42 protein-coding genes (2 of these 42 cut by a window edge) are annotated in these 57671 nt (G+C 66.4%); 21 read left to right on the top strand and 21 right to left on the bottom strand.

All coding sequences use genetic code 11. From position 1 onward, the window contains the following. Positions 1 to 1704 carry the 5' portion of an asparagine synthetase B family protein gene (locus tag ACZ5MC_RS18335; protein WP_306601928.1) on the bottom strand. Its footprint begins 39 nt before the window's first position, so 1704 of the gene's 1743 nt are visible here — the first part of the coding sequence; the start codon lies at positions 1702 to 1704; its stop codon lies off the left edge, out of view. Positions 1705 to 1886: 182 nt separating this feature from the next. Next, complete coding sequence (gene ndk, locus ACZ5MC_RS18330) at positions 1887 to 2306, bottom strand: nucleoside-diphosphate kinase (protein WP_306601927.1); 420 nt, start codon at positions 2304 to 2306, stop codon at positions 1887 to 1889. 156 nt (positions 2307 to 2462) lie between these two features. Between ndk and secA the strand changes: the two genes are divergently transcribed. From secA to ACZ5MC_RS18315, 3 genes are all read left to right on the top strand, one after another. Beyond that, positions 2463 to 5108, top strand: coding sequence for a preprotein translocase subunit SecA (secA, locus tag ACZ5MC_RS18325; protein WP_306601926.1), 2646 nt, complete (start codon positions 2463 to 2465; stop codon positions 5106 to 5108). Between the two features lie 55 nt (positions 5109 to 5163). After that, complete coding sequence (gene rapZ, locus ACZ5MC_RS18320) at positions 5164 to 6015, top strand: RNase adapter RapZ (RefSeq protein WP_306601925.1); 852 nt, start codon at positions 5164 to 5166, stop codon at positions 6013 to 6015. A 189-nt stretch (positions 6016 to 6204) separates the two neighbouring features. Then, positions 6205 to 6843 carry a PilZ domain-containing protein gene (locus tag ACZ5MC_RS18315; RefSeq protein WP_306601924.1) on the top strand — a complete coding sequence of 213 codons (639 nt, stop codon included), beginning with the start codon at positions 6205 to 6207 and terminating at the stop codon, positions 6841 to 6843. A 417-nt stretch (positions 6844 to 7260) separates the two neighbouring features. Here the strand turns inward: ACZ5MC_RS18315 and ACZ5MC_RS18310 are convergent, their stop codons facing one another. Next, entirely contained in the window at positions 7261 to 11250 is a 3990-nt protein-coding gene (locus ACZ5MC_RS18310) for a beta strand repeat-containing protein (RefSeq protein WP_464516451.1), read from the bottom strand. A 394-nt stretch (positions 11251 to 11644) separates the two neighbouring features. Here ACZ5MC_RS18310 and ACZ5MC_RS18305 point away from each other — a divergent pair, with 394 nt between their 5' ends. The 7 genes from ACZ5MC_RS18305 (at position 11645) to ACZ5MC_RS18275 (ending at position 24310) form a co-directional block, all read left to right on the top strand. Further along, positions 11645 to 12238, top strand: coding sequence for an acyltransferase (locus tag ACZ5MC_RS18305; protein ID WP_306601922.1), 594 nt, complete (start codon positions 11645 to 11647; stop codon positions 12236 to 12238). A gap of 50 nt (positions 12239 to 12288) precedes the next feature. Further along, positions 12289 to 13542: a right-handed parallel beta-helix repeat-containing protein gene (locus tag ACZ5MC_RS18300; RefSeq protein ID WP_306601921.1), complete on the top strand. Its 1254-nt coding sequence runs from the start codon at positions 12289 to 12291 to the stop codon at positions 13540 to 13542. A 440-nt stretch (positions 13543 to 13982) separates the two neighbouring features. Next, a complete protein-coding gene (locus ACZ5MC_RS18295; RefSeq protein WP_306601920.1) occupies positions 13983 to 18380 on the top strand; it encodes an NHL repeat-containing protein in 4398 nt (1465 codons plus the stop codon). Between the two features lie 202 nt (positions 18381 to 18582). Beyond that, the gene (locus ACZ5MC_RS18290) at positions 18583 to 20742 is read left to right on the top strand and encodes a glycosyltransferase (protein WP_306601919.1); all 2160 of its coding nucleotides are present in this window, start codon (positions 18583 to 18585) and stop codon (positions 20740 to 20742) included. Positions 20743 to 20874: 132 nt separating this feature from the next. Then, complete coding sequence (locus ACZ5MC_RS18285; RefSeq protein WP_306601918.1) at positions 20875 to 22149, top strand: nucleotide sugar dehydrogenase; 1275 nt, start codon at positions 20875 to 20877, stop codon at positions 22147 to 22149. Continuing rightward, entirely contained in the window at positions 22146 to 23177 is a 1032-nt protein-coding gene (locus ACZ5MC_RS18280; protein WP_373432554.1) for an SDR family oxidoreductase, read from the top strand. The genes ACZ5MC_RS18285 and ACZ5MC_RS18280 overlap by 4 nt, the downstream gene beginning before the upstream one ends. Beyond that, positions 23177 to 24310 (top strand): glycosyltransferase family 4 protein, encoded by a 1134-nt coding sequence (locus ACZ5MC_RS18275; protein WP_306601916.1) that lies wholly within the window; start codon positions 23177 to 23179, stop codon positions 24308 to 24310. The genes ACZ5MC_RS18280 and ACZ5MC_RS18275 overlap by 1 nt, the downstream gene beginning before the upstream one ends. On the opposite strand, the gene ACZ5MC_RS18270 is transcribed toward ACZ5MC_RS18275, so the two are convergent. Genes ACZ5MC_RS18270 through ACZ5MC_RS18245 form a run of 6 tightly spaced genes read right to left on the bottom strand, consistent with a single transcriptional unit; the run spans position 24273 to position 30809 of the window. After that, positions 24273 to 24905: an acyltransferase gene (locus ACZ5MC_RS18270; protein WP_306601915.1), complete on the bottom strand. Its 633-nt coding sequence runs from the start codon at positions 24903 to 24905 to the stop codon at positions 24273 to 24275. The genes ACZ5MC_RS18275 and ACZ5MC_RS18270 overlap by 38 nt on opposite strands. A 19-nt stretch (positions 24906 to 24924) precedes the next feature. Then, positions 24925 to 26355 (bottom strand): murein biosynthesis integral membrane protein MurJ, encoded by a 1431-nt coding sequence (gene murJ / locus ACZ5MC_RS18265; protein ID WP_306601914.1) that lies wholly within the window; start codon positions 26353 to 26355, stop codon positions 24925 to 24927. After that, positions 26339 to 27343, bottom strand: coding sequence for an ATP-grasp domain-containing protein (locus tag ACZ5MC_RS18260; protein ID WP_306601913.1), 1005 nt, complete (start codon positions 27341 to 27343; stop codon positions 26339 to 26341). The genes murJ and ACZ5MC_RS18260 overlap by 17 nt, the downstream gene beginning before the upstream one ends. Before the next feature lie 9 nt (positions 27344 to 27352). Further along, positions 27353 to 28699 (bottom strand): O-antigen ligase family protein, encoded by a 1347-nt coding sequence (locus tag ACZ5MC_RS18255; RefSeq protein WP_306601912.1) that lies wholly within the window; start codon positions 28697 to 28699, stop codon positions 27353 to 27355. 44 nt (positions 28700 to 28743) lie between these two features. Then, a complete protein-coding gene (locus ACZ5MC_RS18250; protein WP_464516450.1) occupies positions 28744 to 29649 on the bottom strand; it encodes a sugar transferase in 906 nt (301 codons plus the stop codon). Between the two features lie 2 nt (positions 29650 to 29651). Beyond that, positions 29652 to 30809, bottom strand: coding sequence for a DegT/DnrJ/EryC1/StrS family aminotransferase (locus ACZ5MC_RS18245; RefSeq protein WP_306601910.1), 1158 nt, complete (start codon positions 30807 to 30809; stop codon positions 29652 to 29654). A gap of 760 nt (positions 30810 to 31569) precedes the next feature. On the opposite strand from ACZ5MC_RS18245, the gene ACZ5MC_RS18240 reads away from it, so the two are divergent. The 3 genes from ACZ5MC_RS18240 (at position 31570) to ACZ5MC_RS18230 (ending at position 34766) form a co-directional block, all read left to right on the top strand. Further along, positions 31570 to 32685 (top strand): glycosyltransferase family 4 protein, encoded by a 1116-nt coding sequence (locus tag ACZ5MC_RS18240; protein ID WP_306601909.1) that lies wholly within the window; start codon positions 31570 to 31572, stop codon positions 32683 to 32685. 147 nt (positions 32686 to 32832) lie between these two features. After that, complete coding sequence (locus tag ACZ5MC_RS18235; RefSeq protein ID WP_306601908.1) at positions 32833 to 33618, top strand: DUF2334 domain-containing protein; 786 nt, start codon at positions 32833 to 32835, stop codon at positions 33616 to 33618. Then, positions 33615 to 34766: a glycosyltransferase gene (locus tag ACZ5MC_RS18230; RefSeq protein ID WP_306601907.1), complete on the top strand. Its 1152-nt coding sequence runs from the start codon at positions 33615 to 33617 to the stop codon at positions 34764 to 34766. Before ACZ5MC_RS18235 ends, ACZ5MC_RS18230 begins: the two co-directional genes overlap by 4 nt. On the opposite strand, the gene ACZ5MC_RS18225 is transcribed toward ACZ5MC_RS18230, so the two are convergent. The 5 genes from ACZ5MC_RS18225 to ACZ5MC_RS18205 form a co-directional block, all read right to left on the bottom strand. Continuing rightward, positions 34763 to 36904: a polysaccharide biosynthesis tyrosine autokinase gene (locus ACZ5MC_RS18225; RefSeq protein ID WP_306601906.1), complete on the bottom strand. Its 2142-nt coding sequence runs from the start codon at positions 36902 to 36904 to the stop codon at positions 34763 to 34765. The genes ACZ5MC_RS18230 and ACZ5MC_RS18225 overlap by 4 nt on opposite strands. Before the next feature lie 95 nt (positions 36905 to 36999). Continuing rightward, on the bottom strand, positions 37000 to 37506 hold the full coding sequence (locus ACZ5MC_RS18220) for a low molecular weight protein-tyrosine-phosphatase (RefSeq protein ID WP_306601905.1): 507 nt from the start codon (positions 37504 to 37506) through the stop codon (positions 37000 to 37002). A gap of 19 nt (positions 37507 to 37525) precedes the next feature. Further along, entirely contained in the window at positions 37526 to 38698 is a 1173-nt protein-coding gene (locus ACZ5MC_RS18215) for a polysaccharide biosynthesis/export family protein (RefSeq protein WP_306601904.1), read from the bottom strand. 56 nt (positions 38699 to 38754) lie between these two features. Beyond that, complete coding sequence (locus ACZ5MC_RS18210) at positions 38755 to 40770, bottom strand: polysaccharide biosynthesis protein (RefSeq protein WP_306601903.1); 2016 nt, start codon at positions 40768 to 40770, stop codon at positions 38755 to 38757. Positions 40771 to 41125: 355 nt separating this feature from the next. After that, positions 41126 to 42565 carry an APC family permease gene (locus tag ACZ5MC_RS18205; RefSeq protein ID WP_306601902.1) on the bottom strand — a complete coding sequence of 480 codons (1440 nt, stop codon included), beginning with the start codon at positions 42563 to 42565 and terminating at the stop codon, positions 41126 to 41128. Between the two features lie 83 nt (positions 42566 to 42648). On the opposite strand from ACZ5MC_RS18205, the gene mltG reads away from it, so the two are divergent. Continuing rightward, on the top strand, positions 42649 to 43668 hold the full coding sequence (mltG, locus tag ACZ5MC_RS18200; RefSeq protein ID WP_306601901.1) for an endolytic transglycosylase MltG: 1020 nt from the start codon (positions 42649 to 42651) through the stop codon (positions 43666 to 43668). Further along, complete coding sequence (locus ACZ5MC_RS18195; protein ID WP_464516449.1) at positions 43661 to 44395, top strand: TlyA family RNA methyltransferase; 735 nt, start codon at positions 43661 to 43663, stop codon at positions 44393 to 44395. Before mltG ends, ACZ5MC_RS18195 begins: the two co-directional genes overlap by 8 nt. 77 nt (positions 44396 to 44472) lie before the next feature. Here the strand turns inward: ACZ5MC_RS18195 and ACZ5MC_RS18190 are convergent, their stop codons facing one another. Next, positions 44473 to 45408 (bottom strand): oxidoreductase, encoded by a 936-nt coding sequence (locus ACZ5MC_RS18190; protein WP_464516448.1) that lies wholly within the window; start codon positions 45406 to 45408, stop codon positions 44473 to 44475. Positions 45409 to 45491: 83 nt separating this feature from the next. Between ACZ5MC_RS18190 and ACZ5MC_RS18185 the strand changes: the two genes are divergently transcribed. Then, complete coding sequence (locus ACZ5MC_RS18185) at positions 45492 to 46043, top strand: TetR/AcrR family transcriptional regulator (protein WP_306601897.1); 552 nt, start codon at positions 45492 to 45494, stop codon at positions 46041 to 46043. Positions 46044 to 46349: 306 nt separating this feature from the next. Here the strand turns inward: ACZ5MC_RS18185 and ACZ5MC_RS18180 are convergent, their stop codons facing one another. Next, positions 46350 to 47906 (bottom strand): DHA2 family efflux MFS transporter permease subunit, encoded by a 1557-nt coding sequence (locus ACZ5MC_RS18180; RefSeq protein ID WP_306601896.1) that lies wholly within the window; start codon positions 47904 to 47906, stop codon positions 46350 to 46352. After that, positions 47903 to 48328, bottom strand: coding sequence for a MarR family winged helix-turn-helix transcriptional regulator (locus ACZ5MC_RS18175; protein ID WP_464516447.1), 426 nt, complete (start codon positions 48326 to 48328; stop codon positions 47903 to 47905). Before ACZ5MC_RS18175 ends, ACZ5MC_RS18180 begins: the two co-directional genes overlap by 4 nt. Before the next feature lie 208 nt (positions 48329 to 48536). Here ACZ5MC_RS18175 and ACZ5MC_RS18170 point away from each other — a divergent pair, with 208 nt between their 5' ends. Continuing rightward, positions 48537 to 49268: an ABC transporter ATP-binding protein gene (locus ACZ5MC_RS18170; RefSeq protein WP_306601894.1), complete on the top strand. Its 732-nt coding sequence runs from the start codon at positions 48537 to 48539 to the stop codon at positions 49266 to 49268. A 38-nt stretch (positions 49269 to 49306) separates the two neighbouring features. On the opposite strand, the gene ACZ5MC_RS18165 is transcribed toward ACZ5MC_RS18170, so the two are convergent. The 4 genes from ACZ5MC_RS18165 to ACZ5MC_RS18150 form a co-directional block, all read right to left on the bottom strand. Next, the gene (locus ACZ5MC_RS18165; protein WP_306601893.1) at positions 49307 to 50782 is read right to left on the bottom strand and encodes a UbiD family decarboxylase; all 1476 of its coding nucleotides are present in this window, start codon (positions 50780 to 50782) and stop codon (positions 49307 to 49309) included. Next, on the bottom strand, positions 50779 to 52089 hold the full coding sequence (locus ACZ5MC_RS18160; protein WP_464516446.1) for a protoporphyrinogen/coproporphyrinogen oxidase: 1311 nt from the start codon (positions 52087 to 52089) through the stop codon (positions 50779 to 50781). The genes ACZ5MC_RS18165 and ACZ5MC_RS18160 overlap by 4 nt, the downstream gene beginning before the upstream one ends. Continuing rightward, positions 52082 to 52681 (bottom strand): UbiX family flavin prenyltransferase, encoded by a 600-nt coding sequence (locus ACZ5MC_RS18155; protein WP_306601891.1) that lies wholly within the window; start codon positions 52679 to 52681, stop codon positions 52082 to 52084. Before ACZ5MC_RS18155 ends, ACZ5MC_RS18160 begins: the two co-directional genes overlap by 8 nt. A gap of 67 nt (positions 52682 to 52748) precedes the next feature. Then, the gene (locus ACZ5MC_RS18150) at positions 52749 to 54194 is read right to left on the bottom strand and encodes an SLC13 family permease (RefSeq protein WP_306601890.1); all 1446 of its coding nucleotides are present in this window, start codon (positions 54192 to 54194) and stop codon (positions 52749 to 52751) included. A 454-nt stretch (positions 54195 to 54648) separates the two neighbouring features. On the opposite strand from ACZ5MC_RS18150, the gene ACZ5MC_RS18145 reads away from it, so the two are divergent. The 4 genes from ACZ5MC_RS18145 to ACZ5MC_RS18130 all read left to right on the top strand — a co-directional run. Then, positions 54649 to 55533, top strand: coding sequence for a LysR substrate-binding domain-containing protein (locus ACZ5MC_RS18145; protein ID WP_306601889.1), 885 nt, complete (start codon positions 54649 to 54651; stop codon positions 55531 to 55533). Positions 55534 to 55728: 195 nt separating this feature from the next. Continuing rightward, positions 55729 to 57207, top strand: coding sequence for a non-oxidative hydroxyarylic acid decarboxylases subunit C (locus tag ACZ5MC_RS18140; RefSeq protein WP_464516445.1), 1479 nt, complete (start codon positions 55729 to 55731; stop codon positions 57205 to 57207). Positions 57208 to 57240: 33 nt separating this feature from the next. Next, entirely contained in the window at positions 57241 to 57465 is a 225-nt protein-coding gene (locus ACZ5MC_RS18135) for a non-oxidative hydroxyarylic acid decarboxylases subunit D (RefSeq protein WP_306601887.1), read from the top strand. Positions 57466 to 57539: 74 nt separating this feature from the next. Beyond that, a protein-coding gene (locus ACZ5MC_RS18130; protein WP_464516444.1) for a bifunctional 3,4-dihydroxy-2-butanone-4-phosphate synthase/GTP cyclohydrolase II crosses the window boundary here: on the top strand, positions 57540 to 57671 show its 5' portion. 1074 nt of this gene lie beyond the right edge of the window; 132 of the gene's 1206 nt are visible here — the first part of the coding sequence; the start codon lies at positions 57540 to 57542; the stop codon falls past the right edge of the window.

The raw sequence follows: 57671 nt of genomic DNA, 5'->3' as shown, positions 1-57671 counted from the left end.
GAACCGGGCCAGGTGTTCCGAATCCCGTTCCAGGAGGCGGATGATCCGGCTAGCAAGCGCGATCCGGAAGGCGATGACCCGGTTGGTCGGCACGTGGGGAGGTCCCACGGCCCTGACGGCCGCGACCAGGGAGGACGGGATGAGGTGCTTGAGCAGGACGCGGCCGAGGCTGAGGGTCGGCTTGGACCTGGACTCCGAAACCAGCGACTGGGCGATGGCGGCCCTGAACGGAGGGGGCAGCAGGCGCGCCATGGTCTCGCTCGCCAGTTCCTCGGCCATCCAGAGGTTGTAGGGGTCGCTTTGCAGGAAGCCGTTGCGGCTGTCGTCGGCCGCCAGGACCGCGAAGGGGATGGGCGGGCCGATGGACCGGGTGAGCTGCCCGTAGACGTTGCGGCCCTCCCTCAGGTGGTCGGGCATCATCCGGACGAATTCAAGGACGGACCCCGCGAGCATGGGGTTGAGGACATCCACGAACGGGGTCTTGACGTCCGTAAGGCCGGCAAGGTGAATCGGAATGAAACAGGCGTGGATGAGACGGTCGCCGTACGTCTGCACGGTTTCCTCGGGTTCGCGCCGCAGCTCCCGGGGAAGCGTCTGCCGGCCGTCGGCCACGGCCTCGGCGGCCTCGTCCCCGATGAGCTCGCTCAGGAGGATCATGTCCTGGGCGTACCTGTGGTGGCGTTCTGGTCTGGAGATGGTTCCGAACCCTTCGTCGCCCCGGATGATCCCGTCCACCCCCTCCAGGGCGAAGCGGGCCCAGAGGCTGAGCCCGTCGAGGTAGGGGAACAGGGCATCCGTGGTTCCGCCGTGGGCTTCGATGAAGGCGTCCACCACGACAGGGGGGGGGGCGACGGAGTGCTCGGTGAGGAGGTAGTCGTTGCGGAGCCCATAGTGCCTGGCGAGCTTCTCGGCAATGAAAGCGTCGTTCCCCCGCTGGGTGCGCGATGCGGCCAGGCCCCAGGTCACGGTGCGGGGGCGCAAACCCGTGCCGTACAGGGTGGCGAGCAGCATCCGGCTGTCGTAGCCTCCCGACAGGGGGAGGATCCACTGGGGCGAAAGCCCCTGGCAGGACCCGATGGCCTTGGCCAGGACGTGGCGGAGGCCCTCCAGCGCCTCCTCCCGCCGCATGGGCAGGTTGCGGAAGACGATGGAGGTCGTGACCAGGGACAGGGTCCAGCGGGCCCGGTCGAGGGTCAGGCGGGCCCCCCGGGGCAGGCGGCGTATCCGCGTGTCCCAGGCTCCCGAAGGGCCGAGGGACCCCGAGGACAGGAACCAGGCGAACCCTGGCCGGCTCAGGCTCAGGCCCTGGAGCAGGCAGATGATGGCCCGCTGGGAGGTGGAGACGAAGAAATCGGTGTCGGTGATGGCATACCAGAGGGTGCGGGTGCCGCCGTAGTCGGAGCAGAGTTCGGTGAGACCCCCGTCGGAGCGCACCAGGGCGAAGGACCCGTCCGGGATCGCCGAGCCGGGGCGGTGCCACTCCGGCCAGTCCCCCACGAAGGCTCCGACCCGGCCGGAGGTCCCCTCGAGGCCTCCGGCGCCCCCCGGTCCCGTGAGGCACACGGCCTCGCCGGGGGCCTGCCGGATCCGATGGGCGAATCCTTTGATGGGCGGCGGGGTGATCCAGTCCGCGACGCGCTCCAGGAGGGCCCCACCGGCGAGGTCGCTGGACTCCCGTCTGCAGACATAGATCAGATTAGACATACAGGATTATTTCCATTTTTCGGCGGGACATGCCGGATTCGGGCACCCTGGACTTATGTTGTTAATTTACTATTCGACATCACAGTACTGGGCGTCCGGGAGGACGTCAACAGCTTCCGCGGTTCGCCACCCGGAACAACAAAGGGGCCTAAAAAGGCCCCTTTTTATTATTGTTGATATGTTTAAACCCGATCGAAGACGCTGAAGAAATAGCTTACCTCCCGCGCGGCCGAGGCGGGGGAGTCCGAGCCGTGGGTGGCGTTGCGCCCCATGTTCTCACCGAAGAGCTTGCGGAGGGTGCCCTCGGCGGCCTTGGCGGGATCGGTGGCGCCCATGAGCTCGCGCCAGCGGAGAATGGCATTCTCGCCCTCCAGGCAGAGGAGGACCACGGGACCTTCGGTCATGAAGGCCTCGAGCTCGGGATAGAACCCCTTGTTGACGTGCTCGGCGTAGAATCCCTTGCAGATGGAGGGGGTGAGGCGGGCGAGGCGCATGCCGCGCAGCGTGAAGCCGGCCTTTTCGATGGCGGACAGGATCCTGCCGATGTTGCCGTCCTGGACGGCGTTGGCCTTGATGATCCCAAACGTCTGCTCGATGCTCATTGATGCTCCATAAACAATCCAACAGTTTGCCCGAGGGTCCGGGAACACTCAAGCGCAATGGTCAAGAATGCAACCCTCCGGTGATTTCACGACGCAAGGTGGGCAATTCGTGGCGCCGCATGTAAAATGGAGAGCTTGACGGAACTGGAACCCAGCATGCTTGACAACCTCCTTAAGAAATTCATCGGCTCGAAAAACGATCGCGAGCTGAAGCGCCTCTGGGCCAAGGTCCAGGAGATCAACGCCCTCGAGGCGGGGATCCGGGAGCTTTCCGACGACGACCTGAAGGCAAAGACTCCCTATTTCAAGGAGTTGCTTGCAGGAGGGGCGACTCTCGACGACATCCTGCCCGAGGCCTTCGCGGTGGTTCGCGAAGCGTCCAGGCGGGTGCTGCGCATGCGTCATTTCGATGTGCAGCTCATTGGAGGCATGGTCCTCCATTACGGGAAGGTCGCCGAGATGCGCACGGGCGAGGGCAAGACCCTCACCGCGACCCTGCCCCTGTACCTGAACGGACTGGCGGGGAAGGGATCCCATCTGGTGACCGTGAACGACTACCTCGCCCGGCGCGACGCCGAGTGGATGGGGCGCCTCTACGGCTGGCTGGGCCTCTCCGTGGGCGTCGTGCAGCACGGCCTCACCGACGACGAGCGCCGCGCCGCCTACGGCTGCGACATCACCTACGCCACCAACAACGAGATCGGCTTCGACTACCTGCGCGACAACATGAAGTGGTCGCTGGAGGACTTCACCCAGCGCGGCTTCACGTTCGCCATCGTCGACGAGGTCGACTCCATCCTCATCGACGAGGCCCGCACCCCGCTGATCATCGCCGGCAGCAGCGAGGAGGACACGTCGAAGTACTTCCGCATCGACGCCGTGGTGCCCAAGCTCAAGCCCGAGGTGGATTTCAAGGTGGACGAGAAGGACCGCCAGGTCACCCTGACGGATGAGGGCATCCGGCACGCCGAACAGATCCTGGGCGTGGCCAACCTCTACGATCCCTCCGCCATCGAGACGCTCCACGGCCTCAACCAGGCCCTGCTGGCCCACAACCTCTACAAGCGGGATGTGGAGTACATGGTCCGGGACAAGGAGGACGGCAAGGGCCTCGAGGTGGTCATCGTGGACGAGTTCACCGGCCGCATGATGCCGGGCCGCCGCTGGTCCAACGGCCTCCATCAGGCCATCGAGGCCAAGGAGGGCGTGGAGGTCAACGCCGAGAACCAGACGCTGGCCACGGTGACCTTCCAGAATTTCTTCCGCATGTATGAAAAGCTGGCGGGCATGACCGGCACCGCCGAGACCGAGGCGCGCGAGCTGCTTCAGATCTACAAGCTCGAAGTGATCGTCATCCCCACCAACATGCCCATGATCCGCTCGGACTTCGCCGACACGGTCTACGCGTCCAAGACCGGCAAGAAGGCCGCCATCGTCGCCGAGATCAAGGAACTGCACGGCAAGGGCCAGCCCATCCTGGTGGGCACGGCCAGCATCGAGAGCAGCGAGGACCTGTCCGAGGCCCTCAAGGCCGCGAAGATCCGCCACGTCGTGCTGAACGCCAAGCATCACGCCAAGGAGGCCGAGATCATCGCGCAGGCCGGGCGCAAGGGCTCCGTGACCATCGCCACCAACATGGCCGGCCGCGGCACCGACATCGTCCTGGGCGGCAATCCCGAGGGCATGGCCAAGATGGAGGCCGGCAAGCGCGGCGTCGAGATCTACCACGAGGACGGCCGCGAGACGGCCGAGTTCCTCGCCCTGGTGGACGAGATGGCCAGGCAGACCGAGGCCGAGAAGGCCGAGGTCATCGAGGCCGGCGGGCTCCACATCCTGGGCACCGAGCGCCACGAGAGCCGGCGCATCGACAACCAGCTCCGCGGCCGCGCCGGGCGCCAGGGCGACCCCGGCTCCTCCCGCTTCTACCTGAGCCTCGAAGACGACCTCATGCGCATCTTCGGCGGGGACCGCATCAAGAGCATGATGAGCACCCTGGGCATGAACGATGATGAGCCCATCGAGGCGGGCATGGTCACCCGCGCCATCGAGCGCTCCCAGAAGCGCGTGGAAGCCCACCACTTCGAGATCCGCAAGCACCTCCTCGAATACGACGACGTGATGAACAAGCAGCGCATCTTCTTCTACGGCCTGCGCTGCGAGATCCTGCGGGGCAACACGAAGGAGTACGTGCTGCGCGTGGCCGCCGAGATCGTGGAAGGCCTGGTCCACGACTACCTCCCCGAGAAGGGCGAGCGGGACGTCGCCGGCTTCAAGGAACGCTTCGAGCAGCTCTACGCCCTCGACGGCGTGGACCTGGACGAGATCGCCCTCATGGGCAGCGCCCAGGCCATCGAGAAGCTGGCCGCCCTGGTCGCCGAGGCCTACGAGGAGAAGGAGCGCCGCCTGGGCAGCGAGGATGTCCTGCGCTGGCACGAGCGGGTCGCCATCCTCCAGATCATCGACTCCGCCTGGAAGCGCCACCTCCTGGTCATGGACCACCTCAAGGAGGCCATCGGGTTCCGCGGCTACGGCCAGAAGGACCCCCTGGTCGAGTACAAACGGGAAAGCTACGAATACTTCGAGCAGATGCGGTTCGGGTACGAGGACGAGATCATCAGCTACCTCTACCGGGTCGAACCCCAGCCCGCCTATATCCCCGACGACGAGTCCTTCTTCCGCGAACCCTCCGAGATGCACGAGCTGGGTCCGGACGAGCGGGGTTCCCTCGTGGAGATGGGCCTTCCTGGCGACGTGGTCAAGCGGGTGATGCGCTTCTCGGCCGGCGGACTCGAGGAAGAGTAGGGACAACAGGAAAATTCCGGCTGACATCCGGCCCGCTTTATGTTTCGCTAGTTCCATGGAACTGGTGATCGTGACGGGCATGTCGGGAGCTGGAAGGCGTTCAGTGCTGAGCGCCCTGGAGGACGCCGGCTGCACGGCGCTGGACAACGTGCCGGCGCGGCTCCTGGAGCCGCTCCTGGAACTGGAGGCCAAGCTCAACCCCAGCCGGCCCCGGCTGGCGGTGGGCATGGACAACCGCCATCCCGAGTTCGCCGAGGAACTTCCGGCCCTGGTCGACCGCCTCCTCGACAGTTCGATCCCCGTCTACGTGGTCTTCGTGGAGGCCCAGGACGACACCCTCCTGCGCCGGTTCTCGGAATCCCGCAGGCCCCACTTCCTGGCCAAGGACGGCGGCCTCAGCGAGGCCATCAAGCGCGAGCGCGAGAGCCTGGTGCCGGTGCGGGAGATGGCCACGGCCATCATCGACACCACCAACCTGACGCTCTCCCAGCTGCGCCATCGCATCTCCGAGCTGCTGCCGGACCTCCCGGTGGAGGGCACCACCCTCCGGCTCATCAGTTTCGGGTTCAAGCATGGGGTCCCGCCGGAATCCGATATGGTCCTGGATGCCCGGTTCCTGCCCAATCCGCACTATGTTGCGGAACTCAAGCCACTTACCGGCAAGGATATCCCGGTCCGGGACTTCCTCCTCAAATCAGACATCTTCGGCACGTTCCTGGCCCTGACCGAGAACTGGATCCTTTGGGCCTGGCCCTACATCCAGCAGGAGGGCAGGGCCTACCACACCATTTCCATCGGGTGCACCGGAGGCCAGCACCGGAGCGTCGCCCTGGTGGAGATGTTGGCCCAGCGGTTGCGAAGGGACATTCCAAAGTTAGTGTTGACTCATCGGGAGTTACACGGATAGGGCATCGGCGGGGCCCCCGGCGGGGCCATGAACCCCTGTGAGGGTTCTCAAGAATACCTTGTGTTGTGACGATATTCCTATCAGGAGGGCGAAATTTACCTTCCCAAGTGCCGGGTTTTTGCAAGAATGATTGGAAGTCAATTCGGGTGCCGTCGAAGCAGGCATTTCTTCCTCCTGGGGAGGTCAACCATGAGCGGGACCATCGAGTCAAGGACGGCCAAGCGGATCCCCGTTGAGAACCGCGTGACGGTCATGGTCAAGGGCAAGGCCATCCTTGCCGCGATTGCCGTGAACATCAGCATGGGCGGGCTCCTTCTGACCGCAGCCGAACCCCTGCCCGTGGGCAGCCAGTGCGAGGTGGCCATCGCCCTTCCGGAGGGCGACGGGGCGGAGAGCTTCGTGACCCAGGGCCGTGTCGTGCGGGCCGGCGAGAAGATCATTGCCATCCAGTTCGCGCGCATGCTGGGCGACCAGACCATCGGCGTGATCACGGCGCCTTCGACCGAGTCCCTGGGCGGTTCCCTGGTGCGTGCCTACGTGAACTACTTCAAGGTCAGCCAGAGCCGCATCGGTTACGATTGCGAGCGGCTGTTCGGGGTCACCTCGAAGACCTTCCGGACGATCTCGACGACCTCCTTCATCGCCTGCATCCCCGCTGCCATCGTGCCGGTCTGGGCCCTGCGCGCCTTCATCCCCGCTGTGCCCGACTGGGCCAAGATCATCGCCGCATTCGTCTACGGCGCGATCTGGCTCCTGGTGCTCCAGCCGTTCATCGATCTGGGCATCTTCAAGCTCATCCAGCAGCGCTCCCGCAGCGCGAGGACCTGAGTTCCCGTTTCTCCCGCTGCCGTGGCCGCAGCGGAAGCCGGTTCCTTCACCTCGCTCCGTTCGTTGTCGCCGGCCAGGCCGGCGCCAACGGAGAGCAGGCGTTCCGGCGGAGTGGGCCACGTTGGCACACGCCGACTCCGGGGAAGGTGACCGGCGACTTCCTGGTGGGGACTCCCAATCCGGGCCTGGGGCCCGGTGGGCTCCCAGGAGTGCTCCGAGGCATTGGCCACCCTCCAGGCCTCCACCTCCGGCTCACCCCTTCGCCGGAGTCCCAGGGCGGCGCCATGGCCCCCACACCCGTGGCCGGACTCCTTGCGATGGCACCCCCTTCGCCGGCGACCCCGGACGGGGCGAGGTGAAGGGACCCGTACCTGCCGCCAAGCGGGCGCCACCGTCAAAGGAGCCGAATCCCATAGCCTACTGAACGTTGCCCGAGGAGGTCACGCCCGTGGACCCGGAGATCCGGAGGCCCACGGTGCCGTTGCCGGTGAGGATGTTGTTCGTGATCGTCGGGTTGGTGCTGGTCGCGGAGAGGATCCCGAACGAATAGTTCCCGGTGGACGTGTTGCCGTCGCAGACGGTGCCGGTGTCGTTGTAGAGCTCGATGCCCGCGTGGTCTCCGCCGCTGCCGGTGCCCGTCACGGTGTTGTTCAGGACGAACGTGTGCGTGATGCTGTCGTGGATGTAGATTCCGTAGGAACCGCTGTTGGTGATGATGTTGTTGGTCACCCCGGAGCCGTCGGTGAATTCCCCGACCAGGCCCGTGTCATTGCCGGAAGCCGTGCAGCCATCGATGTAGATGTCCTTGCACGGGGCGTTGGAGAGGCTGATTCCCCACGTGAAGCCGCAGGTCGCGTTGTTGGCGAAGGTGAGGCGGGAGAACAGGGCGTTGACCACGGATTCGCCGGCGTTGGGTTCCACATCGATGCCGCTGCCGTTGATAATCGGCTGGCCCGACACTTCGACGGAACCAGTGTTGTTGCTGTAATTGCCCCCGGACACCAGGATGTTGGTGGCATAGACGATGGACATCCCGTTGCGCCGGCAGACGGTCCCGCTGCAGTTGATGATCGAGATGTTGTCGGACTGGGCCGCGATGTAGATGCCGTCGCAGAAGCACTTCGAGGTTGCGACCGCCTCCACGACCACATTCTGCGAGCCCGAGATCTGGATGCAGTTGCCGTTCTCGGCGGTGGTGGGTGTGGGGATGGTGTTGTTGCCGTTGTTGCCCAGGATGGTGCCGCCGTAGATGTTCACGTTCTGAACGCCGCTGGCGGCCACGACCTGGTAATTGAGCGTGGAGGTGGACATGGCCTGGAGGACCGCTCCAGACTCCAGGATCAGCGACATGTTGCTGCCGAGCCGGATGCCGGCGCCGCTGTTCGCGGTGGGGTTGATCATGTAGGTGCCGGCCGGGATGACCACGGATTTGCCGGTGCCCTTGACCGCATTGACGGCGGCCATGATGGCGGCCGTGTCGTCGGTGGCCCCATCCCCTCTCGCGCTGTAGGGGGCGTTCTTGACATTGGCGCCCTCGACGATGTTGCCGAGCTGGATGACGGTGCTGGCCACCGTAAGGGTGATGGAGGCGCTCTTGGTGGGGTCGGCGACGCTGGTCGCCTTCACCGTATGGGTGCCGGTGGAGGAAGGCGCGTTGTAGATCGCCTTGTAGTTCCATACCGGGGTGGCGATGGTGCCGGCCGTGGCGCTGCCGTTGGCGACGCCGTCCACGGTCCAGGTCACGCTGGTGTTGCTTGAGCCCGAGACGGTGGCCGTGAAGAGGGTCGCCCCCGAGGCCCTGACATAGGACGTGCCGATCTTGGCCAGGGAGACGGTCACCGCCGAGGAGCTCTGTACGGTCACCGTCGTGCTCGCCGATACGGAGGTGTTCGCAGCGCTGGTGGCCGTTATGGTGTGGGTGCCCGTGGTGGCCGGGGCGATGTAGGAGACGGTCGTTCCGGAGCCGGAGATGGTCCCTACGGCGGCGGAACCGCCCGCGATCCCGTCCACGTCCCAGGAGACGCCGGAATTGGTGGTGCCGCCCACCGTGGCGGTGAAGGACTGGGAACCGGAGGGGCTCATCGTGGCGGATCCGCTCGGGTTCAGGGTGACCGTGATGACGGGCGCCTGGACGGTGATGGTGGTGGAGGCGCTGACGGCCGTGTTGGCGACGCTGGTCGCCGTGACGGTATGGGAGCCCGCCAGGGCCGGGGCGGTGTAGGTGACGGTGGCGCCGGTCCCCGTGAGGGTCCCCACCGTCGAATTGCCTCCGGCAACGCCATCCACCTTCCAGGTGACGGTCTGGGTGGATCCACCGGTGGCCGTGGCGGTGATGGAGGCGGTGGCGCCCGTGGCCACCGTGGCGGAAGTCGGGTTCACGACCACGGTGACCGGCCCGAGAACCGTGATGGACGAGGTGGAGCTCTTGGCCGGATCGGCCGAACTGGTGGCCTTGAGCGTATGGGTGCCGGCGGCGGCGGGAGCGGTATAGGTCGCGGTGGCCCCCGTTCCGGAAACGGTGCCCACGGTCGCGTTGCCGCCCGAAATCCCGTCCACGGCCCAGACGACACCGGTGTTGGTGGTTCCGGTGACCGTTGAGGTGAAGAGCTGCGTGGCCCCGCTGGAGACGCTGGCGCTGGCGGGGGTCAAGGCGACCACGACGGAGGACTGGACCGTCACTGGGGTGGAGGCGCTCCGCGTGGTGTCGGCCGTGCTGGTGGCGGTGACCGTGTGGGTTCCCCCCGAGCCGGGAGCCGTGTAGGTAACGGTGTTCCCGGTGCCGGTGATGGTTCCGACCGTGGCGTTGCCGCCCGCGATCGAGTCGACCGTCCAGGTGACACCCGTGGATGTCGTCCCGGTCACGGTGGCGGTGAAGGAGAGCGTGGCGGAGGTGGCCATGGTGGTGGCCCCGGGGGCCAACGTCAGGGCCACTCCGGCCTTGACGGTCACCACGGAGGTGGCCGCCTTGGTGGGGTCAACCGTGCTCTTGGCCGTGACGGTGTGGGTTCCGGCGGCGGTGGGAGCCGAGTAGGTGACGGTGTTTCCGGTGCCTGAAATCGTTCCGACGGTCGTGTTGCCGCCGGCGATCCCATCAACGGCCCAGGTGACGGTGGTAGTGGTGGATCCGGTCACGGTGGCCGTCATGGAGGCGGTGGCCCCGCTGCTGACGCTAGCGGTGGAGGGGCTCAGGGTCACCTGCACCGGGGCCTGCACGGAGATCACCGTGGCGGCGTTCTTGGTGGGATCGGCCGCGCTCGTGGCCATCACCGTGTGGGATCCCGCGGTCGCCGGGGCGGTATAGGTGACGGTGTTGCCGGTGCCCGTGAGGGTTCCCACGGTGGCGTTTCCGCCCGCGACGGCATCGACGGACCACGTCACCGCCGTGTTCGTCGCGTTGAGAACGGTGGCGGTGATGGAGGCGGTGGCCGAGGCAGGGACGGATGAGGACGAGGGCGTGAGGGAGACGGAGACGGGCGCCTGAACCGTGATCGCGGAGGTCCCGGAACTCTTGGGGTCCGCGACGCTGGTGGCCGTGATGGTGTGGATGCCCGCGGCGGCCGGGGCGGTATAGACCGCGGTGTTTCCGGTGCCCGCGATGGTCCCGGCGGTGGCGCTGCCGCCCGCCGTGCCGTCCACGGACCAGGTGACGGCGGCATTGGTGGAACCGGTCACCGTGGAGGTGAGGGTGAGGGTGTCGGAGACGGCCAGGCTGGCCGAGGCCGGGACCAGGCCCACGACGATGCCGGGGGTGGCCTGGACCGTCACGACCGCATCATCGCTGACCGAGGGATTGACGGAACTGATGGCCGAGACGGTGTGGGTGCCCGGAGAGGCGGGGGCCGAGTACGTGACCGTGGTCCCGGAACCGGAGATGGTTCCAGTTGTGGCGTTCCCGCCCTGGACCCCATCCACCTGCCACTTGACGGAGGTATGCCGGGTTCCCGTCACCGCGGCGGTGAGGGCTGCGGTGGCGCCGGGTGCGAGGGTGGCCGTTTGCGGACTCAGGGCCACCTTCATGGCCGGGGCGAAGACCCGGACGTTGGCGGAGGCGGTCGTCTTGGCATCCGCCGTGCTCGTGGCGGTAATGGTGTGGGTGCCCGGCAGGGTGGGTGCGATGTAGGTGACGGAAGCGCCCGTGCCGGAGAGCACGCCGACCTCCTCGTTGCCGCCCGGGATGTTGTCGACGCTCCAATTCAGGTTGGGGATGACGGTTCCCGGGGCCGTGATGGAGACCCCGACGGTGTCATTGCCGTTGCTGTCCAGGTATTCCAGGTTCAGGGTGAGGCTGGAGGGGGTGACCGACAGGGCCGGGTTGGGCGACCCCGCCCCGCCGCAGGCGATGTACGAACTGATCCCCCCAATGGCGAGGATTCCCAGGATACGAATTTGAATGCCAATACCGTTCATGGGCTCCTCCGCCCTAACGTCCGCTCTATCGTCCAATCGAGAGAATACCTTTAGATGAAAGAAAAATCGGATCATTTTTTCAACCGCAGCCATGGTCCCGGGGCGGGCAGGTCCTGAACCCGGGGCCCTTCCAATTGAAAGCGCTGTCTCCCTGGGGGTTCCCGCAGATCTGCCGGTGAGGGCGCGCATGGGCTTCAGCGGAGGGTCGGGTGGTTTCCGAACCCAAGAGTCCTGTCCTCAATCCCCTGGAGGGGCCGGAACGTCCAGGCCGGGTCAGGAGGGGCCAAGGATCCCGGGAGCCATTCCATTCCTGGGTATAGACTGGAAAAAATTAGACTTGATTTACCCTCAAGTCCGATTCCATGATTCAAAGGCCAACCTAAAGGTGTGAACGATGGGTCTACTTAGGCAACTCAAGGACCTGTATAAAAGGTTCCACCTTTGGCGCCTGCGCAGGGCGGGTCTCACCTTCGGCGAAGGCTGCCGGTTCTCCGGCCTGCCGAGCTTCGGCACGGAACCCTACCTGATCACCCTGGGCAACCATGTGGCCATTGCCTCTGACGTGGTTTTCATCACCCACGATGGAGGCACCTTCGCCTTCCGGCACCTGGAGCGGTACCAGAAGGTCATCAAATATGGCAGGATCACCATCAAGGACCACTGTGTCATCGGGGAGCGGGCCATCATCCTGCCGGGTGTGACCATCGGCCCGAATTCGGTGGTTGCCGCGGGTTCAGTGGTTTCCCGGAACATCCCCCCCTCGGTGCTTGCCGCCGGAAATCCCGCCAAGCCCTTCCTGACCCTTCACCAGTACGCGGAATGGGCCCTCGCGGCCAACCCTGCGTATGACCCTGAAGAATATCGCCGCAACAAGAGGGGGGCCCTGCTGAAGATGACCATGCGGGGTTCCGCGCGGAGAACCGCACCCCCGGGCCAGCCCGCGGGGGATTCCGCGGGAGCCGCGCCTCCGGACCCTACCCCCAGGTGAAGGCACCCTTTGGAATTCGTTCGCGGTGATTCCCGGTTCGAGGAGCCTCCATGACTTCCATTTCGTGGCTTGCCCGGCCTGAGGGCGGTCCCTCCCAGCCCGGAAGGGCCTTCATCGCCGGTCTGATCCTTCTGACAAGCATGGGGGCCCTGGCCGCCGAGCAGGATCCCTGCGTGCCGCCGGCGCCCTCGTCCAGCCGGGTCGTGAACGTGAAGGATCGGGCCTACGGCGCCCTGGGGAACGGGGTCCGGGACGACACCCGCTCCATTCAGCGGGCGATCGATGCGGTGGCCGGGACGGGCGGAACGGTCGTGTTTCCAGCCGGGACCTACCTGGTGGACCCCGTCGCCTCCATGAACGCCGGACTGCGCGCGGTAAGCAACGCGACCCTGCGCTTCCACCCGGGCGCCATCCTGAAGGCCATGCCGACGACGACCTCCAACTACGTGGTGCTGACGGTCAGCATGGTCCAGAATGTCACGATCCTGGGCGGCACCATCCTTGGGAACCGGCACAACAACTCGATCAGGGACGAGGAAGAGGGGGGCATCGGGCTCAAGGTGGCCGGGTCCCGGAACGTCTTCATCCAGGGGGTGACAGCCAAGGATTGCTGGGAGGACGGGTTCTATGTGGGGGCCGGCGCCAGGGATGTGACCCTCTGCCAGGTCGTGGCGGACGGGAACCGCCGGCAGGGTCTATCCGTGACCAGTGTCGACGGCCTGGTGGTCACCCGCAGCACCTTCAGGAACACCACAGGCTTCATGGAGAAGGGCGCCTTCGTCTGCGGCGCCGGGATCGATCTGGAACCCAACGCGGGGCAGACGGTCGCCAATGTGACCATCACGGGCTGCGAATTGAGGGGCAATGCCAGCGGCGGCCTGGCCATCTGCGTTCCGTCCTCCCTCACGGGGCGGGCCTTCATCAGCAGGGTGGTGGCCGAGGACAACACCGCCATCGACAATGCCAAGCGCGACGGGACCGGCGGGATCGTCGTCTCCAACACCACCGGGCACCGGATCAGCAACAACCGGGTCAGGAACAGCCTGGGCAATGGCATCTACCTCTTCAATCAAGCCAACAGCAACGAGATTTCGGGCAATGTGGTGACGGGCACACGGCCCGCCTCCGGGCCGGGCAGCGACAAGGGAAATGGCATCCTGCTCTACCAGACCCGAGGCAATCGCGTCACGGGCAACACCGTGACCGCCAACGCCGGTTGTGGACTCCGGAATGCGAGCCCCATGGGCCCGAACACGGCCGAACAGAACTCGGTTTCCGGGAACCATCCTGACATCAGGTTCTAGCTGGGAGGCTCACCGCCAAGGGGATCTGCGCGGTCACCTTTAGGTTACATTTATCGCATTGGGTGCCCGATGGCGGCGCTTGGGCCCCAGGCGCCGCCGATCGGCCTCGACAGGCCCTCAGGGAAATTCCCCAATGCCCATTGGACATTCGGGGAATGGCGGCCGATCTCGGTTTGAGGTTCCACGGGGGGCACCACGATTCCGGTTTCAGAAAAAAACCCCATTCTGGCTATTGCCTGAATTGTAGAGAACATTCATCATGAAGTTCTCAATCCCGTTTTCACCTCCAGAAACGGACCGGACTCCTGGAGTACCCCCAGGAGGAATTCGTCTTTCATAACTCCAATGAGGTATTGTCCATGGGTCGACCGGCTCTGAATCCAAAATACGCTCTGGGGCACGGTGCTTGCGCCATGCTGGCCGGATTGGTCCTTATGGGGATGGCCGCCTGCAGCGGCGGAGGCGGTGGGGGTGGCAACCCCGTGGTGCCCGCTCCGGTGGCCACCTCCTTGACGCCCTCCTCGGCCACTCCGCTCTATGGAGGGACCTTCACGCTGACCCCGGTCTATTCGGCCGGGACCGGGAGGCTGGACAACGGTGTCACCTGCCCCGCCAGCGGGACCGCTTCCGCAGCGGTCACGGCGAACTGGGTGGGGGCCAAGGTTTTCACCCTGACCGTGACCAATTCCGCCAGCGCCACCGCGACCACCACGGCCACCGTCACTCCGCAGGCGGTCGTCGTCGCCGCGGTGGCTCCGGCCACCGCATCGCTCTTCCCAGGTGGCACGCAGGCGTTCGCGTCCAGCGTGACCGGGGCCGCTGACGCCACCCTGACCTGGTCCGTCGACGGCGTGGCCGGCGGCAATGCCACGGTCGGCACGATTTCCGCAGCCGGCCTCTACACCGCCGGCACCGCCGCCGGGACCCGCACCATCGCAGCCACCGCGCACGCGGACGGCACCACCCAGAAGACCGCCACGGTCACGGTCACCGTGCCCGACAGCCCTGTGGCCACCTCCCTGGTCGCCTCCAGCGCCACCCCGCTCTTCGGCGCCACCTTCACCCTGACGCCCACCTATTCGGCAGGCACCGGGACCCTCGACAACGGTCTCGCCTGCCCGGCTTCGGGCGCGGCCTCGGCCGCCGTCACCGCCAACTGGGTGGGGGCCAAGGTCTTCACCCTGACCGTGACCAACGTCCTCAATGTCACCGCCACGACCACCGCCACCGTGACGCCCCAGGCCGTCACCGTGGCCGATGTCAGTCCGGCCACCAAGACCCTGAACGTGGGCGAAACCCAGACCTTCGCCTCCTCCGTGACCGGCGCCGTCGACACCGCCATCATCTGGTCCGTCGACGGCGTGGCCGGCGGAAACGCCACCGTGGGCACGATCTCCGCTGCCGGCCTCTACACCGCCGGCACCACGGCGGGGACCCGCACCATCGCCGCCACCGCCCACGCGAACGGCACCACCCAGAAGACCGCCACGGTCACGGTCTCCGTGCCCGACAGCCCTGTGGCCACCTCCCTGGTCGCCTCCAGCACCACCCCGCTCTTCGGCGCCACCTTCACCCTGACGCCCACCTATTCGGCAGGCACCGGGACCCTCGACAACGGCCTCGCCTGCCCGGCCTCGGGCACCGCCTCGGCCGCCGTCACCGCCAATTGGGTGGGGGCCAAGGTCTTCACCCTGACCGTGACCAACGTCCTCAATATCACCGCCACCACCACCGCCACCGTGACGCCCCAGGCCGTCACCGTGACCAATGTCAGTCCTGCCACCAAGACCCTGACCGTGGGGGGCACCCAGACCTTCGCCTCCTCCGTGACCGGCGCGGTCGACACCGCCATCACCTGGTCCGTCGACGGCGTGGCCGGCGGCAATGCCACGGTCGGCACGATCTCCGCGGCCGGCCTCTACACCGCCGGCACCGCCACCGGGGCCCACACCATCGCAGCCACCGCCCACGCGAACGGCACCACCCAGAAGACCGCCACGGCCACCGTGGTGGCCGTCCCCGTGGCCACCTCCCTGGTCGCCTCGGATCTCACGCCCCTGTTCGGCGGCACCTTCACCCTGACCCCCACCTATGCCGAGGGCACCGGGACCCTCGACAACAGCGTCGTCTGCCCGGCCACGGGCGTCGCGTCCGCGGCCATCACCGCCGACTGGACCACCGGCGCCAAGGTCTTCACCCTGACCGTCACCAACGCCGCCAACACCACCGCCACCGCCACCGCGACGGTGACTCCCCAGACGGTCGTCCTCACCACCGTGAGCCCCGCCAGCGTCGCGCTCACCACCGGCGGAACCCAGACCTTCACGTCCGGCGTGACCGGCGCGGCCAACACCGGCATCACCTGGTCGGTGGACGCCATCGACGGCGGCAACGCCGCGGTGGGCACCATCTCCGCCGCCGGCCTCTACACCGCCGGCACCGCCGCGGGCACCCACACCATCAAGGCGACCGCGGTGGCCAACTCGGCCACCTCCACCGCCACCGTCACGGTGTCGGCGCTTCCCGTCGTCACCAGCTTCACCGTGACCCAGCCCAGCTTCAGCCCCGGCGGGACCGCGACCTTCACCGCCGACTTCAGCAATGACACCAGCAGTGCCGTGATCAACCCCGGCGCCATCGCGATCACCCCCCTGACGCCCGTCTCGATCACGATTCCCAGCGCCACGACGACCTATACCCTCACCGTCGAGAACGCGGACCACACCGCCGCCACCGGCACCTGGACCGCCAAGGTCCTGGTCGGCTCATTGTCCGTCCGGGCCGGCCTCCCGTCCGGGCAGGGCAACATCGACGGCTTCACCGTTCCCATCCATACCGGTGACTCGGCCAAGACCCTCGCCCGCTTCTGGGAACCCAACGGCATGGCCCTCGACCAGGCTACCGGGGACCTCTACGTCTCGGACTACGACAACAACTGCATCCGCAAGATCACTCCGGCCGGCGTCGTTTCCACGCCCTATGGCCTGGTCGGCCAGCCCGGTTCCGCCGACGCTCCCGCGCAGTTCTTCGGGCCCAGCGGCCTGGCGCTGGATGGAGGCGGCAACCTCTACGTCGCCGATGTCTGGAACTACACCATCCGGAAGATCGATTCCGCCGGCGTCGTCAGCACCGTCGCGGGCACCGCCGGCCAGGTCGGCAGCAGCGCCTCCAGGTTCTACTTCCGGCAGTGGGACGTCCCCGTCAATATCGCCCTGGACGCCGACCCGAACATCCTCTACGTGCCTGATCAGCTCAACAACGCGATCCGCATGGTAAACCTGACGACCAAAGCCATCACCACCATCGCCGGGCAGGTCACGGATTTCACCGATCCCCTCAATCCCGTTGCCCATTCCGGCAGCTTGGATGCCCTGGGAACTGCGGCCTCCTTCAACTTCCCCACGGGCGTGGCCCGGATCGGCACCAAACTCTATGTGGCCGACTTCAACAACAACGCCATCCGCGTCGTGGACCTGGCGGGAGCCTACAACGTCACGACCCTGGTCCTGGCCGGCGCCCCCGCGCTCACCTCGCCCGTCGGCCTGACCACCGACGGCACCAACCTTTTCGTGACGAACTACGAGAACTGCCTCATCCAGAAGATCGTGCCGACCAGCCCCACCGCGGGCACCATCACCACCCTGGCTGGCACCAGCGGCTCCGTGGGCAGCCTTGACGGCATCGGCAGCGCCGCCAGATTCGCCTACCCCACCGCCCTTGCCGTCTTCACCGGCGCGGGGCCCGCTCCCTACGCCAATGGGACCCTATTCGCCGCGGATTTCGGCAACAACACGATCCGCCAGATCGACCCCACCGCCAATGAAGTGAGCACCCTCGCGGGCGTGGCCGGCGATCCCCGCCTCCACGACAACACCGCTGGGGCTGCGCGGTTCTCCGATCCCACGGGCGTCGTCGTGGACAGCACCCGCACCTACGCCTACGTGGCCGACTACGGCAACTCCGCCGTCCGGCGGGTGACCCTGGCCGACGGCGCCACCACCACCCTCATCAGTGCCGCGCTGGCGGCTCCCAACTATGGTGGCCCCAACTTCCAGCCCTGGGGCATCGCGCTCGATTCCAGGACCGGGATCCTCTACATCGCGAACTACGGCAGGGGCTCCATCAGCACCTTCGACACCGCCGGTGCCACCTTCGCGGCCTCCTACACGATGGATGCGGTCACCGGGTTCAACCTGCCCACCGGCGTCGTGGTGTTCTCCGATGCGTCGCACACCACCCTGTATGTCTCCGATCAGGCCCGCAACACGATCACCAAGGTCGTGGACGGGACGGTATCGACCGTGGTCGGGACGCCGAACGTCTCCGGCTATTCGAACACGGCCGACGGCTCCGTCATCTTCAACACGCCCATGGGCATCGCGCTCTCGCCCGACAACTCCCTCCTCTACATCGCGGACCAGGGCAACCACGACATCCGCCAGCTTGTCACCGCCGACGGCACCGTGACGACCCTCGCGGGCGCCACCACCATCAGGACCCCCGGCCACACGGATGCCACGGGCACTGCCGCCCGGTTCAACAATCCCCAGGGCCTCGCCGTGGACGCCGCCGGCACCCTCTATGTGGCGGACACCTACAATGACCTGCTCCGCATGGTCACCCCCGCGGGCGCCGTCAGCACCATCGGCGGCCTGCCCATGGGCGCCTCGCAGGTCACCGGCAGCATGGTGAACATCCCTGCGGGCCTCGGCACGCCCGTCGCCCTGCCGGCGTCCCTCGCCTACCCGAGGGCACTGGCGGTGGTTCCCAGCTTCGAACCTGGAAAGATGGGGATCTACGTGACCGTTCCCGACTGCCTCCTGCAGATCGGCTTCTAGCGGATCATCGGTTGCTTTGCGCGGGGGGCCCCAGGGCCCCCCGTTTTTCAATGATCAATTTGCCCTGGAAGAATCGCCCCATTCCGATAAGAATGATCTATCAAGGTCGATCATTTCCAAGTCTTGGTCAGGGAACATGGGCAGGGCGGGGCTTCCGGGCCGCGACCGGCCTTCCGAACCACCTTCCACCGGATGCTGCTCAATGGATGTCGTCTTCCTCACCGATCACCTGCTCCGCGGCGGCGCCGACGCCCAGCTCACCCGCATCGCCATCACGCTCCAGCGGCGGGGCTGGAAGGTGGGCGTCCTCACCATGCTGCCCTCGGTCGCCTTCACCCGGGAACTGGCCGAGGCCGGCATCCCCTGCCACGCCTGTGCCGATGGAATGCCGTGGGTGCGTGGCCTGCCCTTCGCCATGGCGTTCCGCATGACCCTCAAGCTGCTCCGGTGGAAGCCCGCGGTGCTGATCACGTTCAACTACCATGGCGACATCATGGGCCGGGTCCTGGGCCGGTTGGCGGGCGTCCGCGCCATCGTCTCCTCCTTCCGCACGGCCTTCGTGAAGACCCCGGGACGGGAGAGACTCTACCGGCGCACCGAGCGGCTCATTGATGTCACGGCGGCCAACTCCCATGCGGGCATCCGGTACCTGGTCGCCCGGAACATTCTCACCCCAGGCAAGACCCTGGTGATCCATAACGGGATCATCGCCTCGGACTACCCCGATCCCGCCACCCGGGAGGAGGTGCGGGCCGAGCTGGGCCTGCCGGACGAGGCCTTCGTGTGGCTGGCGGTGGGCAACCTGCTGCCATCCAAGGACTACGCGACCCTGATGGAGGCCCTGGGGCGCATTCCCCGGGGCGGAATGCACCTCCTGGTCGCCGGGGGGGGGACGCCCGGGGACCTGGAGGCCCTGCGCCGGAAAGCCGCCCAGCTCGGTCTCGGGGACCGCGTCCATGTCCTGGGCTCCCGGTCCGACGTTCCCCGCCTGCTCCGGGCCTGCGACGCCTATGTCCTGTCCTCGGCCTGGGAAGGCATGCCCAACACGGTGATGGAAGCCATGGCCTCCGGCGTGCCCGTGGTGAGCACGGATGCCGGCGGGGTCCGGGAGCTGCTCGTGCATGGCGCTTCCGGATTCATCGTCCCCTGCCGGGATCCCGGGGCCCTGGCCGGGCGCATGGTGGAGATGATGGCCCTGTCCCCGGAAAAGCTCCTGGACATGGGCACCATGGGGCGGGGGCGGGTGGCGGCCTGTTTCGACAACGAGCGGATCCTGGACCGCTGGGAGATCCTGATCAAACAGCTGATCAGGTCGACCGCCAAGCGCCGGTCGGTGCACGTCCAGGAACCCCAGGCCCCGGGCCGGCCCCAATGCCCGCCCCCCGCCTTCGTCATCTCCCTGGATTTCGAGCTCTTCTGGGGGGTCCGGGACAAGCGGAGCCTCGCCAGCTACGGGGAGAACATCCTGGGGGAGCGCCAGGCCATTCCGGCCATGCTCGCGCTCTTCCGGAAGTACGGCGTCAAGGCCACCTGGGCGGCGGTGGGGATGGCCATGTTCGAGCGCAAGTCCGACCTCCTCGAGCACCTGCCCGACCTCAGGCCCTCCTACCGGAACGCCGGCCTGGATCCCTACCTGGCCCTGAAGGACCTGGGACCCGACGAGAAGGCCGATCCCTACCACTTCGGCTCCTCCCTCGTGAAACAGGTCCTTGACTGCGAGGGGATGGAACTGGGAAGCCACACCTTCTCCCACTACTACTGCCTGGAGGAGGGGCAGGAGGCCGCCCAGTTCCGGGCCGACCTGGAGGCCTGGCTGCGGGTGTCAGGTTCCTTCGGAGTCTCCACCCCCAGCTTCGTGTTTCCCCGCAACCAGGCCAATGCCGAGTATCTGGCCATCTGTTCGGCCCTGGGCTTCAAGGTCTTCAGGGGAAACGAGAGTGCATGGATGTACGCGGAGTCCCGGGGTCAGGACGAGTCCCAGGTCAAGCGTGCGGCCCGCCTGATCGACAACTACCTGGACTTGTCAGGTCCCAATGGCTTCATCCCCCGGCGGTGGCTGGATACCGGCCTGGTCAATTGCCCTTCGAGCCGGTTCCTGCGAGCCAGTTCCCAGCGGCTCCAGGGGCTGGAGGGCCTGCGCGTGCGGCGGATCCAGAAGGCCATGGAGACGGCCGCCATGAGGGGGGAGTCCTTCCACCTGTGGTGGCACCCTCACAATTTCGGCACCCGCCTGGGGGAGAACCTGGCCGTGCTGGAGGCCCTGCTCCGCCACCACTGCCTCCTGCGGGATCGCTACGGGGTCGTCCCCATGACCATGGGCGAGGTGGGCCAGGCCGTCCAGGTGGCCGATGGGGTGCTTTGATGTGCGTGCCGTCCAGGGTGGAATTCGCCTCCGTCCCTCGGAGACAACGTAAAAATACTAGAACGGCGCAGGTTGCAATGAGACAATTCTGAAAAACGAAGTGGTCCTGTTTTCTTCCTCACAAGGAGTTCTATGCGAATCGCGATTGTGGGTCTCGGATACGTCGGCCTGCCGCTGGCTCTCGAATTGGCGAAGAAATACCCCGGCACCCTGGGTTTCGATATCCACGAGACCAAGGTGGGCGAACTTCGGGACGGCATCGACCGCACCCGGGAAGTTCCCGCCGGGGCGCTGAAGGAGACGACCCTGACCATGACCAGCCGGCTGGAGGACCTCCGCGGCTGCGATTTCTTCATCGTGGCCGTCCCCACGCCCGTGGACGACTGGAACCGCCCGGACCTGACGCCGGTGATCAAAGCCTCGGAATCCGTGGGCAAGGTGATCGGCAAGGGCAGCATCGTGGTGTATGAATCCACTGTCTTCCCCGGGGTCACCGAGGACGTGTGCGGGCCGATCCTGGAAAAGCAGTCAGGGCTGCGCTGCGGGGTCGATTTCAAGCTGGGGTACTCCCCCGAGCGCATCAATCCCGGCGACAAGGTCCACACGGTCGAGAATATCGTGAAGGTCGTCTCGGGGCAGGACGCCGAGAGCGCCGAGATCATCGCCGGAGTGTACGGCTCGATCATCAAGGCCGGCATCCACCGGGCCTCCTCCATCAAGGTGGCCGAGACCGCCAAGGTCATCGAGAATACGCAGCGTGACATCAATATCGCCCTGATGAACGAATTGTCCATCATCTGCGACCTGGTGGGGATCCGCACCAAGGAGGTGCTGACGGCCGCCCGCACCAAGTGGAACTTCCTGCCCTTTTCGCCGGGCCTGGTGGGCGGGCACTGCATCGGAGTCGATCCCTACTACCTCACCACCAAGGCGGAGGAGCTGGGCTACCATCCCGAGGTGATCCTCGCCGGCCGGCGCATCAACGACAGCATGGGCGCCTACGTGGCCCAGAAGCTGGTCAAGCTCATGGTCCAGGGCGGCCTCAAGGTCAAGGGGGCCCGCGTGGGCATCCTGGGCCTGACCTTCAAGGAGGACGTGCATGACATCCGCAACAGCAAGGTGCCGGACATCATCAAGGAGCTGAAGCAGTTCGGAATCGAGCCCATGATCCACGATCCCCTTGCCGATCCGGTGGAGACGCATCACGAGTACGGCCTGGAGCTCGCCTCCATCGACTCCTTCGCGAACCTGGACGCCCTGATCCTCGCCGTCAATCACGACCAGTTCCTGAAGGCCGGCCTCGGAAACATCCTCGGCCGCCTCAATTCCAGGGCGGTGTTCATCGACGTGAAATCCGTCTTCGAACCGGGCCAGTTCCCGGACAGCGTGACCTACTGGAGCCTTTGATGAGCCGTTATCAGGACCTCTGCACGCACCTCCGCCAGAGCCCCCGCACCTGGCTCGTAACGGGGGCGGCCGGCTTCATCGGTTCCAACCTCCTCCAACAGCTCCTGGAGCTGGACCAGGTGGTGGTGGGCCTGGACAATTTCTCGACCGGGCATCCCGCGAACCTGGAAAGCGTGAGGCAGGCGTCGAGGCCCGAGGCCTGGAAGCGGTTCACCTTCATCGAAGGGGACATCCGGGATCTGGAAACGTGCCACCGGGCATGCAAGAACGTGGACACGGTTCTCCACCAGGCGGCGCTGGGCTCCGTGCCCCGGTCCATCAAGGACCCGATCACGAGCCACCAGTCCAACGTGGACGGCTTCCTCAACGTGCTCGTGGCGGCCCGTGACGCCGGGGTGCAGCGGATGGTGTACGCGTCCAGCAGCTCGGTCTACGGCGACGACCCGGTCCTGCCCAAGGTGGAGGCCCGCACGGGCAACCCCCTTTCCCCCTACGCGCTGAACAAGGTCATCAACGAAGGGTACGCGGGGGTCTTCGGCCGGGCCTACGGGTTCAAGCCCATCGGCCTGCGCTACTTCAACGTGTTCGGCCCCCGCCAGGATCCGGAAGGCCCCTATGCGGCCGTGATGCCCAAATGGATCGCGGCCCTCCTCAAGGGGGAGGTCTGCCAGATCCACGGGGACGGGGAGACCAGCCGGGACTTCTGCTTCGTGGCCAACGCCGTCCAGGCCAACCTCCTGGCCGGGACCGCACCCGAGGAGGCCCTGGGCGAGGTTTTCAACGTCTCCTTCGGCGGGACCACCTCCCTGACCCAGTTGTACTGGATGATCGCCGAGCGGCTCCAGGCCATCCATCCCGAGGTGGCGTGCCCGGACCCCGTCTACACGCCCCCGCGGCCCGGGGACATCCGCCACTCCCAGGCGGATCTCTCCAAGATCAAGGCCATGCTCGGCTATGACCCCACCCATTCCGTGGCCGGCGGCCTGGACCATCTCGTGCCCTGGTTCGCCGGGCCGAACCCGTCCTGATGCGCGTCGCGGTACTTGGGAGCCAGGCCAAGGATCTTGTGAATTTCCGGGGACACCTCCTCTCGGAGTTGGCCAAGGCCGGGCATGAGGCGTTCGGCATTGCTCCAGAGGGGACGGCCGAGACGGCCGCCGCCCTGGACCGCCTGGGGGCCACCTTCATCCCCATCACCCTGGACCGCACGAGCCTGAACCCCTTCGGGGCGGTGCTCGACTTCTTCCGGCTGTTCCTCCGCCTCCGCGCACTGCGCCTGGACCTGCTGCTCTCCTACGAGCTGAAGACGGTCGTGTTCGGGACCCTGGCCGCATCGCTGGCCGGGATCCCCCGGCGTTTCGCAATGATCACGGGGCGGGGCACCACGCTGCAGGGACAGCCCGTGGGCTTCCGGGAGAAGCTTGTCCGCCGGGTCGTGAAGCGCCTGTACCGGACGGCCCTGCCGCGCACGCAGGGCGTCTTCTTCCAGAACCAGGACGACTGCGATTTCTTCGGATCCGAAGGCATGCTGCCGGCCCGCGTTCCCCGGAAGCTGATCAACGGATCGGGCGTCGATCTGGACCACTACGCCCCGGCTCCCTTCCCGGACGGCCCCGTGTCCTTCCTGTTCGTGGGGAGGCTGCTCCGGAACAAGGGCCTCCACGAATTCGTGGAGGCTAGCCGGATCCTGAAGGCGCGGGACGTTTCCTTCCGTTCCGCCATCCTGGGGCCCCTGGATCAGAACACGAACGGGGTCAAGGCCGGCGAGGTGGCGGCGTGGGTCCAGGGCGGGTTCGTCACCTACCTGGGCGAAGCCAAGGACGTGCGCCCCGTCCTCCGGTCCTCCCACATCATGGTGTTGCCCTCCTACGGGGAGGGGACGCCCCGGTCGGTGCTGGAGGCCATGGCCATGGGGCGCGGCGTGGTGACCACCGACAGCCCCGGGTGCCGGGAGACCGTGCGGGAGGACCGCAACGGCTTCCTGGTCCCGGTGGGCGACGCAGTGGCCCTGGCGGACGCCATGGAACGCCTTTCCAGGGACCCCGAACGGATCGCCCGCTTCGGGGCGGAGAGCCGTTCGATGGCCGAGACCCGCTACGACGTGAGGCTGGTGACGGCGGAAATCATGTCCTTCCTGGGAACTGCCCGTAGTCCCGGATGACTTTCGCAGGGTTCCCGCCGGCCACCACCATGGGGGGGATGTCCTTCACCACCACGCTGCCGGCAGCGAGGACCGAGCCTCTCCCGATGGTCACGCCCGGGAGGATGACCGACCCGGCTCCGATCCACACATGATCCTCGATCACCACGGGCTTGGGATCGCTGCGGGTGTTGATCCTGTTCTCCACATCGGGGAAGGACAGCAGGTGGCCGCTGGAATCGATGATCTGGCAATTGGCCGCGATAAGGCAGTGGTCGCCGATGGTGACGGACAGACAGGCGTGGATGCAGGTGCCATGGATCCGGGTCTTCGCTCCGATGGTGAGCCTCGCGCCCGGTTCATCCGCGAGGAGCTTGACCGGGGAGTGCATGTTCAAGTGGTAGCCCCGGTTGTCCGAATCCAGCGTTACCTGGTCTCCGATCACGAGGCTGGCCTCCGGATGGATGTCGATCATGGGGAGGCCGGCGAGATGGACGCGGCCCCTCAGCTGGATGTTGGGCCGGGAAGCCAGCCGCCTGAGGTACCATTTCCGCCGGAGCAGGAACGGCAGGCGCCCGGGGTTTCGGAAGATCACTTCGATGAGCGTGCCCAGCATCCGGTGGCCCTCCTCAAGGTCATGCCGCGGGGGATTCCAGCGCCCGCCTGTCGAGGAGCCGGTACATCGCATAGCTGGCGCCCAGGAAGATGATGCAGCTGCAGACGGACGTGGAAAGGGTGATGCCTGCGATCCCGTAGGTCTGGATGAAAAGATAGTCCAGGGCCGCGTTGATGGTGAAGCTGACGACGGCCGTCCACATGAGGAAGTGGTTCGCGCGCAGGGCCGTGAGGGTCCGCGTGACCAGGATGCCGCAGGCGGAGAAGGGGATCCGCAGGAGGTAGAAGATCTGGATCCGCACCACGAGGGCCGTGTCCGAGGCGTTGAACGAGCCGTTCTGGAACATGGTCCTGACGATGAAGGTGGAGAGCAGGATGAGGATGACCGTGGTGGGTACCGCGACGGCGAGGATGAGAGCGGTGTACTGGCGGAGGAAGCGGCGGATGCCCGTCCAGTTGTTGTTGGCGACCATCCGGGACAGCTGGGGCAGAATGGCCGTCCCCAGCGCGGTCCCGCCGAGGGTGAGCACGAGGCCCACCAGCTTGCTGCCGTAGCTCAGGGCCGAATTGCTGCGGGGTCCAAGGGTCGAGGCGAAGGCCTGGTCCACAAGGCCCATGCCGTTGACCAGGAAGGCCGCCGCGATGCACGCGCCATACTGGGCGCGCACCTTCCGGAATGCGGTGGTGACGCCGTGCCAGCGGGGCAGGAGGGGATGCCCCTTCCGGGCAAGCGCCATGCCCAGGACCACGGTTTCCAGCAGGACGCCAAGGACCGTGCCGAACAGGAGGGCATAGATGCCCCAGGCACGGCAGAAGAAGCTCAGCCCGAGGATGATGGCCAGGGGCTGGAGGGCGGGTGCGATGGCCACCAGGGCGAACCGTTCCCCGGCATTGAGGATGGCTCCCCAGGTCGTGGCGAACCCGGTCAGGAGCACCAGGGGAAGGGACCAGAGGGCGATGGTCCGGGTCAATTCCAGCTTGGCCGGATCGAATCCCCAGGCGATGAAGGGAAGCCAGAGCCGCACGGTCCAGGCCATGAGGAGCGTCAGTCCCCCGAGGAGGATGGTGTTCCACAGGAGGATCGTCGTGTAGAGGCGCTGGGCGGCCTCCTTGTTCTCCTTGTCCCGGATTTCGATGTAGGTGGGAATGAGGGCCGCGTTGAGGGATCCGGAAAGGATGCCCACGATGGTGCTCGGGAGCAGCAGGGCGACGATGAAGGCGTCGTAGTCCCCGCCCGTCCCGAAGGAGGCGGCCACGAAGGATTCCTTCAGGAGGGAGATGGCCTTGATGATGATGGTCATGGATCCCACCACCAGGGTGGCGCCCAGGACCCGCCGGTTCACGGAACCGGTCGTAAGCCGGCGCCAGCGCGAAAGCACCCGATGGAAGATGGACTCTTCCTCCGGCTGGGGAGCCTCCCCCTGGACCGGGGCGTCAGCGGTTCCGGCCATCTGCCCCTCCCGTGAGGGTGCCCAGGGCCGCCCTGAGGTGCATCTCCCCGATGGGGATGGGGCCGGAGTTCACGTAGGTTCCGTTTTCCCGCCGGAAGAGCGTGTCGCAGTAGACGTTGTTGAGGAGGAACGCATAGGACAGCTCGCCGATGACCCAGCGGTCCCCGCTCCGCATGAAATCGTAGGTCATACTGGTGAAACCATTCGAGTTGCTGATCTCCAGGGCCAGATCGCACGCATCGGCGGGCAGGTCCCCGAGCTCGGCCTTCTCCCAGATGCCGCTGCCGCTCGCCCGGAAATCACCGGGCCGGTTCTTCCGGGCGAAGGCCGACACCAGATCGGGTCCCAGCGTGGTGATCCGCCAGTCCCGGTCGATGTGGATGTATTCCTGGAAATAGGCGTAACGAGGCCAGGAGTCCCGGTAGCGGGCCTTGAGCTGGACGATGAGGTCGCCCTTGCGCAGACGCGGGAGGATGTAATAGTTCTCGACGATATCGCCCCAGATCCCCGGCTTCCGGAAGACCCGGTCCAGGAGACGCTCGGCGTCCCGGGGGGCGGCGATGAGCTGGACGCCCCCGGCCGAGGCGCCGCAGTGGGACTTGGCCACCAGGGGGTAGGCAGCCTGGGCCACGAAGCTCCGGGCCTCCTCCTCGCCGAAGAAGACCCAGGTGCGGGGGGTGGGGTATCCATGCTGGCGGAGAAAGAAGGTCTCGCGGATCTTGTCGTCGTAGAGCCACAGCATCCGGGAATTGGGGAAGCACGGGATGCCCATGGATTCGAGCATGGGGATCTTCGTCCGGGCCTCGGCCATGCCGCTGGTCTCGCCCATGACCAGGCGCCAGACGAACAGGTCCAACCCCTTGACCTGGTCCATCCAGTCGTCCGCGCCAATCCTGATCGGCCTGACCCCGAGTCCCAGGGCCGAGCAGGCCTTGGCGAATTCCGCCTGCCAATCCGGTTTCATGAGGTTGCATAGACCGACGTTCATGGGGCCCTCCTAGGACTGAGGCAGAAAGTGGAGTCGGCCCTGGGACGCGGAATCGGGCCCCGGCAAGCGCATTTGCGCCCGCACAGCCGGGCTGGTGGGCAGCAGGAAGAGCAGGGTGTAGATGATCTCGCCCTCAAAGGAGGTGAGCTGCGAGTGGCTGACGAACAGGAAAACCAGGTTGACCAGGGCGAAGGAGACGAGCACCCACCGGACCCTGGGCGTCGCCGGGGCGGTGAGGCATTTCCGCAGGTAGTAGGCGATCATCAGCATGAAGAGGCAGAACCCGAAGGGCCCCACATCCACCCATACGCCCAGGTAGGTGTTGTGGGTCCCGTTGTCCACGAGTCCCTTCTGGGTCATGACCGTCGGATGCTCCTCGTCGAACTGGGTTCCGATCATGGCATTGAGGCCGTACCCGTACCAGGGTTCCACGGCCACGACGGCCATCCAGTCATTGAACAGGTCGATCCGGGTGGCCTCGCCGCGTTCCGCCGTGTTGCTCTCCTTGACGTCCATCATCCGGGCGAAATAGGCGTTCGGGGACGAGGACCTGGACTCCTTGCGGAGGGCGCCGCCGAAGGTGAAGGCCAGGACCCCGGCGAGGATCAGCGCAAGGGCCACCATCCAGGCCTTGACGTTCCTCCGGTGGACGATGGCCATGTAGAGGAGGGTGATGACAACGAGGAGGATGGCTCCCTTGCGGCTGGCCGACAGGTAGAAGATGGGCAGGCAGCTCAATCGGCCCAGCAGGCCTGCCCAGGGGACGGCGAAGGCCGAGAAGATCAGGACCACCAGGCAGATGTAGGCGCCCAGGTTCGGGTTGCCCCAGAGGCCGCCATAGCGCTGGAAGCCGCCTTCCATCGCGGCCGAGCGCATGGTGACGGTCCGTACCACCGCATCCACCTGCGAGCTCAGGCTGGACAGGAGGAGCACCAGGATATTGATGATGACGGCGAACTGGATCGTGGTGGCGAAGGTCCGCAGGTTCCGGGGACTCGCGGAGAGGATCGCCATGGTGGCCCCGAGGAGCGCCGTGATGCCCAGGGTCTTGATGATGAAGTAGGTGTCCAAGCGGCCGGCCACGATGCTTCCCCAGGCGAAGTAGAAGCAGAGCCAGCAGAGGTAGGCGGCCAGCGGCCACATCAGGCGCCCCAGGGAAAGCCTGCTCCCGAAGGAGGCGATGATCAGGATCATCAGGCCCCAGAGAAGCCAGGTCGATACCCGCAGGTAGTGGGAGAGGAAGGGCAGCATGCCGGCCAGGACCATCATCACCAGGATGGAAAGGGCGCGGATCCGCCAGGACGACCCACCCGCTCCCTCGTCTCCAGCTCCGGTGCTCTCCGCGAACCCTGACATCCAGGCCTCCTCCGAAGTCATGCGACAGGCATCCGCCGGGCCGTTCATTGCGGGGGGTCCAGGCTCTTGAGAGCCTCGCCACCCAGTGGCCCGGCAAAACGGACCGCCGTTCCTTGTCCATTGTTCCTGGTGACGACGCCTTCCGCAATGAGCCCCGGATCCGTTGCCCCCTCCTCGGGCAGGGCCAGGGTGCAGGGGCTGCCCTCGGGCAACCCCGGACGGGGTTCCACCAGCATCCCCCCCCTGCTGATATTGTGGGCCTGCAAAACGGCCGAAGCTGCTCCCGGATGGGTTACCAGAACCGGCCGTTCCAGCGTGGTTCGGTCGAACGCGCGGCGTTCACCGGGCCGGATGGGCTTCACGGGGGGAGGGAGGAGCCCCAGGGTGGCCAGGATGACCTTGATATTGGAGCTGAAGGTGGCCTGCGCCGCGTACTCCAGGTTGATGCGGATCTTGTTGGGAAGGATATTCTCCTTGTAGAACGTTTCCGGATCCTCACAGTCCCGGAGGAGGTCGTTCTCGTAGCGGTAGGCGATGGACGCGGCGTCCGTGATCCCTGGCCTCAGCTCAAGCACCCGGGCCTGGTCCTTGGAATAGATCGAGACGTACCTGGGGACTTCGGGCCGCGGTCCGACCAGGCCCATGTCCCCGGTGAGGACGTTCACCAGCTGGGGCAGCTCGTCGATCTTCCAGGCGCGCAGCATGGCCCCCAGCCGCGTGATCCGCACGTCCCGGCCCACGGTGAGGAGCGGCCCCTTGCGGTCGGCGTCCACGGCCATGGTCCGGAACTTCAATATCCGGAATGGCCTGCCATGCCGGCCCACCCGCACCTGGCGATAGAAGACGGCCCCGCCGTCCTCCAGCTTGACGAGCAGCCCGACCAGCAGGAGAAAAGGCGAAAGGACAACCAGACCGAGCAGGGAGGAGAAGAAGTCGAAGAGCCGGATCATGGTCAGCGCAGGTGGGTCGCGACGATCTCTTCGATGGCGGAGCAGACATCATCAACATCCTGATCCGTGAGGCCCGGGTGCAGGGGCAGGGAGAGCATCCTGGAGAACGCGTCGAAGGCCACGGGGCAGTCCTCGGGGCGGTAATGGTACTTGTCCCGGTAGAAGGGTTGCATGTGCACCGGGAGGTAATGGACCGACGTGCCGATCTGGCGGGCCTTCAATTCCTCGATGAACGCGTTGCGTTCGATGGTTAGCTTTTCCGGGCGCAAGCGGAGCACATAGAGGTGCAGGCTGGACTCCACGTCCGCGTCCTCCACGGGGAGTTGCAGCTCCTCCAGCTTGCCGAGCCTGGCATTGTAGGCGTTCCAAACCTGGCGGCGGCGGGCCTGGAACCCTTCCAGGCGCGCGAGCTGGGCCAGGCCGAGGGCCGCCTGGATATCGGTCATGTTGTACTTGAAACCCGGCATCAGGACCTCGTAGTACCAGGATCCGGACCGGTCGAAGCGCTTCCAGGCCTCCTTGTCCATGCCGTGGTGGCCGATCATGCGGGCCCTGCCCATCAGCTCCTCGGCGCCGGTGAGGCACCCGCCCTCGGCCGTGGTGAGGTTCTTGGTGGCGTAGAAACTGAAGGAGGCCAGGTTGCCCCGGGAGCCCACCCGTCTCCCCTTGTAGCTGGCGGGGAGCGCATGGGCCGCGTCCTCCAGGATCTGGAGCCCGTGAAGGTCCGCCAGTGCGAACAGCTCGTCCAGCTGGGCGGGGTGCCCTGCGTAGTGCACGGGCATGATGGCCCGGGTGCGGGGGGTGATGGCCCGGGCCGCGGCCTGGGGATCGATGCAGAGGGTTCCGGGCAGGACATCCACCAGGACCGGTTTGGCGCCCACGTGCTCGCAGACGTTCGCCGTCGCGCAGAAGGTCAGGCTGGGCACGATGACCTCGTCGCCGGGCCCGACGCCCAGCACCACCAGGCCCACATGGAGCCCCGCAGTGCAGGAATTGAAATTGACGAGGCCGGGGGCGCCCAGGTAGGCCTTGAGCTCAGCCTCGAACAGCCGGGTCTTGGGACCGGTGGTGATCCAATCCGACATCAGCGTGTCCATGACTTCGGACCGCTCGGTGTCCCCGATGGAAGGTGGGCTGAACTGAAGGAAATTCCCTCTCACGCTGGTGCCTTTCGGTCAAACGAATCGTCCGGGACGGAATGAACCCTGGGATCACTCAGGCTTTTAACAAGCCATCAATCAGCATATTCCATTAATCAAGATATTACATCTGGTAAACCGGGCCCATGAATTTCTCAGGATATTTTCAGGGGGCCCACTCTGCGCATAAAACAAACGAAAGAAGAGAGTTATAAAACCAACCCAGGCGTCATTTATCCTCTCCCTGACCTTGATTCCGGGGCAGCGTGCATTTCCTGCTGGCCTTGGCCCGTCAGGGCGGGTATTTTCCGAATCGTCTCCAGGCCCGCCGGACCCGGCCTCCCCGGCGGGCACCTGCCCAGGTGGAGCCGGGCGTTCATACCCTCGGCCGGGACGGGGTTCCACGGCGCGACCCGGAATTCACCAACGCTTGTCTTGCGTGGCCTGGGGATGGGCCGTTAGACTGGGATCTTGAACGTCTCAACCCCTTGAGCGTTTGATCGTCCGATTTTCCCCCCATCTTTCTCACTTGGGTGAATTAATAATTCCGTATTCCTGGAGCCCAGCCTTCCCGTTTCCGGGAACCGTTCATCCACGCAAGGCGCAATTGGCTTTGTCGCCACACCCTGTTGAAGATCTGCCCTTCCTCGGGAATCGCCCGTCCGATCACTGTCGCCGAAGGTAAACCATGGCGGTTAAGGCACCAAATTGTGAAACTAAACCGGACCTGGGCCAGGGTGGACCGGCGGCCCCACCGCGAAATCCCACCGTGGGCCTGCGGATGGCCATCTTCGTCAACCACCTGATCGATGGAGGGGCGGCCAGGGTCGCGGTGAATCTGGCCCGGGCCTGGTCGGAGCAGGGAAGGCGGGTGACGATCCTGACCTCCGATTCGGGCGAGCATCCCCCCTTCTACGAACTCGATCCCCGGGTTGCGCACCTGCCGCTTGGCCTTCGATCCGATTCCAGCAATATCCTGGACGCATCCTGGTCGAATATCTGGCGGTTGATCCGCCTCCGGAGGGCCTTGAAGGCCATCCGGCCGGACATCCTGGTGTCCTTCCTGGACCGCAACAATGTCCTAAGCCTGCTCGCTTCGCGGGGGATGTCCGGCCTGCCTGTCATCGTCTCAGAGCGCACGGACCCAAGTGGACGATCCATCGGACGTGCATGGAATGGCTTGCGCCGTCTGGCCTACCCCTGGGCCGACTGCGTCGTGGTCCAGACGACCCACGCGCTGAATTTCTTCTCCCGTGCCGTGAGGTCCAAAGGCAGGGTGATCCCCAACCCGGTGGTGCTGCCTCCGGCGGATCCGGAGCCTGGACCGCGGGGGCCGAGGCGGGTCGCGATCACCCTTGGCCGGCTCAGCAAGGTCAAGGGCCATGACATGCTCATCCAGGCCTTCGCTGCGATCGCGGGCGACTTCCCGGACTGGGACCTGGCGATCTATGGGGAGGGTCCGGAGCGCAGGGCCTTGGAAGGGGAGATCCAGTCGTACGGACTGGGGGACCGGATCCTGCTGAAAGGTGCGACGGAACAGGTCGGTGGCTGCCTGCGGGCCGCCGATCTGTTCGTATTCCCCTCGCGGACGGAGGGCTTTCCCAACGCCCTGGCGGAGGCGATGGCATGCGGCCTTCCCGTCGTGAGTTTCGACTGCGAGAGCGGCCCTTCGGAATTGATCCGGGATGGCTCGAATGGCCTGCTGGTGCCGCCCCAGGATGTGCCGGCCTTCTCCCGGTCCATGGCGAGGCTCATGGCCTCCCCCGAGGAGCGGACCCGGATGGGCGCCGCTGCCAGGGATGTGCTGGAGCGGTTCAGCGAGGACAGGGTGATGGAGATGTGGGAGTCAGCCATCCAGGCTGCGATTCGGGCCCGCGGTATTAGGAGTGCGTCATGAACCGCCCTCCCTGTCAGACTCAGTTCAAGGGTTTTCGATCATGTTCTTTTGTCACCGTGGCAATCGACGAGGAGAGGCGGCTCGGCCTGATGGGCAGCCCGAACGCGTCCGTCAGGCCTCACGCATGCGTTGAAGGAGCTCGAGTTCATGCCTGAAAATCAGTATCTGCTTCGTTTCGATGACATCTGCCCAACCATGAACTGGGCGAACTGGGAATTGATCGAGCAAGAGCTTGTGAAACACAACGTGCGCCCCATCCTCGCTGTCGTTCCCGACAACCGGGACCCCTCGCTCATGACCGACCCCCCCGCCCCCGACTTCTGGGATCGGGTCCGGAAGTGGCAGTCGATGGGCTTCACGATCGCCATCCACGGCTTCCAGCATGTGTACGTCAACCACAACAAGGGCCTGATGAGGCTGACGCCCAACAGTGAATTCACCGGCCTACCCTACGAGGTCCAGAAGGAAAAGCTTGTCAGGGGGCTGGCCATCTTCTCGGAACAAGGCGTGGTGGCCGACGCGTTCGTGGCGCCCTCCCACTCCTTTGATGCGACCACCCTCAAGATCCTCGTGGAACTCGGGTTGAAGGTCGTCTGCGACGGCCTCTGGCCCTGGCCCCACACGGACGCGGACTCGATCTTCTGGGTGCCCCAGCAGCTTTGGCGGTTCAGTGCGAAGTCTTCGGGGGTCTGGACGGTCTGCAACCACCACAACCGGTGGTCGCCCGAGTACATGGCCGTATTCAAGAGGGACCTTGCCACCTATGCGCCCCGAATGACCGATGTGGCCACGCTCACCAAGCTCTACCGGGACCGGCCGCTCACCTTCGGTGACCGTTTCATCGCGATGCAGGACCTGATCTGGAACCATCGTGTCCTGCCGGCGATGGGCCGGTTGAGGCGCCTTATCTTCAAATCCAGGCGAAGCACATGAGTCGGGAACGGCCCCGGCTGCTTTTCCTCATCAATTCGTTGAACCCCGGGGGAGCCGAAAGGCAGCTCCTGGAGCTGGTTCGCTCACTCGACCGGGACCATTTCGAAGTCCAGGTGGTGGTGACGTACGATCAAACGGACGAGTCGAAAGCCGGGTTCTACCGGGAGATGAGCGCAATCCCCGGGGTCACCCTGCTAAGCCTGCACAAGCGGAGGGGCCCCCTGGGCTACGGGTCCTCCCTGCTTCGCCTCCATCGGCTGGTACAGCGGTTCGACCCCCATATCCTCCACGGATACATGGAAGGGAATCTGCCCGTCCTGCTCATTGGGAGCCTTTCCCGGAAGCGGGTCGTCTGGGGCATCCGCCGAACCAGCGCCGACCTGTCCAAGATGGACCGGATCTCCCGTATCCTCCAGGAGGTCATGGTCTACCTCTCGCCCTTCACGGATCTGGTCATCTTCAACTCCGAGGCCGGACTTCGCAACCACGCGCAGTTCGGAATGCGGGCACCGCGCATGGGGGTCGTGCCCAACGGCTTCGATGTGGAGACCTTCCGGCCCGACCCGGGCGCGGGGGCGCAGCGGCGGGAGGCCTGGGGCATCCCCGGGGAGGTGCCCCTGGTGGGCATTGTCGGCCGCCTGGACCCGGTGAAGGACCATCCCACCTTTCTGCGCGCGGCCGCCCGGATTGCGACGAAATGGCCCACCGCCCGGTTCGTTTGCGTGGGGAATGCCCCTGAGCCCTATGCCCGCACCCTGAGGGACCTGGCCGGGTCCCTGGGGATAGGCGAACGGGTGCACTGGCCAGGCGTCTGCCAGGATATGAAGAGCGCCTACAATGCCCTTTCGCTGCTGATCCTGGCGTCCACCGACGAGGGCTTCCCCAATGTCCTCGGGGAGGCCATGGCCTGCGGCGTCCCGTGCGTGACGACCCGAGCCGGAGATGCCGAGGCCCTGGTGGGGGACACGGGACTGGTGGTGGACATGGGCGACCCCGGCGCCCTGGCCGAAGCCGCCTCCATCCTCCTTGCCGAGTCCGCGCCGTTGAAAGCGGCCCGGGCTGCCGCCGCGCGGGCGCGGGTCTGCTCCGTCTACAGCACGGAAGCCCTGGCCCGGAACACCGAGAACCTGCTGGCCTCCCTCCTCTAGGAGCCGCCCCTCTCGTACTTGTAGTCGAATTCGTATTTGTAGTAGCCATAAAGCCCGCCAACCTTGACCAGCTTTATGTCATTGAAGAGGCACCCCTTCAGCTTGCCCTCCAGGTGCCGCAGGCGGTTCTGGCAGGTCTGGATCTCCTCCAGGGGATGCTTGCCGTATTTGGCCACCAGCAGGATGGTGTCCGCCTTGGACCCCAGGACGATTGCGTCGCTCACCGGGAGGATCGGCGGGGCATCCACGATGACAAAATCGAAGGCCTCCGAGACCTGCCCCATGAACTCGGAGAAGGAAGGGGACATGAGCAGGACCAGGGGGTCCGGCGGCAGAACGCCTGTGCTGAGAAGGCTGAGCCCCGGAATGGGCGTGGTCTTGAGGAGGGTCTTCCAGTCGGCGCGCCCCGTCAGGGCCTCCGACAAGCCTCCCGCCCGCCCCTTGATTCCGAACGTGCGGTGCAGGTTGCCTCGCCGCAGATCTGCGTCCACCAGCAGCACCTTGGCTCCTCCCTGGGCCAGGACGGCGGCAAGGTTGGTGCTCACGAAGGACTTGCCCACCTCGGGGGAAGGGCCGGTGATCAGCACGATGCGGTTGGTGACGTCCTCCATCATGAAATGCAGGACGGTGCGCAGGCTCCGCATGCTCTCCGTGGCGATGTCCTCGGGTTCCCCCATGGCCAGCAGGTGGGTGCCCTGGGCGTGCCTCCGGATGGCCCGGTTGAAGTTATCCTGGGACTCCGAGTGGGGGATGGTCACCAGGATCGGGAGGCCCAGCTTGGCCTCGATGATCCTGTGGTCCTCGACCCCCCTGCGCATGAGCCGGCGGATGATGGCCATTCCCACTCCGACCGTGGTTCCGATGAACAGGAAAAGGACCATCAGGACCTTCTTCCTGGGGGCGATGGAGTCGAAGGGCGGAATGGCGTAGTCCACCACCCGGGCGTTGCCTACGGATCCTGCCAGGGTGTTCTGGAGCTGCTGGATGCTGGTGAGCAGGGAGGTGTACATTTCGGACTTCACCTGGGCATCCCGCGTCAGCCGGACGATTTCCTGCTGGGCCTTGGGGAGGGCGGACACCCTGCCGGAAGTGCGGGACAGTTCCTGCTGGAGATGGGCGATCTGCTGGTCGGTGGTCGTGACGAGGTCGGAATGCTCCGTATAGGTCCTGAGGAGTTCCTGCCGCCGCTGCTTCAGGGTCGAGATCTGGGCCTCCAGGGACGCGCCCTGCTGGAGGAACACCTCACCCTCCCTGGCCAGGTCCAGGGCGCCGTTCTGACGGCGGTAGTCGTTCAATCGGCTCTCCGCTTCGGAGAGCTGGGCCTGGAGGGCGGGTCGCTGATTCTGGAGGAGGATGAGAGCCTTGGAAGAGTCGCCGGATTTGCGTTCAATCGTCTGGCGAACGTACTGGTTGAGGATCTCATTCAGGATCAGGGCTGCCTGGTCGGGGTCGGGATCCGTCAGGGAGAGGCCGAGGAGGTTGGACGACTGGTTGGCATTCTTCCCCCGTTCCTCCACCATGAGGCCGAGCCGGAGGCTGTTGATGGCGTCCACCGTGGGGCGCATGGAGAGGGAGAACTCCTGGCCCGGCTTCCCGCGGAGGGTGCGCACCTTCAGCTTCATCGGCCAGCCATTCCAGGTGGCGCTCAACCGCTCGCCGGGCTTGCCTTCAGCCAGGACGGAACCATCCGGGCCGCTCCACCGGTAGAGTCCCCCTGCCAGGGCGGTCAGCTTGAAAAGGGTCCCCCTGGCTTTGTCCGGCACTTCGAAGGAGGTCACCTCCACTTTCGGCCGGGTGAGGGGGTTCCGGTTGAGGAGCTTGCCCACCAGGGGGGTGAGCACGGGCGCGGCTTGGATGTCCAGGCCCAGGTTGGTCACGACCCGGCCGAGCACGAGGTTGCTCTTGACGATCTCGATTTCGCCCTGGGCCACGGTCGTCTGGGCGAAGACCCCTTCCATCTTGGTGAATTCCGCGGTCTGGGTGCTGTAGCTCTTGGCCGTTTCCGTCTGCAGGAGGCCTTCGACCTGGTAGATGGGGGTGGCCGAAAGGACATAGAGGAGCCCCACGGCCCCAAAGAGGAACACTGAACCCAGAATCAGGTACCGCCCCTCCCACAGGTTGGCGAAAACCTCGCTCAAGTTGAATTCATCCGCCTTGTCCTGGGCGGCCAGGGGAGCTGGAACCCCCACTTGGGAAAAGGGGGGCCTGTTGGGGTTGGGGGCGGAGGCGTTGTTCATGAAGACCTTTGCTTGGGAACCACGTGAATCAGCCAGTCGTCGACGGACTGGCGAATTTGCTTGAGAACCTGCAGGAAGACGTCGGGCCCCTTCCGGAACGGATCCGGAATTTCCCGATCGGGGGACGGCCGCCAGTGCCCGAGGAGGAAGATGCGCCCATGGGCGCTGGGGACCCTTCTCTCGCAGTCCTTTTTCTGGCGTTCGTCCATGACGAGGATGAGATCCGTCTCCAGCGCGAGGGCAGGAGTGAAGTGCCTGCCCCGGTGGCTCCCGATGTCCAGGCCCTCGGCTGCCATCAGCCGGGCCGCTTCCGGATCGGCAGGGTAGTCCTCCAGGGCCCCGAGTCCGGCGGACCCGATGGTCAGCCCCTCCCCCGCGCCGGCCTTGAGCAGGGCCTCCGCCATGGGGCTTCGACAATGGTTGCCGTCGCAGACTACGAGAATGGACTCGATCAAAAGGGGTGAATTCAGGAGACGACCTTTGGAGGATGTTGGGGCGGGCATGGCCGGGTGGATCGTTCGCCTAGAGGCGCTTCTTGAAATAGTAGACCTGCGCCCCGGTGGAGGCCCCGGCCGTGACGGCGTTGATGGTGGGCATGAGCAGGTTCATCACGCGGCTGAACCGCACCAGCGTGCCGGCGTCGACGTAGACGATGTCCCTGGGATTCAGGGCGAACTTGTCGGCCAGGATCATGGAGGCGGGGTTGCGGGCGTCCAGGTGGAAGACGTCCACCTTGTTGGCCGCACCGGCGGAACGGATGACGTAGATGGAGGTCGCGTCCGCGCTGCTGACCTGGATTCCGCCCACTTCGGAAATGGCCTTGGCAAGGCTGAGCTTGCCGTGGACGAGGGGGATGTTGCCCGGCCGCATGAGTTCACCCATGAGGTACACCGGTTCCTCGCTGGCGTTGGGGATCTGCAGGGAGTCGCCGTCCTGGAGCAGGATCTGCCCAGAGGCATTGCCCATGGCCATGAGGGCCTGGAAATTGAGCATCCAGGACTTCGAGCCCCGGGTCAGCACCATGCGGCTGTCATCCGCGGCGGGCAGCAAGCCGCCGGCCCGATTGATGGCCTCGGCGAGGGTGAAGGGGACGTCCGTAACGGGGTAGATGGCCGGGTTCCGCACCTCGCCGCCCACGTAGACCTTCTGGGAACGGTAGACCAGGACCTTCACGTCCACCTGGGGATTGCGCAGCGACTTGGCCAGCTGGGTGGTGAGGGCGTCGCGGACCTGGCTGATGGTCATGCCCTGGACCTTCAGCTTGCCCACGTAGGGGAAGAAGATGTACCCCTCCTCGTCCACGAGGTTGCCGTACGAGGTGTCGGTGCGGTTGGGCCCCATGGGGAGGGAGATCTCGGGGTGATCCCACACCGTCACGAGCAGCACGTCCTGGGAACCCACGTGATAGACCTGGGCCCGATCGGACACGAGGGCCGAGAGATCCACCGGGACCGCGGGGCGCGCGGCCTGACGGTTGACCAGTTCCGGCGATACGGGATGCAGCGTGACGGCAAGACCTCCCACATCCTCGGGCCGCTCATGGCTGTTGGGCCGGGAGGTGAGCTTCATGCCCGGAGCCTGGCAACCGGCCAGAAGCGTCAGGGCCAGCAGTCCCAGGCCGAGGCGGAACCTCAGGGGGGCCACCCGGACCGGAATGGATGAAGGAACTTGAGCGTGCCCCAGGGTTCGCAACACGATGCGCTCCAAAGAAAAAAACGGCCAGGTGGATTGTTGTGGTTTCTAGTATGCCATCAGATGTAAGCGCGAAGGCCCAGGGTTTCCGGAGACCTGAAATCGATCGGGGCGGCGGGCGCCACGATTTTCCCGTTGACCGGCGTCGCCTCGGCATCGAGGTACCGGCCGAGGCCGTGGGGGGAGGGCTGGAAGGTGGGAATCAGCTCCATGAAGCACCGGAGCATTTTCGGGTAGCAGGTCTCGCCTTCGCCGTCCAGGATCTCCCGCAAGACGGCGAGCCCCTCCCGCAGCCGTTCGGGATCCACAGGGAACTCCTTGGCCTCAAAGACCTTGGGATGGACGGTGGTGCGGGATACGCGGCCTTCGGTGAAGAGCTCCTCCACCAGCTTCTCGCCGGGCCGGACCCCCGTGAAGCGGATGTCCACGTCCACCCCCGGGGAGAACCCGGACAGGCGGACCATTTCCTCGGCCAGGTTGACGATGTGCACGGGTTCGCCCATGTCCAGGGCGAAGACCTTGCCCGTGTCGCCCAGGATGCCCGCCTGGAGGACCAGTTGGGCCGCCTCGGGGATGGTCATGAAGTAGCGCACCATGTCCGGGTGGGTGATGGTGACGGGTCCGCCGCCCCGGATCTGGTCCCGGAAAAGGGGGATCACGCTGCCGCGGCTGCCCAGGACGTTGCCGAACCGCACGCTCACGAACTTGGAGCCGGGGCACTCGATCGCGGCCCGGGCCACCAGGAGCTCGCCCACGGCCTTGGAGGCCCCCAGCATGTTCACCGGATTGACGGCCTTGTCGGTGGAGACGTTCACGAAGATCCGCGTGCCGCAGGCCTTGGCGGCCTCGATGACGTTGCGGGTGCCGAAGATGTTGTTCTCGATGGCCTCCTCGGGGTTGGCCTCCAGGAACGGCACATGCTTGTGGGCGGCGGCGTGCAGGACGACCCGGGGCCGCCACTTCTCGAATACCTGGTGGAGGCGGGCGGGGTTGCGGATGTCGCACAGGGCGATCTCCACTTCCTGGTTCGGGAAGAGGTTGACCAGCTGCCGCTGCACCTCCCAGAGGCTGTTCTCGCCGCGGCCCAGCAGCACGAGCTTGCCGGGGTGGATGTCGGCCACCCGCCGGGCCAGTTCGCTTCCAATGGAACCGCCCGCGCCGGTGATGAGGACCACCTGGTTGTCCAGGGCCTTCCGGATGGCCTCCGTGTCGAGGGTGATGGGATCCCGGCGCAGCAGGTCCTCGATGGCGATGTCCCGCACCTCGGGCTTCCAGGGCCGGTCGCCCACGAGGTCCATGATGCCGGGGACGGTCTTGAGCTTGATGCCCTCGGTCATGACGATCTTGGACAGTTCACGCAGCCGCGCTCCGCGCACCCCCGCCATGCCCAGGATGACCTGGGAGACGTTCTGTTCGCGGATGATCAGCGGAAGGAGCGTGGTCGGGCCCAGGACGGGGATGCCCAGGATTCTCAGCCCCTGCTTCTCCAGGTCGTCGTCGATGAAGCCCAGCACGTTGCAGCGCAGGCGCGGATGCTCCCGCAGCTCCTGGCAGAGCAGGACGCCCGCGCGTCCCGCGCCGATGATGAGGGTCCGCTCGGCCAGCATCCCGCCGGGCACCACGGACGGATGCGAATGGCGGCGCTGGTGGATGGCCAGGGCCGCCATGCGCACCACCACCCAAAGGATGCCGGTGATGAGGCTGGCGCCCAGGACCACGTCCGGGCGGACATTGTCCGTCCAGCCGCCCCGCACCAGGCAGAGGGTCATGTTGGTGCCCGCAAGGGTGGCGGTGCCCAGGACAAGCCATCGGGCGTCGTGGATGTCCATGGCCCGGTAGTGCTGGGTGTGGAACCGCAGTCCCAGGTTGATGAACATGGCGATGAGCACGAAGGCGACCATGCCGCGCCCGAAGTTCACGCCCTGCAGGAGGACGCTTGACGCCACCACGAAACCTAGGCAAGCGACAAAGGTGTCGAGGGCGACCTTCACGACCTTGCGGACGTGAGGCCCCTTCAGGAACCGGTTGCCGGCCTGTCCATCTTCAGCCTGGGGAGGGTCGGTGGTTTCAGCCATGGCTAGGATCTCCGGACTTCAAAGAACGAGCCGTTCGGGAATGTGACGAGAACTGTCTTCCATTTGGTTGCGACATCGGTGAACCTGCTGGATCCGGGGGCTGCATTGGGTTGAAAAACGGAAGCAATTGAGTCGCAAGGGAGGCCTGTCGGATTCGGGTGCAACAGGGAGGTCTTGAATTATTCTTCATACCAGACCTTTTGTGGCAAGCGGTATTTTGGTGCACCGTCTGCCCGGCGATGCGGCGAGGGGCCTCCCGGGGGATAGATGCAACCGGCCGGCACCAGGGGCGGGCGTCAAATGAACAACGACTCCCAATCAATTCATTGGGGCACGATGCACAAGGAAAAGTAATTCATTTTTGGTGATTCCACCATCTTCTTTTACAAATAGTCTGGAAAGTATGCTTTGCCCGGAATGCGACCCGGTAGACGGGAACCCCCAGGAGCACCAGGGCCATGCCGGGCCACGTGTAGGATGGGCGGTAAACAAGCAAAACAGCGATGAATGCGAGGGCGCCCGCCAGGTAGATGAGGGGCGGGAACGGATAGGCGAAGATCTTCACCGGCCGTTCCAGGGTGGGCCGCTTCCATCGGAGCACGAAGATTCCGGCTACTGTCAATACATAGAAGAGGGTGGCGGCCACCATGGAGAATTCAAGAAGTTGGGCATAGCTCCCGGTGAGGGTGAGGAGGCAGGCCCAGGCCGCCTGGAACCCCATGGCCCAGGCCGGAACCCCGAACCGGTTCAGGCGGGCAGCCAAAGAGAAAAACAGACGGTCGGCCGCCAGGGTCTGGTAGAGCCGGGATCCGGCCAGCACCAGGCCGTTGGCGCACCCGAAGGTGCTGACCAGGATGGCCAGGGCCATGGCGCGGGACCCGGCCGGGCCGAACAGGGCGTTGAGGGTGGCGGTGCCCACCCGGTCCCCCGGCGCCGAGGCGATCCCCCCGGGACCCAGGATCCGGAGGTAGACGGTGTTGGCCAGGAGGTAGAGGCCCAGCACCAGGAGGGGGCCCACCAGCAGGGCCAGGGGGATGGACCTGCGGGGCTCCCGGATCTCCGAAGCGATGAAGGTGACCGAGTTCCAGGAATCCGACGAGAACAGGCTGCCACTCTGGACCACCAGCAGGGCGGCCAGGAAGGGCAGGGCGCCCGGGACCGCCGCCCCGGGCGGGTGGGCGGGGGCGTCGGCCAGCAGCCCCACGAGGATGAGGGCCGCCAGGCTGCCCAGCTTGGCCACCGTGAAGACGTTCTGGATCCAGACCCCGATGCGCCCGCCATAGGCGTTCACCACGCTCAGGAGGACGATGACCCCGATGGCCGCCAACCGGGCCGGGGTCAGGCCCAGGTGGTAGGGGCCCACCACGATCCCCGGCACCACCTCCAGGGCCCGGACCTCCAGGGGCCCCACCAGGTAACGGGTCTCGCTCACGGCGGGCAGGAAGGTCCCCAGGAACTTCCCGAAGGCCATGGCCACCGCGGCCAGGGCCCCGGTCTCGATGATGAGGAAGGTGGTCCATCCATAGAGGAAGGCCACCAGGCGCCCGTAGCTCTCCTTCAGGTACACGAACGGGCCCCCCGCCGTGGGGAAAATCCCCGCCAGCTCCCCGTAGGAGTGGGCCCCCAGGAGGGTGAGGACGGCCGTGAGGCCCCAGGCCAGGAGAAGGAAGGCGCCCGTGCCCCCGGTACGGACCATTTCCGCGGGGACGATGAAGATGCCGCTGCCGATCATGGAGCCGGCGATGAGCATGGTTGCGGAAAAGGGGCCGATGTGGCGCTGATACGCATTATTCATAAATAATCCATAAATTAACAAGATGCCCGCTCCCGCTCTCCGGTTCCATGGCATGGCGACGGATTTCCTCCTAGGCTGGAACCATGGCCCGATCCCGCACTTCCACCCGTCTTGCCGCCGCAGTGGCCCTCCTGGCCCTGCTGCCCCTGTCGGGCCTCTGGCTCTGGAAGCGCCAGGGTCCCCTGGTCGCCCAGTCCATGCTCCTGGTGAAGCGGGGCACCACGGTGGACGCCCTGGCCGACCAGATGGAGCGCGACGGCCTCATCCGGAGCGCCGCCCTCTTCAAGCTCTGGGCCCGGGCCCGCAAGCTCCAGCTCATCCGGGGCGAGTACACCATCGAACCCCGGGCGTCCCTGGCCGACGTGGCCGGAAAGCTCAAGCGGGCCGACATCCACTACACCAACATCGTCCTCCCCGTGGGGGCCCACGGCTGGGCGATCCAGCGCCGCCTCCGGGACTTCGTGCCCGAAGACGTCTTCTGGACCCTGTGGAAGAGCCCCCGCCTGGCGAAGACGGCCGGCTTCCCCGAGGCGGAGACCCTGGAGGGGCTGCTGGCCCCGGCCACCTACCGCGTCAACCACGCCCAGGAGCCCGAGGAGATCCTCCTGGCCATGGCCGAGGCCTTCCGGGACAAGGTGCTGCCAAGCCTGGAGGGAGGTGCCCTGCCGCCCTACCAGACGCTCATCCTCGCCAGCCTTGCCGAAAAGGAGACCCGCCTGCCCGAGGAGCTCACCAAGGTCGCCGGCGTCTACGCCCAGCGCCTGAAGATCGGCATGCGTCTCCAGTGCGACCCCACGTCGCTCTACGCGAGGTGGGCCTCCGGGGACCTGCGGTTCACGGCCCCGACCCCCGAGGACATCCACCGCGCCAGCCGCTTCAACACCTACACCGTGGGCGGCCTGCCCCCCACCCCCATCGCCATCCCCAGCGCCGCGGCCATCGAGGCCGCCAAGGTCCCCCAGATGGGCAGGGACCTCTATTTCGTCGCCACCGGCAGGGGCGGCCACTCCTTCGCCCCCAGCCTGGCCGAGCACAACCGCAACGTGGGCGTCTACCGCAAGGAAGTCAAACGCCAGAAGAAGGCGATGGCCCTCCATGGCTAGGACACGCCTGGATCTGCTCCTGGTGCAGCGGGGCCTCTGCGAGACCCGCAGCAAGGCCGCCGCGCGGATCATGGCCGGCGACGCCCTGGTGGACGACCGCCCCGTCACCAAGGCCGGCGCCCTGGTGGCCGAGGAGGCCGTCCTGCGCCTGCGGGGCGAGGCCCTCCCCTTCGTCAGCCGGGGCGGCCTGAAGCTGGCCCATGGCCTGGAGGCCTTCCGGGTGGACCCCGAAGGCCGCGTCTGCTTCGACGCCGGCGCCTCCACCGGCGGATTCACGGACTGCCTCCTCCAGCGGGGCGCCACCCGCGTCTACGCCGTGGACGTGGGCACCAACCAGCTCCATTGGAAACTCCGCAGCGACCCCCGGGTCGTCTCCATGGAACAGGTGAACCTCCGCCTGTGGGACCCCGCCCTCGTGCCCGAGCCCTGCTCCCTCCTGGTGGCCGACCTCAGCTTCATCTCCCTGCGCCTGGCCATCCCGCCCATCCTCCCGTCGCTGGCCCCCGGCGCCGACGCCATCCTCCTGGTGAAGCCCCAGTTCGAGGCGGGAAGGGACGACGTGGGCTCGGGCGGCATCGTGAGGGACCCCGAGGTGCACGGGCGGGTGAAGCGGGAGATCTGGGACTTCTTCCTGGAGAGCGGGCTGAGGCCGCTGGCGTGGGACGTGAGCCCGATCCTGGGGGGGGAGGGGAACAAGGAGTTCCTGCTGCACCTCAGGCGGGTCTGAGCGCCTGCCGGATGTCCCGCACTTCCAGCCTGGCCAAGGGGCTTCCGTCCCGTGCGACCCGGATCATCGCCTGCCTCCTAGACGGGGTACGCGACCTGGGTGAGCCGCTCGGAGATCTTCCAGAGCCGGCCCTGGACCTCTTCGTCCACGGCGCGCGCGCTGGGCCTGACCCGCACGGGCGCGCCGACCATCTCGGCATATTCGGCGGGGCCGTAGTAGGCCGCCCCCGCCGCTTCCGGGTCCACGGCGGCCCGGAGCAGGGGCAGGGCCCCCTGGGCGGCGTCCTGGCTCAGGAAGGCGCCGAACGTGGTCATGAAAAAGCGCATGAAGGGGTTGCGCGTGGCGTGCCGCTGGAGTTCCGTGCGGGACCAGCCGGGGTGGGCCGCCACCGCCAGGGTGGAACTCCCGGCCCGGGCCAGGCGCCGCTGGAGTTCGAAGGTGAACATCAGGTTGGCGATCTTGGACTGGGCGTAGGCGGCCCAGGCCTTGTAGCCCCGGGCGAACTGCAGGTCCTCGAAGCGGATCCGCCCGAACTTGTGGGCGCCGCTGCTCATGGTCACCACCCGGGAGCCCGGGGTCGCCCGGAGCAGGGGCAGCAGGTGGCCGGTGAGGGCGAAGTGGCCCAGGTGGTTCGTGCCGAACTGCAGCTCGAAGCCTTCGGAGGTGCGGCTGAAGGGGGGGATCATCACGCCGGCGTTGTTGATGAGGAGGTCCAGCCTGCCGTGGCGCTTGAGCACGGTGCGGGCGGCCTCGCCCACCGAGTCCAGGGAGCTCAGGTCCAGTTCCACGCGCTCCAGGGAGGCCCCGGGGTGGGCGGCGAGGATGGACTGCTCGGCGCCCAGGGCCCGCTCCAGCCGGCGGCAGGCGAGGATCACGTGGGCGCCGCGGCCCGCCAGGGCCTTGGCGGCCTCCAGGCCGGTGCCGGAATTGGCGCCGGTCACCAGGGCCACCCGGCCGGTCTGGTCGGGGATGTCCGCTACGCCCCAGGCCTGGGGAATTCCCTTGGAAGTCATGGTTTGTCCTTTCTTGACGATTTGACGAAAATTGTCATCACGACCAAGGTTGACATTTCTCCAAAAAATGTCAACCCTGGGATATGGGCAAAGAAAGGGACCAGCAGATCATCGAGGCCGCGACCTCCGTCTTCGTGCGCTACGGCTTCCGCCGCACCACCATGGGCGACATCGCCGAGGCCGCCGGCATCTCCCGGCCCGCGCTCTACCTGCGGTTCTGCAACAAGGAGAAGGTCTTCGAGAGCTCCATGGCCGAATTCATGGCCCGGACCCTGGCGGAGATCGAGCGGGGCCTCCCTGAGCGCCCGACCCCCCTGGAGCAGCTGCGCTTCGCCTTCGAGTGCTGGATCGTGCAGCCCTTCCGGATGATGCAGGGTTCGCCCGACGCCCGGGACCTGGCCAGCTGCGGCCTGGCCTTCGCCGAGGACGTGAAGGCCAAGGGCTTCGCAGCCTTCGAGGCCCTGCTGGTCCCCATCCTCCGGCGGGTCTCCGCCCTCGAGGCCCGGGACGACGCGGCGCTGGCGGGCATCGCCCGCGTGCTGGCGGCCTCCGCCAGGGGCTTCAAGGCCGAGGCGCGGGACGTGGACGAGCTGAGGGGCATGCTCGACACCCTGCTGACTCTCACGATCCAGTAGTCAGAGGGGGCCTTCCTTTCAGCAGACGCTCCGGAACACCCTTTTCACTTGCGCGGCCGTATGGGGCCGGCGGGGGCGCCAGGTCGTGCTCCGACGGTCCACGATCAATCGCTTGATGCAGCCGAGGCCTTGGTTCGAAGCCGAGCCCAGACGCGCCGGTTCACACCGCCCAAAAGAACCAGCCGGGGATGAAAAAGGGATTTCCTCACCCGCCATTCGTCTCCTCCATTTCGCCTCGACAGCGGGTGCTGGGGTGGAGACCGCCTACAAATCTGGGCCCTGGGACTTCAACTGCAGAATCCGGGCTCAGTGCACCATGGGGCGGTGCTTGCCGTCGCTCCTGAAGTGCCGCATGAGCAGCACCAGGGGCAGGGCCACGGCCAGCGACGCCGCCAGGAACGCGAAGATGTCGATGAAGCTGAGGAGGTAGGACTGGCGGTTCACCTCCGCGCCCACCAGGCCCGCGGCCAGTCCCGGCATGGAGGCGGGGTCGAGGCCGGCCTTGGGGAAGAAGCCCCGCACCAGCGCCACGCCGCGCTGCTGCAGACCCGGGTTGAACATCGTGACGTGCTCGGCGAGGCGCGCATGGTGGAACTGGGCCCGCTGGGCCAGCACCGTGGTGCACAGGGCGATGCCGACGCTGCCGCCCTCGTTGCGCATGAGGTTGAACATGCCCGTGGCCGTGCCCACCAGCTGCGGCGGGATGCGCCGGATGGACTCGCTGCCGATGGGCACCAGGACGAGGCCCATGCCGAAGCCGAACATGCACATGGCCAGGGCCAGGAAGGCCACGTCCGTGGAGAGGCTGATGCGGGTGAGGAGCCACACCCCCGCGCTCATGCTCACGAACCCGGCGCCCACGAGGATCCGCACGTGCACCTTGCCCACGAGGAAGCCCGCCAGGGCCATGGCGAGCATGGAGCACGCGCCCGCCGGGGCCAGCACGATGCCCGCCCAGGTGGGCGTGAAGTGCAGGAAGGTCTGCACGAAGATGGGCACGCAGATGAACGTGCCGTACATGCCCATGCCCGCCACGAAGATGAGGGCCATGCCGCCGGAGAACTCCGGCAGACGGAAGATCCGCAGGTCCACCAGGGGGTTCTCGGCCGTCAGCGAGCGCCAGATGAAGAGCGCGATGCCCAGCACCGCCAGGCCCAGGAAGACCTGGACGATCGTGCTGGCGAACCAGTCGTAGCGCTCGCCCCGGTTGAGGAAGAGCTCCAGGCACCCCAGCCCCACCGCGATGAACAGCAGGCTCCAGTAGTCCACCCGGCCCTTGGGCTTCTCCAGGTAGGAAGGGTCCTTCACGAAGGCCATGGCCGCCACGAAGGCCACGAGGCCCACCGGGATGTTGATGTAGAAGATCCACGGCCAGGACCAGTTGTCCGTGATCCAGCCCCCCAGCAGAGGGCCCAGGATGGGGCCGCAGATGGCGCCGATGCCGTAGATGGCGGCGGCGTAGCCCTGCTCCTCGGAGGGGAAGGCCTCGAAGGTGATGGCCTGGGACAAGGGCACCATGGCGCCCCCGGCCAGGCCCTGGACCACCCGCATGAAGATCAGGAAGGACAGGGACTGGGCGGCCCCCGAGCCCAGCGAGGCCAGGGTGAAGATGCCCAGGCAGGTCAGGTAGAGGCGCTTGCGCCCGAAGAAGTTGCCGAGCCAGCCCGTGATGGGCAGGATGATGGCGTTGGCCACCAGGTAGCTGGTGATGACCCAGGTCACCTCGTCGGTGCCTGCGGCGAAGGAGCCCTGGATGTTGGAGAGGGCCACGTTGGCCACGGAGGTGTCCAGCACCTCCATGAAGATGCCCAGGAGGCACGTGAAGCCCACGAGCCACTTGTAGGACCCGCCCGGGGCACTCATGGCCTGGCCGGAAGCCGGTTCGTGACGGCTTCGATGGTCCGCAGGGTGATGTCCAGGTCCCCGGGGCTCACCTCCCGGGTGACGGCCTCCATGTAGGCCCTGAGGTCCGCCTTGATCAGGGGCTGGATGCCCCGGGCCTTTCCGGTGGAGAAGACGTTCTTGGCGCGCCTGTCCTGGCTCGACTGGGTCCGCTGGATGTAGCCGGCCCGCTCCAGGGACTTCATGGCCTTGGCGGTGGCGGACTTGTCGATGGTCAGGAGAGCCGAAAGCTGTTCCTGGTTGATCCCCTCGTTGGCGAAGACGAACAGCAGGAAGATGCAGTCCACCGCGCTGATGCCCAGCTCCCGGGCGAAGCCGGCGATGTGGTCCAGCGAGTGCCGGTGGAGCACGCCGAACACCCTGCAGATCTGCTCGATTTCCATGGCAGGCCCCGGAGATGGTTGACTATGACAACCATTTTAGGGAATTGGTGGTTCGAGTCAACCATCGATTACGGCCAATCCCCGCTATCCTTAAACAGATGGCCGGAACCCGGGTCTAAACCCGATAGGCACAGTCCCGAAGACCCATTGTGGGGCAGGCCCCACCAGAGCATCATTTCACGAGGCACGGCCCTTCCTGAGGTTGTTCATGACAGACTCCCCCCTCATTCGGCTCAAGGACATCAAGAAGTACTACCAGATGGGGGACATGGAGGTTCGCGCGCTGGACGGCGTCTCCCTGGACATCCACCGCGGGGAATATGTGGCCATCATGGGCCCCTCCGGGTCCGGCAAGTCCACCATGATGAATGTCATCGGGTGTCTCGATACACCCTCGGCCGGTCATTACGAGCTTAATGGGAAGCTGGCCTCGGCCATGACCGACGATGACCTCGCCAAGATCCGCAACGAGGAGATCGGCTTCGTCTTCCAGACCTTCAACCTCCTGGCCCGCACCACCGCCCTGCAGAACGTCGAGCTGCCCCTCATCTACGGCGGCGTGAAGAGCAAGGAGCGGCACACGCAGGCCCTCCAGGCCCTGGAGGCCGTAGGCCTCGGGCCCCGCGCCGACCACATGCCCAACCAGCTCTCCGGCGGCCAGCGCCAGCGCGTGGCCATCGCGAGGGCCCTGGTGAACAATCCCTCCATCCTCCTGGCCGACGAGCCCACCGGCGCCCTCGACACCCGCACCAGCGTGGAGATCATGGCGCTGTTCGAGGAGCTCTACCAGAAGGGCAACACCATCATCCTGGTGACCCACGAGGAGGACATCGCCCGCCACGCCCACCGCATCATCAAGCTCCTGGACGGACAGGTCATCCACGACGAGCCCAACGAGCCCATCTCAAGCGCCCAGCACCTGGCGAACCTGAGGATCTGAAAGGAGAACGGGCCGCCCTGGGGCGGCCCGTTTCCTGCCTACAGGAACCGCTTGTAGTCGACGTCCATGAACTGCGCCCGCTGGAACCTCGCCTTCAATTCGAAGGGCACGGTGCAGTCGAAGATGGCCTTGCACGTGATGCCCTTGCCGCGGATGGAGGGGCTCATCTCGGGGGTCTGGGAGGGGTCCAGGGGGTGGCAGCGCACGCCGGGGATGGCGACCACGTCGGCGTCGGCCTGGAAGCGGGTGGTCATGGCCCACAGCACGTCGTTGGTGTCGAAGGGGTCCACGTCCTCGTCCACCAGGATCACGTGCTTGAGCTCGGAGAAGGCCGAGAAGGCCAGGAGCGCGGCCTGGCGCTGGCGGCCCTCGTCGAAGGGCACGGCCTTCTTCACCTGGAGGATGGCGAGGTACTTGCCGCCGCCCGAGGGGTGGGCGTAGACGTTCTGCAGGAAGCCGGGCAGGGCGCGGCCCACCATGGTGATGATGGAGGCCTCGGTGGGGATGCCCGCCAGGTTCACGTGCTCCTCGGAGGGGCCGATGGCCGTCTGCATGATGGGGTTGATCCGGTGGGTGACGGCCGTGACCTTGATGACGGGCAGGCTCGGGTGGGCGGGGCCGTTGTACCCGGGGAACTCGGGCATGGCCTTGCCGGTGTGGCTGTTCTGGTCCTCCACGACGCGAACGTCGGGCTGGAGGAAGCCCTCGATGACGATCTCGGCGTGGGCGATGGCCTTGGCGTCCACCGTGAGGCACTCCACCACCTCCACGGCCTTGCCCCGCAGCGCTCCGGCGATGCCCAGCTCGTTGAAGCCCAGGGGCGTGGAGGGGGCCTCGAAGCACGCGGCGACGTACACCGCGGGGTCCAGGCCGATGCTGATGGAGATGGGCTGGGGCTTGCCGGACTTCTCCGCCTTGATGCGGAAGGCGTCCAGGTGCCGCCCGGGGACGAACATCATGGAGATCTCGTCCCTGCCCTGGACGCAGAGGCGGTGGATGGTCACGTCCTCCTGGCCGTTCTCGGGATCCTTGCCGTAGCACAGGCCCATGGTGATGAAGGGGCCGGCGTCCTCGGGGGTGTTGGTGGGGGCGGGGACGAGGGTGCGGAGGTCGAAGCCGGGGTCGGTGGCCCTGTGGACCACCTCCTGGCACACGGCGCCGCCGGCCTTGACGACGGTGGGGGCGATGGGCTTGTCCAGGGCGCCGCAGAGGAGCGCGCCCAGCCGGTCCACGGTGGTGCCCAGGAGCAGGGCCACGCGCTTGCGGTCGGCGAGCAGGCCGATGGCGACGCGGTGGCCGGGGTAGCCCTTGATGGTGTTGAAGATCATCGCGGGCCCGAGCTTGGTGGGCCGCATGACGGTGCCGCCCGCCCCGATGTAGCGGTAGACGCCCGAGAGCTCGGCGTTGGGGTCGACCTCGACGTCGGTCTGGATGAGCTGGCCTTCGTGCTCCTGGAGCAGGTCCAGGGCGGAGCGGAGGTCGTGGACGGTGGTGACGGTTGCTGCGGGGGTCATGCCATTTCTCCTTGAAGGTGGGTGGGGAGGTCGCCGGCCCAGGCCCCGATGGCCTGGGCAAGATCCTTGAGGCTGGGGCCGGACCGGGCCGAGCCCAGCCAGTGGAGGCCCGGAGGAAGGCCGTCGAGGACGCGCGCCGCGCGCTCCCGGTGGCCGGGGCCCAGCAGATTGAAGGCCCGGGGGGTGTGCTCGGGACGCACCTGGACGGGACCGGTCAGTTCCGGAAGCCAGCGGCGAAGCTCGTCGAACACGCCGGGCCAGCGCCCCAGGGCCGGATCCGTGGGGAACGCGCCCCCGACGTAGGTGCGCAGCTGCGTGAGGCCGGGGACGCCGCGGGGGTCGTCCGCGGCCAGCGAGATCACGCCCATGAGCCCGCGCCCCTCCGGAGGATGGACCAGGAGGCCCATGCCCCGCTCCCAGCCGGGAACGGCGGGATGCCGGCTGTGCCACACCGTGAGGTCCAGGCGGTCCAGGCCCGCCAGGATCCGCGCGGCGTCCGGGGCCAGGGGCGCCAGGAGTTCGGAGGCGGTCCCGCCGGGAACGGCAAGCACCACCTGGGCGGCGTCCCGGGAGACGCCGTCGCCCCGGACCCGCCAGCCGCCCCCGGGGAGGGGCTCCAGGGCGCGGGCCGGGCAGTCGAGCTTCAGGCCGCGGAGGTTGGCGGCCAGGGCGCGGGCCAGGGCCCCCGTGCCTCCCGCGAGGTGCACGGTCTTCTCCGGGCCCAGGGCGAGCCCGCCGCGGAACAGGCCGCCCAGGGCCTCCATGCGCTTCAGCCGGGGCATGGCGTCCATGCCGATGCGCTGGGGCGGCGCCGCCAGGACCCCGGCCACCAGGGCCGGGAGGAGCTCCCGGGCGAACCCCGCGCCCACGCGGCGGGCAAAGAAGGTCTGAAGGGTGTCGTCCTCCCTTCCCCCGGGGGGGATGAAGGGCTCGGCGAAGATGCGGAGCTTCTCCGCCAGGGAGAGGCCGGGGGCATGCAGGAGTCCGGAAAGCGACGCGGGGCTCGCGTGCCTCCTTCCGTCCCGGCCCAGCCAGCGGGGCCCGCGCGGGGCCTTGGCCAGGACCTTCACGCCCAGTTCCGCCAGGAGGTCCTGGAGGGCGCTGCCTTTGGAGACCAGCAGACCCTGGGGCCCGCGCTCCAGGAAGCCCGGCTCGTCCAAGGGCCCGGGCCAGGGCAGGGTCTGCGCGAAGCCTCCCGGCGCCCCGGAGGCCTCCCACAGCTCCACGTCCCGGCCCTGGCGCTGGAGGTGCCACGCCGCGAGGAGGCCGGAGATCCCGCCCCCCAGGACGATCCAGGTGCTACCCATTGGAGGCGGCGGTGAGTTCCTCGTCCCAGCGCCTGAACCTGGGCATTTCCAGGCCGAAGACATCCAGGCACTTGCCCACGATGTGGCGGGTCATGTCCTCGATGCACGTGGGATGGTTGTAGAAGGTGAGCACGGGCGGCAGGAGGATCACGCCCATTTCCGTCACGGCCTGCATGTTGCGCAGGTGGACGGGGCTGAGCGGCGATTCCCGGGCCACCAGCACGAGCTTGCGGCGCTCCTTGATGACCACGTCGGCCGCGCGCAGGAGCAGGTTCTCGGAGTAGCCCGTGGCGATGCCGGCCACGGTCTTCATGCTGCAGGGCACCACCACCATGCCGGCGGTCTTGAACGTGCCGCTGGCCACGAGGGCGCCCACGTCCTCGATGGGGTGCATGCGCGTGGCCAGGGCGGCCACCTCCTCCATGCTGTAGGGGGTCTCGTGGGCGATGGTGCGCCGGCCGCCATTGGAGACGACCAGGTGGGTCTCCCAGTCGGGGAAGCCCTGCATGACCTTCAGCAGGTCGATGCCCAGGATCGCGCCGCTGGCGCCGCTGATGCCCACGACGAGGCGTTTCTTCTCGGAGGTTTCCATGGGGAGGCTCTTCGCAAGGGGCGTCCGCCCGGGCCCAGGGGCCCGGGGGACGCCGGTGTCCGGATTGCTACTTGATCAGGTGGATGATCTTCCACCAGGTGATCTCCACGAAGACGGTCGTGAAGAGGACGATGGCGGTCATGGGGATGCCGAACTTGACCACTTCCATGTCGGTGTACTTGCCTCCGGTCTCGCCCCCGGAACCCACCAGCACGTTCATGTGGTGGAAGGGGAGCACGAAGTGCATGCCCACCGCGGTGTAGACCAGCAGGGCGGGAACCAGCGGGTTGAGGCCCGACGCCGCCGTGAAGGCCACGATGGTGGGCGTGACGATGCCCATCACCGCCAGGACGCTGCCCAGGCACATGTGGATGAGGATGGCGAAGACCGTGACCATGAGGGCCAGCACGTAGATGTTGCTGGGTACCGTGCTGGGCAGGAGGACGCCGGCCAGCCACTTGTTCATGCCCGTCACGCCGCCCACGGTGCCGATGCCCAGGGCCGCGGTGAGGAAGAACAGGGTGCCCAGGCCGAACTTGTTCCAGTCCGGGGCCTTGAGGACGTCGCCCACGGTGGGCATGCTCAGCATGATGCCGGCGCCCAGGGCGATCCAGCCGGGGTGGATGTGGTGCAGGAAGTCCGTCGCCCAGAACAGGATGGCGATGGAGACCCAGGTGATGACGACCTTCTCGGCGCGGTTCATGGCGCCCAGGCCCTTCAGCTGCTCGCGGATCTCCTCCTTCTGGATCTTGAAGTCCTTGGGGGCCTTGAAGATCGTGACGTGCATGAAGAAGGTGAGGAGGCTGGCGATGACGCCGGGGACGCCCATGTAGAGCGCCCACTTCAGCCAGCTGGCCTCCATGCCGGCGTAGTTCATGGCCACGACGTTGATGGCGCTGTCGCCGGTGAGCAGGATCATGGAGATCGGGACCGAGCCCGCGAAGACTGACAGGCCGATGGAGGCGGCGTACTTGGGCTCGAGCTTGGTGGCCTTGATGATGATGCCCATGACGGCCATGATCATGAAGGAGCGGGGCCAGGGGTGGGGGATCATGAAGCTGAGGATCAGCCCCAGGATGTAGCCCGAGGCCACGATGCTGGTGAAGCTGTTCACGTACTTCAGGATGAAGTTGTAGGCGATGCGCTTGCCCAGGCCGGAGTTCTCCACGGCCGCGGCGATCATGTAGCCTCCGACGACGATGTAGATCAGGGGCGTCGTCCAGAGGCGGAAGACGACCGCGGGCGGAGCCGCCTTGGTGAGCACCCAGGACAGCAGGAGGAACAGGGCCGTGAAGCCCGGGTGGGCCACCCCCATGGCCCACCAGATGACGGCCAGGAGGCTGAGTGCGAGGCACTTGCGGCCTTCGGGGGTGAGGGCGGGGCCCGCGGGCATGGCGAACCACACCAGGAGGCACACGAAGATGCCGAGGAGGGCGCCGATTTCCCGTTTGTAGCGGGTGAAGAACGAGGGCGGAGCTGGCGGCGCTCCGGCCGTTGTGGGCTCATTGGCCACGATGGGACTCCTTGGATGAGTTGGGGGGAAAGGGACTTTACGGGCGGCGCCGGGAACGGTTCAAGTTGTGCATCCATGAACGGTGTCCCCGGGGAACCGGTACTTCCTTTCAAGCTGCGGCCGGCGCGGAGGGTTGTGCGCGGCGCGCTCCAATCGAGCAGCAAGGGTCCAGACCGCGATTCCGGCCCACGCGGAAGGCGCATGAGTCTTGAATCGGGGAGAGGATCTTCTTCCTCCCGGGAATCCGGGTATGTATGGCAACATGGCCGCCCGCCCGAAATGCGTCCAATACAAATTGGATGGGTGATTGATACAAAATATCTATCGACCCTCCCTTTGCCATAAGACGACCTGCGTGTCCTATGATGAAACGTTCCGGAAAGTCGAAATGAAAGGAATGGGGAATAGCAGTCCAAGCCCCTCCAACACCCGCTTCACGGCGAGATGGTGAGCCATGGAACTCAGGCAACTCAAATATTTCATCGCCACGGCGGAGGAACTCCATTTCCGCAAGGCCGCGGAGCGGGTCCATGTGGCCCAGCCGGCCCTCAGCCAGGCGATCCACCAGCTCGAGGAGGAGATCGGCACCCTCCTCTTCGAGCGCAACAACCGCAATGTGGCGCTCACGGCCGCGGGCCGGGTGTTCTACGCCCGCGCGCGGGTGATGGCGGACAACGCCTGCATGGCGGTCCACGAGGCCCGGGGCGTGGGCCGGGGCGACGCCGGCATGGTCGCCATCGGCTTCATCAGCACGGCGGCGATGAAGGTGCTGCCGGCGACCTTGAAGCACTTCAAGGAGGTGATCCCCGCCGCGCAGCTGGAACTGCGCGAGCTGGGCCCCGGCGAGCAGATGGAGGAACTGGCCCGGGGTCAGCTGGACATCGGCATCACCATCTCGGAAGTCCTCGACGAAGGCTTCGGCGTGCTCGAGATCTGCCGGGAGCCCCTCATCGCCGCCCTTCCCGACAGGCCTCCCTACGCCGCCTCGGACCACGTCGATATCAGGGACCTGGTCGACGAGACGATCATCACGCCCTCGCGCCATCCCCGGCGGGGCTACTACGAGACGGTGGCGGACGCGTACCGGAAGGCCGGCGTGAAGCCCGCGAACATCCAGTGCGTTCGCATGATCCAGACGGGCCTCATGCTCGTGGGGGCGGACCTCGGCATCGCGCTGGTCCCGGAATCCTTCAAGGCGATCCAGATCAAGGGCGTCATCTACCGGCCGCTGGCGGAGCCCCGCCCGGAGATCGCCGTGAGCGCGGTGTGGCGCAGCGACAACGTTTCGCCGCTGCTCCACAAGTTCATCACGGAGCTGGGCGAGCTCTTCCCGCGCTGAACGCGGTTGATCGTAATTGACGATCATTTGGTCAGCAAATATGTATTGGACGCTCCCGGCGCTCCGGAGAATTCTGGTCCTGCATCCATGAACAGCAGGGCTGGAATCCCAGGAGGGCCCCCGGAGATCCAGGGGGAGCATTCGCTGAAACTCGGATCACCTCATCTACCAACCGCCAGAATTGGAGAACCTTCAATGTCAGAAGCCGGTTTGAAAGACATCCAGGTCCCGTCCGGAAAGACGGGCAGCACCAAGGCCTACCACGATCTCCGCTCGTTCCTGGTCACCCTCGAGGCCGAAGGCCAGCTGGTGCGCATCAAGGACGAGGTCGACCCCGAGGAGATCGGCGCCGCCGGCCGCGCCTCGGCCAACCTGAAGAACGGCCCCGCCGTGCTCTTCGAGAAGGTCAAGGGCTACGCGAACCCCGTCGTCACCAACGTCCACGGCAGCTGGGCCAACCACGCCCTCATGATGGGCATGGACAAGGACACGCCCGTCAAGGAGCAGTTCCTCGAACTGTCCCGCCGCTGGGACATGTACCCCGTCGGCCCCAAGCGCGTGACCAACGCCCCGGTGAACGAGAACACCGTCACCGAGAACATCAACATCTTCGACATCATCTCCCTCTACCGCATCAACACCTACGACTCCGGCTGCTTCCTCTCCAAGGCCTGCATCGTCTCCGCGGACCCCGAGGATCCCACCAGCTACGGCAAGACCAACCTCGGCACCTACCGCATGCAGGTCAAGGGCAAGGACAAGCTGGGCATCCAGGCCCTGCCGTTCCATGACATCGGCATCCAGCTGAGCAAGGCCGAGGCCCTCAACAAGCCCGTGCCCATCGCCATCTGCCTGGGCTGCGACCCCATCACCACCTTCATGGCCTCCACGCCCATCCGCTACGACCAGTCCGAGTACGACTACGTCGGCGCCCTGAACAACGGCGTGCCCATGGAGATCACCAAGTCCGCCACCCTGGGCCTCGAGATCCCCGCCGGCTGCGAGATCTGCATCGAGGGCTACATCGAGCCCCGCGTGCGCGAGTGCGAAGGCCCCTTCGGCGAGTTCCCCGGCTCCTACTCCGGCGCGCGCCTCCAGGCCGTGGTCAAGATCACCGCCATCTCCTACCGCGCGAACCCGGTCTTCGAGAACCTCTACCTGGGCATCCCCTGGTCGGAGATCGACTACCTCATGGCGCTGAACACGTCGGTGCCCCTCTACAAGATGCTCAAGGACACCTTCCCCGAAGTGCAGGCCGTGAACGCCATGTACACCCACGGCATCGGCGTCATCGTCTCCACCAAGGTCCGCTTCGGCGGGTTCGGCAAGGCCGTCGCGATGCGCCTGCTCACCACCCCGCACGGGATGGCCTACAACAAGATCATCATCGTCGTGGACGAGTACGTCGATCCGTTCAACCTCGAGCAGGTCATGTGGGCCATGACGACCCGCGTCGATCCCGACAAGGACGTCAGCATCATCAAGAACTGCCCCGGCATGCCCCTCGATCCGTCGTCCAACCCCCCGGGCATGCACAACAAGCTCATCATCGACGCCACCACCCCCAAGGCCCCCGAGATCGTCTCCCGCGAGACCGAGCTCCTGACGCCCCCCGCCGGCACCGCGAAGTGGGAGGAGATCATCTCCCAGCTCGTGAAGGCCGCCCGCAAGTAACCCATTCCGAACCGTGAACCGAAAGGATCCACCATGATCTGCCCGCGCTGCGACACCGACAAGGTCGAACTCCTGACGAAATCCCCCGTGGGGAACGCCTGGGAGATGTACATCTGCAACACCTGCACCTACTCCTGGCGCTCCACCGAGACGCCTGACAAGACCGATCCCAAGCGCTACAACGCCAAGTTCAAGATCAAGCCCGAGAGCATCCCCAACATGCTCGTGATCCCCCCCGTTCCGCCCCTCAAGGCCTAGGAACGTACGACCCGGCAGGGCAGGGGGGCTTCCGGCCCCCCTGCCCCCGCCACCAGCAATAAAGGCCCAAGCCCATGACACTGTCGCGCATCGAGGATGCCATCGCGGACATCCGGAACGGAAGGATGGTCATCCTCGTGGATGACGAGGACCGCGAGAACGAGGGCGACCTCACCCTCGCCGCCGAGCACGTCACGCCCGAGGCC

It is taken from the genome of Mesoterricola sp. JemC181 (assembly GCF_055384585.1).
The sequence above is the reverse complement of the archived record's forward strand: the minus strand, read 5'-3'. Positions and strand labels throughout refer to the sequence as shown.

What these genes read in the sequence shown, in the direction of transcription:
- ACZ5MC_RS18190 (WP_464516448.1), bottom strand. Translation starts at nt 45,408, where the DNA reads ATGACTTCCAAGGGAATTCCCCAGGCCTGGGGCGTAGCGGACATCCCC.
- ACZ5MC_RS18235 (WP_306601908.1), top strand. Translation starts at nt 32,833, where the DNA reads ATGCCTGAAAATCAGTATCTGCTTCGTTTCGATGACATCTGCCCAACC.
- ACZ5MC_RS18300 (WP_306601921.1), top strand. Translation starts at nt 12,289, where the DNA reads ATGACTTCCATTTCGTGGCTTGCCCGGCCTGAGGGCGGTCCCTCCCAG.
- ACZ5MC_RS18260 (WP_306601913.1), bottom strand. Translation starts at nt 27,343, where the DNA reads ATGAACGTCGGTCTATGCAACCTCATGAAACCGGATTGGCAGGCGGAA.
- ACZ5MC_RS18135 (WP_306601887.1), top strand. Translation starts at nt 57,241, where the DNA reads ATGATCTGCCCGCGCTGCGACACCGACAAGGTCGAACTCCTGACGAAA.
- ACZ5MC_RS18220 (WP_306601905.1), bottom strand. Translation starts at nt 37,506, where the DNA reads ATGCCCGCCCCAACATCCTCCAAAGGTCGTCTCCTGAATTCACCCCTT.
- ACZ5MC_RS18170 (WP_306601894.1), top strand. Translation starts at nt 48,537, where the DNA reads ATGACAGACTCCCCCCTCATTCGGCTCAAGGACATCAAGAAGTACTAC.
- mltG (WP_306601901.1), top strand. Translation starts at nt 42,649, where the DNA reads ATGGCCCGATCCCGCACTTCCACCCGTCTTGCCGCCGCAGTGGCCCTC.
- ACZ5MC_RS18210 (WP_306601903.1), bottom strand. Translation starts at nt 40,770, where the DNA reads ATGGCTGAAACCACCGACCCTCCCCAGGCTGAAGATGGACAGGCCGGC.
- ACZ5MC_RS18250 (WP_464516450.1), bottom strand. Translation starts at nt 29,649, where the DNA reads ATGATCCGGCTCTTCGACTTCTTCTCCTCCCTGCTCGGTCTGGTTGTC.
- ACZ5MC_RS18195 (WP_464516449.1), top strand. Translation starts at nt 43,661, where the DNA reads ATGGCTAGGACACGCCTGGATCTGCTCCTGGTGCAGCGGGGCCTCTGC.
- ACZ5MC_RS18160 (WP_464516446.1), bottom strand. Translation starts at nt 52,089, where the DNA reads ATGGGTAGCACCTGGATCGTCCTGGGGGGCGGGATCTCCGGCCTCCTC.
- ACZ5MC_RS18270 (WP_306601915.1), bottom strand. Translation starts at nt 24,905, where the DNA reads ATGCTGGGCACGCTCATCGAAGTGATCTTCCGAAACCCCGGGCGCCTG.
- murJ (WP_306601914.1), bottom strand. Translation starts at nt 26,355, where the DNA reads ATGGCCGGAACCGCTGACGCCCCGGTCCAGGGGGAGGCTCCCCAGCCG.
- secA (WP_306601926.1), top strand. Translation starts at nt 2,463, where the DNA reads ATGCTTGACAACCTCCTTAAGAAATTCATCGGCTCGAAAAACGATCGC.
- ACZ5MC_RS18310 (WP_464516451.1), bottom strand. Translation starts at nt 11,250, where the DNA reads ATGAACGGTATTGGCATTCAAATTCGTATCCTGGGAATCCTCGCCATT.
- ACZ5MC_RS18140 (WP_464516445.1), top strand. Translation starts at nt 55,729, where the DNA reads ATGTCAGAAGCCGGTTTGAAAGACATCCAGGTCCCGTCCGGAAAGACG.
- ACZ5MC_RS18165 (WP_306601893.1), bottom strand. Translation starts at nt 50,782, where the DNA reads ATGACCCCCGCAGCAACCGTCACCACCGTCCACGACCTCCGCTCCGCC.
- ACZ5MC_RS18295 (WP_306601920.1), top strand. Translation starts at nt 13,983, where the DNA reads ATGGCCGCCTGCAGCGGCGGAGGCGGTGGGGGTGGCAACCCCGTGGTG.
- ACZ5MC_RS18185 (WP_306601897.1), top strand. Translation starts at nt 45,492, where the DNA reads ATGGGCAAAGAAAGGGACCAGCAGATCATCGAGGCCGCGACCTCCGTC.
- ACZ5MC_RS18175 (WP_464516447.1), bottom strand. Translation starts at nt 48,328, where the DNA reads ATGGAAATCGAGCAGATCTGCAGGGTGTTCGGCGTGCTCCACCGGCAC.
- ACZ5MC_RS18285 (WP_306601918.1), top strand. Translation starts at nt 20,875, where the DNA reads ATGCGAATCGCGATTGTGGGTCTCGGATACGTCGGCCTGCCGCTGGCT.
- ACZ5MC_RS18230 (WP_306601907.1), top strand. Translation starts at nt 33,615, where the DNA reads ATGAGTCGGGAACGGCCCCGGCTGCTTTTCCTCATCAATTCGTTGAAC.
- rapZ (WP_306601925.1), top strand. Translation starts at nt 5,164, where the DNA reads ATGGAACTGGTGATCGTGACGGGCATGTCGGGAGCTGGAAGGCGTTCA.
- ACZ5MC_RS18205 (WP_306601902.1), bottom strand. Translation starts at nt 42,565, where the DNA reads ATGAATAATGCGTATCAGCGCCACATCGGCCCCTTTTCCGCAACCATG.
- ACZ5MC_RS18240 (WP_306601909.1), top strand. Translation starts at nt 31,570, where the DNA reads ATGGCCATCTTCGTCAACCACCTGATCGATGGAGGGGCGGCCAGGGTC.
- ACZ5MC_RS18145 (WP_306601889.1), top strand. Translation starts at nt 54,649, where the DNA reads ATGGAACTCAGGCAACTCAAATATTTCATCGCCACGGCGGAGGAACTC.
- ACZ5MC_RS18315 (WP_306601924.1), top strand. Translation starts at nt 6,205, where the DNA reads ATGAGCGGGACCATCGAGTCAAGGACGGCCAAGCGGATCCCCGTTGAG.
- ACZ5MC_RS18305 (WP_306601922.1), top strand. Translation starts at nt 11,645, where the DNA reads ATGGGTCTACTTAGGCAACTCAAGGACCTGTATAAAAGGTTCCACCTT.
- ndk (WP_306601927.1), bottom strand. Translation starts at nt 2,306, where the DNA reads ATGAGCATCGAGCAGACGTTTGGGATCATCAAGGCCAACGCCGTCCAG.
- ACZ5MC_RS18290 (WP_306601919.1), top strand. Translation starts at nt 18,583, where the DNA reads ATGGATGTCGTCTTCCTCACCGATCACCTGCTCCGCGGCGGCGCCGAC.
- ACZ5MC_RS18180 (WP_306601896.1), bottom strand. Translation starts at nt 47,906, where the DNA reads ATGAGTGCCCCGGGCGGGTCCTACAAGTGGCTCGTGGGCTTCACGTGC.
- ACZ5MC_RS18275 (WP_306601916.1), top strand. Translation starts at nt 23,177, where the DNA reads ATGCGCGTCGCGGTACTTGGGAGCCAGGCCAAGGATCTTGTGAATTTC.
- ACZ5MC_RS18155 (WP_306601891.1), bottom strand. Translation starts at nt 52,681, where the DNA reads ATGGAAACCTCCGAGAAGAAACGCCTCGTCGTGGGCATCAGCGGCGCC.
- ACZ5MC_RS18255 (WP_306601912.1), bottom strand. Translation starts at nt 28,699, where the DNA reads ATGTCAGGGTTCGCGGAGAGCACCGGAGCTGGAGACGAGGGAGCGGGT.